Below are 57671 nucleotides of genomic sequence, written 5' to 3' on the forward strand. Positions count from 1 at the left end.
GGGAGGGTCTGGCGCAGCCAGAGCCGGAGGACATGAGCGGCAGCGTGCACCCGATGTCCTTGCCAGGCGCAAATCAAAAGATCGTCAAGCGATCCCAATCACCTTGTGCATCTGCACCGACAAACGCCATTGCGGATGGTCCATGCAGTAGGCCACGGCCTCACGGGTGTGCTGAGTCTTCAACACACTGTCCATGGGCTGCAGGAAGAAGTGTTGGAAGTCCATGGCAGCAAAGCGCTCCGGGCGTGCCAGCGGCTGAGGAAACACCAGCTTCAACTCATGGCCACGCGTCAACACTATCTCGGCATCGGCCTTGGGGCTGACGCAAATCCAATCCAGGCCTTCGGGCGCGGGTTGCGTGCCATTGGTCTCGACCGCAATTTCAAAGCCACGCGCATGCAAGGCGTCAATCAAGGCCTTGTCCAACTGCAAGAGCGGCTCGCCGCCGGTGCACACCACATAGGGCTTGCCGGGCTGGCCTTGCGGCCATTTGCTGGCAATCGCTGAGGCCAGTGCTTCAGCGTCGGCAAATTTTCCGCCGCCTTCGCCATCGGTGCCGATGAAATCGGTGTCGCAGAAATTACAGACTGCGCTGGCCCGGTCTTCCTCGCGGCCATTCCACAGATTGCAACCGGCAAAGCGGCAGAACACCGAGGCCCGGCCGGCCTGTGCGCCCTCTCCCTGCAAGGTGTAGAACATTTCCTTGACGGCGTAGCTCATACGGGAATCACCGGCCCTTCCACATCGGCGCAAACAATCGAGCCGCAACCACGTGTCTCGTACATATCGACCCGGTCCAATTGCGGCAGCACCGCGCGCCCCTTGGCCAAGACCCAGGCCGACAAGCTGGCCGTGTCGCCATCGGGCAGATCGGCAATTTCGAACAGCGGCCGGTGGTCAATCGCCTTGAAGATCGGATCGAACTGGGTTTTGACATCGCCAAAATCAACTGTCCAGCCCATCAGCTGATCCAACTCCGCACTCAGGTGCAGGCGCAAGGTGTAGGTGTGGCCATGAATGCCGCGCAGCGGATGATCCTGCGGCGCACGCTTCAGCTGGATCGCACTGTCCAGCGTCAGCTCCTTCCAGATGCGGTAATGCTGACCATCAAAATTGGCGCCGCAGGAACCGGTCTCATAGACGGTCAACCAAGACAGTTCGGGCAATTGCGGTTTCATGCGCGCCCACAGCCAGGCCGAGATCACCTCGCTGGTTGGGTTGCTCAGTCCCTCGATCTCGTTCAGGCAGTGATAGTTCAACAGCGCATGGAAGGGTGCCCAGACCTCGTCCAGATGGTCGTAGTCAACGCTCAGATCGCGTTCACCCAGGTCTTGGTTGGCGTGGACGATGACCTCGAAACCATGGCCGTGCATGCGGCCGCATTTGTGCCCCATCGGTACATGGGGCAGCTTGTGGGCGGCTTGAAAACGGTATCGACGCCAAACATGGGCCATGCCATCGGCGTCCAAGTCAACGCCGCTGTGCGCCGTGCTCTGAATACCCACTTGCTGAATGCCGGGCACGCCGAACTCGGTCTCGAGACGCTGGCGAATCCAGCGGGCGATGTTTTCGTCTGTCGGCTCTTCGATGGATTCGTTCAGTAGCGCGTGATCCAGCGGCGCAGCGCAGGCTTCCAGGCGACGTCGCAATTCCTCCACCTCGGCGCCAGGGAAAGGCGCCCAGCCTTCGGGCAGATGGGCGCGAACGGTGGCGAAGTAGCTATGGCCATGCAGGCCGCGGCTGCGGTGACCTTCGGGCAGAGCCGAGATCCGACAAGCGGACTCAAAGCTGCAAGAAGCGGAATAGATCGTCTGGGAAGCGGGTGTGGTGTTCATCAAAGCGGTCGTCAACGGCGTGATGACTGGGGGCGCGGGGCGTCAGTGTGACATGAAGCCGACGGCTCCGCCATGCTGCTTGAGCGGTTCTGAAAACGCGCCCGCATTCCCTTGTCTTTGATAACTGTATTCAGGTTTTTAAATTTAGTCGTATTAGTAGGGCCCAGCATCGCTTGTGGACAAAGGTAATTTCCCGTGTTGATTCAAACACTTGGGCCTCATCAAAGCATGTGGGCGACAGACCTTGAACTGGCGGCCGAAGTGATAACAACTTTGGTGGGCGGAGCGCGGCTGTGGATAAGCTTGTACTTATCCAAATTCCATCCACAGCTTCATCCACAGGCTTGGGGGCCACTATTTTTTTGAAAACTGTCGCTCAGCAGCGATGCACCTGAGCGGCATGGCTGCGTTGGTAATGCAGCAGGCGGCCGTTGTAGCTGGGTGCCCATTCCGTTGCGGCTGATTTGAGCGCCACATCTTTCAGCAAATAACCGAGCGCGGCCATCCGTTTACTGAAGGCCGCGCGATTGCCGCGATTTGGGTCCACGATCAGCACCTCGCTGGCCGGCATCGCGTGGCGGGCGATGAAGCTGCACAGCAGCCCTTGCTCATCGCGCTCGTACAGCACATCGCTGCCAATGATCAGATCAAAGCGACCTTGCACTCGCGGGACCCGCCGCATGGCTTGGTCCGGCTGCTCCAGCTGCTCTTGGATTGGCAACCCAGCAAAGTGGGGGCTGGCTTCCAGCGTGGCCCAGTTGCCATGGCAATAGCGCAGCGGTGGCAATTTGTTGAGGCGCAGGTTTTCCAGCATGAAGGCGCCGGCCAAGGGGTGGCAATCGCTGGCCGTGACCAGGCTGCCGCGGCGGTGGCCGACCAGGCTGGCCAAGCCGAGGCCGCAGCCAATTTCAAGAATGCTTTCATCTGGCACCAAGGCGCGCTTGGCCATCCATTCGGCCAGATGCAGGCTGGAGGGCCAGAGCAAGCCGAACAAGGGCCAGGACGCCGATGAAATGCCCAGGGCCGCGGCTTCCCCATCGGGGTCGGCGTATTGCTGTTTGTCCAGCAATGACCGAATCGTCAAAGCGGCGGCGCCCACGATCGGGATGCTCTCTTGTTTGAAGAGAAAACCAGGCATGACCATTCCCTTGCGGGTTTCCGCGCCGGGCTGAGCCCAGGGCGCGTTCCTTCAATCGGCGCAATGCGGCACGGGGATGGTCGGGTGCGGCGCAGCGTGGGCGCCGGCACGGGAGGCATGCTCGGAGGCAAGACGGGCTGGCAAGCCCGGCCGCTGTGGCCAAGGTTTGCTCAAGCCCAGTGTAGGGCCAAGCCTGAACGATTTGGTCGAGGGCTCAGCGCCGTCCGCCGCGGGTCTGCCACAAGGGTTTTTTGCCCTTCAGATGCCGCTCAATGCCGTCATTGAGGCGGCTGCGCAAGTCCACCACCGCCTCGACCTGGCCGTAGACGCCGGGAAAGCGCAGGTCCAGCCATAGCCACAAGGTACAGGAGCGCAGCGCCTGCTCCATGCGGTCGAGCCGGCTGTGCTCGTCCACGTCTTGCAAGAACCAGGGCGAGCCGGCGCTGCCGGTCAGCGCATGCCGATGTGTCCAGTCGAGGAACTGCTGCACCTGGGCGTCGGTGCGGGTGTCGACCGGCGCTTGGGCGTAGATGAAGCGTTGCTTCAGGCCCAGGCCCTTGGCGCTGCGGTCCAGCTCATCGGCCAATTCCAGCATCTGCTCCAGCTCGGCCACGGCAAAGTGGGCATCGTCCAGGCGCAGCTGGTCCATGAAAACGCCGAGGACGGCGCGCAGCTGCGTCAGGCCGAGCCGGTTCGCAATGGTGCTGACATGCCACCAGTTCGGCGCCACGGCGGCCTTGAAGTCGCGCGGCGCGCGAGGTGACTTGGGCAACAGGTCTTTCAGCACCCGCGCCGCCTTCGGCTCGGCCTCGCGCAGCACGCCGACAAACCCTTCGTCATGCATGCCATAACGGCCGGCTCGACCGGCAATCTGGTGCACCTCGGAGACCGTTAAGTCGCGGTCGCCTTGGCCATCGAACTTGCTCATGGTGCTGAACAGCACACGCCGGATCGGCAGGTTCAGGCCCATGCCAATCGCGTCGGTAGCGACCAGGATGTGGCTGGCGCCGTTGGCAAACCGTTCGGCTTCACGGCGCCGCACCTCGGGCGGCAGCGCCCCATAAATCACCGAGACCGGATGACCGGCGGCGGCAATCTGGTCGCGCAACATCAACACCTCGCGGCGGCTGAAGGCCACCACCGCATCGCCCTTCTTCAGGCTGGCAATCGGCACCGGCGCGGGCAGCAACTGCACCTCTTGCTTGCGCTCGAAATGCCGTACCGTGCAGCGCTCGCCGCACAAGCCTAAGAGGTTCTCAATCGCCGGCACCGCGTAGGCCGAGCAAATGATGATCAGCTCATTGGCCGGCACCGCCACGATGGCCTGGGTCCAGGCCCATCCGCGGTACAGATCAAACAGCATCTGCGCTTCGTCGATCACCGCCACGTCGATCGGCCGGGTCGTGTTGACCATCTCGATGGTGCTGGAGACCACGCGGGCATCATCGGCCGGTACGTTCTCTTCGCCGGTCAACAGCGAGCAGGGCACGCCGCGGCCGACCAGGCGGTCACGCCCTTCCAGCGCCAACAGGCGCAGCGGCGCGAGGTAGGCGCCGTCATGGGCCTGCGCCAGCCGTTCAAAAGCGGCGTGGGTCTTGCCGCTGTTCGGCGGGCCGACATATAGCGTCACCGAGCGTTGCAAATTGCGCGCTGCGTCGAAGGTGTCCGGGTAACCCTGAAAAGCCAACTCGCTGTTCAAACCGGCCAGTGCATTGAGCTCGGCCACGCGGCGTTCCCAGCGGTCCTGCGCGCGGGTGCAGGCGGCCTTCAGTTCCGGCAGGGCTTGCGGCGTGGCGCATTCGGCCTGCAAGCGCGGCAGCAAGGAATCCAGATGTTCGCTGTGACCCGAGGCGCTGCGCGCCAGCAGGCTCTCCAAGTGACTCAATAATTCAGCGGCATGGGCATAGGGCGGCTGCGGGCCGACGGCGGCCTGCAGTGCGGCCATGTCGCCATCGCGGAAATAGTCCCAGACCGGCCCGTCGTCCAGTTCGACGCGAAAGGCCACCGGCACCTTCCAGCCAGGCTGAGAAAGCGCCAAGACTTGAGAACACTGACGATCCCAACGTAGCTTGAGGCGGCTGATGCCGGCCGCTTCCAACTGGCCCAGGCGCTGTTGCATCAGCGCCCGCACCGTCGGCGCGATGCCGACGACGTCCAGATGGCGCAGCGCCACCTCGATCAAATCCGGAGCAATCCATCGGCTTGGTCTGGCACCGGGCACCCCTTTTTGCAGCAGGATCAGGCCGAGCTGATCCATCTGAGTTTCCAGGCGTTTCGGATCGTCCTCGTCGCCAAAGTCTTCGGGGGTACTGACCTGCGGCAGCTGGTAGGCGGCTTGCCGCACGCGCAGCAGCATGTCGGCATCGATATGAGCCGGCACGCGTTGTTGATGGCGGGGGTTGGGGAGGGCTGGCGCGGCCTTTTTTGGGGGGGCCGGGCTCGAAGGGGATGCAGTATAGATGTCGCTCACGCACAGAGTGGACCACAGCTTGCCGAATGCCCGCCCCAAGTGCAGTTTGGCGGCGCTGTCCTAGGGATGTTGGCCGCCCCACCTTGTCCGCACACTTGCGCGAGACCTGGGCCACACCGGTTCAGGCGCCACGCGAGGATGCTGCCATGCTGTTTCCCGGACACACGATCAAGGCCGGCGAGCCCGATGCCGTCATCGTCAAGGCACTCAAGGCCCAGTTGAACCAGGTCTTGACTCTGACCAATGAACCGAGCTTGCGGCTCGATGAAGGCGAAGGAACTTTTGGCGCCAAGATGCGGCAGGTGGTCAAGCTCTTCCAGGCCCGCCATGTCGACCCCGAAGGCCGGCCCTTGAAGCAGGACGGCGAAGTTGGTGCCATCACTTGGGCGGTCTTGTTCGGGGAACACAGCGTGCCCAATGCGGGCAAGGCGATTGACCCGCTATTGGCCGAAGTGATTCGGGTGGCGCAAGTTGAATTGGCCAAACCGGTGCGCGAGCAGCCTACCAATTCCAACCGTGGACCTGACGTGGAGATGTACCTGGCCAGCGTTGGTTTGGGCGGTGGCTTTTCCTGGTGCTGTGCCTTCACCTACTGGTGCTTCCAACAGGCGGCGACCCAAATGAGGCGCAGCAATCCGATGGTGAAAACCGCGGGCTGTATCAAGCATTGGCAAGATGCGCCGGGCAAGGGAGCCAAGCTGATCAGCGCCGCCGCGGCTCAGGCCGATCCGGGGCTGCTGCGGCCCGGCATGTTGTTCATCATGGACCATGGCAAGGGCCTGGGCCACACCGGTCTGATTGAGTCGGTGGCCGGCGGTCTGTTGACCACCATCGAAGGCAATACCGATGCAAGCCGCACCCGCGAGGGCGGTGGCGTCTACCGCCTGGTGCGCAAGGTCAGCGAGATCAACAAGGGCTATATCGACTACGCCGGCGTGCGCTGAGCTCGCTGATGAGCGAAGGCGTTCTTGGCGTCTTCGCTCAATTTCGCAGTGGCCTCAATCAAGCGGTGCCGCGCTATTTGCTCTCGCCTTGCTTCAGTTGTTGGCGGCGCTTCTCGTAGTCCTCATAGCTGTCGCGATTGCGCTTCATGCAGGCATTGCGGTCGGACATCGACTGCAGCTTCTCGCATTGATTTTTCGCGCTGTCCTGGCCGATGTCATACAGCACCGAGCAGCCGCCCAACTGCGCGACGAGGCCAGCGCCGAGACAAACTCGAAGGGCAATCAACAAGCACCGAGATGTGGATTTCATAACGCTGTCCTAGGCTGAATCCATGATGGCAGCGAGTATGGCATTCGGGCCACCCGACTCAAACACCGTCATCCAGACGCTTTTCCATCCTCGCATTGCTCATTTCCACGCCGCGGAACAGAAAGATTTGTTGCTCTTTGATGGTGAAGCCGAAGCGCTGGTAGAAGCCTTGAGCGCTCAGGCTGACATCGGAATACAACAGCTTGATGCCCCGTTCGGCGGCGCTGGCGTGGATGCGCTGCATCAGTGCCGTGGCCACGCCAATGCGCTGGGCCCGTGCCGAGACAAAAAAGTGGTCGATATAGCCGTTGTCTTGCACATCGGCATAGCCCACCACCTCGCCGTCGCGCAGCGCAATAAAGGGCTTGATGCCTTGGATGCGCAGGGCCCAGCGTTCCGGGTCGGTGTCGCGCGGCGCCCAGGCCTCGACCACTTCGGGGCTGTAGTGAGCCGAGGCCACCTCGTGAATGGCCGAAAAAAACACCGGGAAGGTGGCGGCCTCGTCGCCGGGTCTGAAATCGCGGACGGTGATCATGCGGCGCTCGATGGGCAGTCAGGGGAGGCCCGCATTGTGCGTTTCGGCCATGCCGAGCACCAAAAGTCACCCGCGGCCAAGCCGCAAACCCCGCTTATTTGTCCGCCGCGCGCTCGCTCACCAGGCGCTGCATCAAGGCGAAGAAGCGGTCATAAAACGCGCCGGCAGGAATGGTTTCCGAGGCCACCTTGACGAGGGAATCATCCGAAGACGACAAGGGCAAGGAGATCGAGCCAATGGCGCTGACACCGATGCTGGTGGAGTTGGGGCTTTTCTTCAGCGAATAACGGTCTTGCAAGGCCGACACGAAGGCGGTGGTCAGCCGGTCGCCCTGCCCGTCGGGCACGCACACCACATTGAAATTGATCTCCACATGCACATCGCCCTCGGGCTGGAAGCGCTTGCGACCGTTGACCAGGCTTTTGTTCGGCAACTCGGTGATCAGATAGCCTTGGCTCAGCAGCGCACGGCGTGCCGCTTCGCAGGTCTCTTCAACGCCGCCGTCGAACAGACGCGAAAAGGTTTCATCCGCCTGGAAGTTTTCGTTCAGATAGACCTGAGATTTGGGCGGGGCCTTTTCTGTCGCCGAAAACGGCGTGCTGAGGCTGCTGCAGCCCACCAGCATCAGGGCGGCTGCCATGCCACTGCTCAGCTTCAGGAGAGGGAGGATTCGGGCTGTTCCGGTCATCATGGTCGGAGGGGGCGTCTGCCAGTTGGGCTTCGGTCGGTACAGGGCGCCCTGGGTCGCAATCAAATAGCTGTAGGAACGGCATTATCGAGGCAAGCGTTGACGCCGCGCGGCGCTAATATTGCGGCAATCATTCATCGCTTGCAGACGGGCTCATTTTTGAGGGTAGACCCAGCATGAAGCACCTGCCATCCAAGTCCCTGACGCTTGTCCTGCTGCTGAGCAGCTTTTGCAATATGCCTTGGGCGAATGAGCGCAAGAGTACGGCGGATGAGGCAATCGCCTTGATGAAGAAGGCGCAGGACTATTTGAAGACCCACGGCCTCGAGAAGTCGGTGGCGGAGTTCAACAACCCCGCCAGCCCCTTCAACAGCAAGAGCGAGATCAATCGGAACGGCGATCTCTATCTCTTCTCGGTCGACCCGAAGGGCTTTCAGATCATTCACGGCATCAACCCGCGCATACGCGGCACCAATAAATACGATATGCGTGATGTCGATGGCTTCTATCTGATCCGCGAACTCGTCAAGGTCTGCTTTGCCACGCCCGAGGGCAAGGGCTGGGTCAATTACCGTTGGCCGAACCCGGTCAGCAAGCAGATGGAAGACAAGGCCGGCTATGTGGAGCGTGTGCCGGGCACCGATCTGTGCCTGGGCACCGGCATCTACAAATAGCGCGGCCTCAGGCCGACGGGCCGCTCAGGCTTGGTGCCTGCAAGGGCAGTGTCAGGCGCAAGCGGGTGCCGCTGCCGACGGTGCTGGACAAGGAGATGCTGCCGCCCAGCACGCCGGTGACCAGGTTGTAGACGATGCTCATGCCCAGGCCCGATCCACCCTGGCCTAGCTTGGTGGTGAAAAAGGGCTCAAACACATGGTCAAGGTCTTCCGGTGGGATGCCGCGGCCGTTGTCGCTGAAGACGATCTCGACCTGACCCTCGGCCATCAAGCGGCTGCTGATGCGCATCTCGCCCTGCTCGTTGTCATCAAAAGCATGGGCCACCGCATTGCTGATGAAATTGGTCAAGACCTGGGTCAATGCGCCGGGGTAACTGTCCATCTGCAGGCCCGGACTCAGGTCCAGTTCAACGCGGTGTTTGTTGCGGTACATCGACGCCAGCATCAAGACCAATTCGTCGATGGTGTCCTTCAGATCAAAGCAGCGGCGCTGGTCGCTGGACTGATCAACCGCCACATGCTTGAAGCTTGAGATCAGCGCGGCGGCGCGGTTCAGGCTGCGCACCAAGATGTCGGCGCCCTGCTGGATCGCGCTCAAGACCGGCTCGATGCGAGACCGGCGTGGCCGCTCGGAACCGAACTCTTCCATCAGGGCCCGACTTTGGGCCTCGATGGTGCTGGCCATGGTGACGCCGTTGCCGATCGGCGTGTTCAGCTCATGCGCAATGCCGGCGACCAAGGAACCCAGGGCCGCCATCTTCTCGGAGCGCACCAATTCGCCCTGCATGTTTTTGACTGTGGCCAAGGCCTCTTCCAAGTGCTGGGTGCGCTGCAACACCCGCTGCTCCAGTTGGGCATTCAGTTCGCGAATATCTTGTTCCACCTGGCGCTGCTGGCTGATGTCGATGACCGACACGATGCCGACCTGGCGTCCGCCGGAGTCGATCAAGCGCGTTGCCAACTGGCAGGTGAACAGGCTGCCATCGCGGCGCCGTAGTTTGGCCTCGAAGCCGTCAAGCCCGTGCTGCTGACTCAGTTGGCTCAAATAGACCTCGCGGGCCTGGGGATCTTGCCAATACAAGGCATCGAGTGGTGATCGTGTGGCCAGGTCGGCGCGGGTCAGCCCGAACTGCTTCAGCAAGGCGTCATTGGCCTCCAGCGTTTGCTGACTATCGAGCCGGATCAGTGCCAAGGGAATCGGCGAGTGTTGAAACAGGTCGACAAACTTGGACTCGCTCTCGCGCAGCATGGCCTCGGACTGCTGCAAGCGCCGCATATGCAGCAGCAGCACATAGGTCAGCAGCAGGTGCAGGGCGACGAAAACGCCGGAGAACAGCACCCGGTCCCAGGCGCGGCCGCGCCAAGTGGCCAAGACGTCATCAAAGTCGCGCCCAAAGCCGACCACCAGCGGAAAGCCGCTGATCTTGCGGTAGCTCAGCAGGCGTGCAACGCCGTCCACCAGCAGGCCCTTGTCCTGCACCGTGCCCTCTTGCGGGCCGTCCAACAAGGCCTTCATGGCCGGGGTCTTGCTCAAGTCGGCCTGGGTGCTGCGGCCATCGGCCGGCGCGCGCGCCACCACAAAGCCGGCCTCGGCGAACAACTGCACCACCGCATGGTTGTTCTTGGCAACGTTGGCATAGATGCCGCTGAAGTAATCGACGCCGACCTCGGTGCTGATCAGCCCGATATGGCGGCCGTCGCGCTCATACAGATTGCGTGCCACCGGCAGCACCAATTCACCGTCGATGAAGCGCTTGAAGGGGCGCCCGAAAACCAGCCCACGGTGTTCAGGGTTTTTCAGCAGAAAGGGGATGAACTCACGTTCCTCCAGCGCGAACACAAAGGCCGGAAAGTCCGTCATGCTGGCCCAGCGCAGGCCATCCCGATTGACGTATTGCAGCGCATTGGCGGTTCGGCTCGAACGCAGCTGCTCCTCAATGATGGCGCGGACGACCTGATCGGTCTCGGCTTCCTTCATCGGGCTCATCAACGCAATCGACGCGATGACCTCCAGCCGCCCCGCTGCTGCTTTCAACTGTTGGGCGGCGTGTTCTTCGAGCAGGCGGGTGGTGACGAGGCCGCTTTGGCGCTCGGCCTCCAGTGTCAATTCGCGGTCCTGGCGAATCGCCCAGCCGGTCTGGGCGATGATGGCAACAGAAGTCAGGCCGACAAAAATGCCCAGGATGGAACCCGCATGGCCCCACGCCAAAGCACGTTGAAGAAGTGACTTGCCAATCAAGTGAAGCCTTGCGGTGAGCGCCGAATATGGTGGTGTGTTGCGATTCTGACGATAGCAGAACCCTGCCCGACGGTGCAGCTACAGCCCCATGAAAGCCGCAACCCGAGCGGCGACCGAGGCAAGGGCGTCAGGCTCAAATTAGCGCCATTGCACCAGGGACACGCCCAGGCCTATCCCGGCGTTTCGGAAGTTGTAGTTCAGCATCGATTCACCCCAGCCGTAATGGGCTTGCACATAGCCATGCAGGTCGCCATAGAGCGGAAAGGCCCATTCGCCCCGTATCAGGCTGCGGTTGGGCGTGCTGGCATTGAAGCGGAGGTTGTTGCTCAGCTTGGCCGAAAAAACATGTTGCCCCCAGGGATAGATGGCCTGCAACTCCATGCGGCCCATGTAGTCGCTGATGTCGGGGTTGTTGTCATCGGCCGGGCTTTCTTTCAGCCGGATCCAGGGCTTGATCAGCAGGCTCAGGTCCCCCGCCTGCAGGCCGAAGGTGGCGTAAATCCGGTTCCATGAGCGCGACAGCGGGTTGCTCTCGCCATTGGATTGGTGCACCACGCCGAGGTTGAACATCCGCCAGCGCAAACCCTGGCTGCCCCAGTTCATCGGCAGGGTCAGCCAAGCCTCGGGCTGGTAATTGGTGTCGCGGAAGGGGCGCGAATCGGTCGCGTCGTAGACCTGCCAATGGCTCTGCTGCGTGTAGCCCAGCCACAGATCGAGCGGGCTGTTGAAGAGGTTCTCTGCGGCCTTGACCTTGCCGCTGATCTGGAACTTGGCCTCGGTGTTCATATACCCCTTGCCATAGCCCGGCGCGCAGTTGTCCGGATTCGGCGAGCAAGGGTTGATGTTGACGTGCTGGCGCCAACTCAGCGGCAGCACATAAATGGGCTCATGAAGTTTGATCCGGAACACGCCTTCCTTGGTCTCGGGGCTCAACTCCCATTTTTCTGCCAGGGACCGGGGTGGCGCGTAGGCGGACCAAAGCTCGGCGGTATGCGGGGCCTTGGGGGCGGGCATTGAGCTTGTGGTGGTGGCCATGTTCGCACTCGCACTAGAACCTACTTCTGCGGCCGGTGCGACAAGCGCCGGCTTGCGCCTGTGGGCCTGGTCGTAGCAAGCCAAACGCTCGGCGTCAGCCTTGATGGCGACGCAGTCTTCGGCACCGGCGGCCTGGCATGGTGCGGCGGCCACGAGGGCAGTCAAAGTGAGTGCCAGTGGGGCGCTCAAGGCGTGGACCTGAGACGGGGCGGTTTTTCGCATGGCGTGGAGAATCCGTAGGACGAGCCGTTTGTCGCGAGCGGCAGTCTAAGGCAAGGCTGACCAGTCCCCGAGCAGCTCTCGCGAACCCGCTAGCATCCGGCCTGAAGCTTTGGGTACTCCTATGAAAAACAACCGTCTCCTCCTGTCCTTGAGGGCTCAGCGCCTGGGCGCTGCGTCTTTGCTGAGCCTGGCAACCTTGCTGAGCCAGGCCATGCCGGTCGCGGCCGCCAAGCCGCCTGTGGCCGCGCAGGTTCAAGCGCCTGCAAGGGCAATATTCGACGCCGAAGTGGAGGCCTTTTTGGCCGACTATTGGCGCCTTGTCCCGGATGCCGCCGTGGCCGCTGGCCGCTACGAGGCTGCGGCACAACTGCCCGCGCCGACCGAGGCGCGGCGACAAGCGCTCTTGGCCTTCAGCGCCACTTGGCTGCAGCGGTGGGCCGATCTGCCCGGGCGCCTGCAAGCGGCCGGTGAACCCGCCGCAACGCCGGCGCAATTGGGCGATATCGCATTGCTCGACAACCATTTGCGCGCCCTGCGCTGGAGCCAGACCGAGCTGCGCAGCGACCAATGGGACGCCAGCGAGTACAACGTGGCCGACCCCTTTGCCCAGCTCTTGAACAAGCCAGACTATGCCCCTGCCGCCCAGCGTCTGGCTTGGATCGATCAACGCTTGCGCCAGGTGCCGGCCTATTACCAAGCGGCGCTGAAGCAGCTGAAGAACCCCAGCCCGCTGCATCTGAAGCTGGCCATCGACCAGTTGGAGGGCGGCCTGCCCTTGTTCCGTGAAGACATTCCCGCGGCGGTGGCGAGCGCCGGCTTGAGCCCCCAAGCGGCGGCGTCCTTGAAGCGCCATAACGCTGCAGCGCTGCGGGCCGTGCAGGCGCATATTGCCGCCTTGAAGCGCATCGAGCGGGCGCAAACCCAGTCCGGCACGGGCCGCAGCTTCCGCATTGGCAAGGCCTTGTTCGAGACCAAGTTTGACTACGAGATTCAAGCCAGCGTTGATGCCGCCGGGCTCTATCAGCGCGCGCTGGCCGACAAGGCACAGCTGCTGCAGCGCATGGGCGAGATCGCCGATCAGCTCTGGCCCAGCCTGTTTGCCGAGCAAGCGCTGCCGGCCGACCGTTTTGAAAAAATTGGCCGGGTGATCGACAAGTTGTCGGAGCGCCATGTCGCGCCGGATCGTTTCGTCGATGAAATCAAGGCCCAGATTCCGGCCCTGGCAGCCTGGGTCAGCCAGCATGATCTGCTGACGCTGGACCCGAGCCGGCCCTTGGTCGTGCGCGAGACGCCGGCCTATATGCGCGGCGTGGCCGGGGCCTCGATCAGCGCACCGGGGCCCTTGGACCCCAAGGGTGAAACCTATTACAACGTCGATCCGTTGGACAAATACTCGCCCGCCGAGGCCGAGTCTTTTCTGCGCGAGTACAACCACTGGATGTTGCAGGTGCTGAACATCCACGAGGCCATCCCCGGCCACTATGTGCAGCTGCTGCATGCCAACAAATCGCCCTCCAAGATCAAAACCTTGTTCGGCAATGGGGCGATGGTGGAAGGCTGGGCCGTCTATGCCGAGCGCATGATGATGGAAAGCGGCTGGGGCGCCGTGGACGGCAAGCCCAGCCTGGAGATGGGCCTGATGTACGCGAAGTGGAACCTGCGCGTGGTCAGCAATGCCATCCTCGACTACAGCGTGCATGTGCTGGGCATGGAGGAGGCCGAGGCGATGCGCTTGCTGGAGCGCGAGGCCTTCCAGTCGCACACCGAGGCGAGCGAGAAATGGCATCGCGCCCAGGTCAGCTCCACGCAGCTGAGCAGTTACTACGCCGGCTTTTCCGAGATCCTGGCGCTGCGCGAACAGCTCAAGGCCAAGCAGGGCGCCGACTTCAAACTGAAGGCCTTTCATGAGAGCTTTCTCAGCCATGGCAGCGCGCCGGTGCGCATGGTGCGGCGCTTGATGCTGGAGGCGCCGTCGCATTGAGGCAGCAGCTTTGACCGGGGCCGTATCGGCCTCAAGTACCATCGCGCCGATGAATAAACCATTGAACTTCCGTGTCGCCGTGTCGGCCGACATTCCCGCCATGTCGGCCATCCGGATTGCCGTGCGTGAAAACCGCTTGAACAATCCGGCCCGCGTCACGGTGCAGATGTACGAGGACTATCTGGACCGCCTGGGCCGCGGCTGGGTTTGCGAGCATGAAGGGGAGATCATCGGCTTCTCCTACGCGGCCAAGGACGATGCGTCGATCTGGGCGCTGTTTGTTCATCCCGACAAGGAGGGCCTGGGCGCTGGCGGGCCGCTGCTGAATTTGGCCACCGACTGGCTGTTCAGTCTCGGCCATGCGGCCGTCAACTTGGGCACCGAAGCGAATACCCGTGCCGACCGGTTTTATCAAGCCAAGGGCTGGATTCGCGGCGAAATGAAAGACTCGGTTGAGGTGAACTACACCTTGCCACGCCCGCTCGGCGTTTGAGCAAGGAGGTGCGCGAGCCATGGCCTGGTTGATCGTCAAATACCTGCTCAGCGCCGGCGTGGTGGTGCTGGTGTCGGAGTTCGCCAAGCGCAGCGACAAGCTCGGCGGTCTGATCGCTGCTCTGCCCCTGGTGACCTTGCTGGCGCTGATCTGGCTGCATCTTGAGAAGCAGCCGGTCGAGAAGATCGCCAACCATGCGCGCTACACCTTTTGGTATGTGATCCCGACTCTGCCGATGTTTTTGATCTTCCCCTGGCTGCTGGCTCGCTTTGGCTTTTGGCCGAGCCTGGCGCTCAGCGTTGTGATCACTGTTGTTTGCTTCGCCGCCTTTGCCTTGCTGATGCGCCGCTTTGGTATCCATCTGCTGTGAACCGGGCCGCCGATGATGCCGAGTGAGGATGATGTGACGCGGCTTGCTGAAGCGAAATTGCGCCGACCGGTCGTCAGGGCTGGTCTTGCGACCTTGCTGGGCGTCGCGCTGCTGCTGTTGTATCTGACGCCCTATCTGACCCTGCATCGCATGCAGGTGGCGGCTGCCGCCCAAGAGGGCGAGCGGCTGGCGCAATGGGTCGACTTCCCGGCGCTGCGCGAGAGTTTGAAGGTCGGTGTGCAGCAGCGCCTGGCCCATGCCCGCCATAACGAACAAGGTCAGCCGACGCCGGCGTCTCTTATGGGCGCGGCGGTGGCTGGCGCACTGTTGGGCCCGCTGGTGGACACATTGATCACCCCGGCCAGCCTGATGCGCGTGTTGCAAGGCCAGCGGCCGGCCGAGTCTTTGTTGCCGCGGGGTGCGTCGGGGCCCGACGCAGCCCCAAGGCGGCTTGAAACCCATGGCCACTACGAGAGCCTGAACCGCTTTGTGTTCAGCCTGCGGCCGCAGGGAGATCAAGAGGATCCGATCGAACTGGTGCTGCACCGCAGCGGCCCGCTGGCTTGGCGGCTGGCCGAACTGCGGCTGCCTTAAGCCGCGGGTTAGCGGGGCCTCAGGCCTGCATGCGTGCCGGGGACAGGTATTGCCTCAGGTACTCGTCGAAAGGCAGGCGGTCGGCGGCTTCGATGCGGGCTTGTTCGCGCCACGAGGCTTCGGCCTGTTCAGCAAACTTGCGCGCGGCGGCCTCACCGTAGGGCAGCGCCATCAGTTTTTGGCGGGTCAGCTCCGACTGTTGGCGCAGGAAGTCGATGTGGCTGTTGCCGAAATCCTTGGCCATCATTGCCAGCACCCGCGCCGAGGGCGTGCTGTCCGGATCGGCCAGGGTCTGGCGTGCGGCGGCGAGTGCCTCGGCATGGGCCGTGCCCCCCTGGGCCTGGTCCAGCATGGCGGCCATTGGCGCACATTCGGCCAGCAGTTCGGCTGCCCAATCGCTCAGGAGCACGCTGCTGCCATCGCCGCGACCGAGGCGCAGCCCGGGTTCGCGGCCGCGCGCCGCCACTAGGTGCTGGTTTTCGCCCAGCGTGGCAATCTCGGCCGGCGTGTCCGGCGGGCTGTCGGTCTGCAAGCAGTGCAGCAGGAAGATGTCCAGAAAGCGCACGGTTTGGGCGGTGATACCGACCGGCACAAAGGGGTCGAGGTCCATGCAGCGCACCTCGACGTATTCGACCCCGCGCTCGCGCAGCGCATGCAGCGGGCGCTCGCCCGACTGGATCACGCGCTTCGGCCGGATGGTGCCGTAGAACTCGTTCTCGATCTGCAGCAGGCTGGTGCTGAGTTGGTTGTAGTCACCGCCGGGGTTACGCACGCCGATCGCCTCATAGGCGGGATAGGGGCGCACCAAGGCCTCATGCAGCGACTCGGCATAACTCTCCAGGCAGTTGTAGCTGACCGCCAGCGAGGCTTGCGCATCGCTTTGGTAGCCCAGCCGACCCATGCGCAGCGAGGTGCCGTAAGGCATGTAAAGGGTATGTTCATTGAGCGCCTGCAACTCGTGCCGGCGCCCCTCGACAAAGCTCGAACACAGGGCCGGCGAGGCCCCGAAGAGATAGAGCAGCAGGAAGGAGTGGCGGCGGAAGTTGCGGATCAGCGCGAAGTACTCCGCGCTGCTGACGCCCGGCAATGACCAGTTGTAGTGGATGCCCGAGATGGTCTGCATGCGCCGGCCATAGCGCTGGCCCAGGCCCATGCGGTAGACGCTTTTGGAGCGCCCGACATTTGATTTGCCGTAGCGGCCAAGCGGAATGGTTTCATCGGTCGGCAGGCCACAGGGCATCGAGCCGACCCACAGGCGCTCGTCGCCCAAATTGGCCATGGCGCGGTAGACGCCTTGGTGAACCTCGGTCAACTCCTGCAGGCAGGCTTCGACGTCGGCATGGACGCCGGTGATCAATTCAACCTGCGATTCGCTGTAGTCGGTGGTGATGTTTGGGTGCGTCAGCGCCGAGCCCAGGGCGGACGGATGGGGGGTCAGTGCCAACATGCCATCCGGCTTGGCACGCAGACTTTCTTTTTCTATGCCACGGCGGATGCCGAGCAGATCGGCAGAGGCGACCGCGCTCGGGCGCTTATTTTGTTCGCTCATGCGTATTGTTCCAATTCACCAACTTTGTGCAATGGCGAACGGTAACAGACAGCGGTTAAACCTGTCTTGGCTGGGGCCGAAACATGCCGCCTCGGTGACAGTTGCCGGGCCGGCTTTGGGTCACACTGAACGCTCCGCAGCCGGATAGATTGAGACGTTGATATGAACTTCGACTACAGCCCCAAGGTCCAGAACATGCAAGCGCGGCTGCTGGACTTTTTTGACGCGTATATCTATCCAAATGAGCGGCGTTTCTTTGAGGAGGTGGAGGCGAACCGACGCGCTGGCAATGCCTGGCAGCCGACCCGGCTGATCGAGGAGCTGAAACCCTTGGCGCGCACCGCCGGGCTCTGGAATCTGTTCCTGCCCAGATCGAGCCGGGCGCCGGAGGGCTTGTCGAACCTGGAGTACGCGCCGCTGTGCGAGATCATGGGGCGGGTCAGCTGGGCGGCCGAGGTCTTCAACTGCTCGGCGCCCGACACCGGCAATATGGAAACGCTGGAGCGCTACGCCAGCGAGGCACTGAAGGACCGCTGGCTGGAGCCGCTCCTGCGCGGCGAGATCCGCTCGGCCTTTTTGATGACCGAGCCCGAGGTGGCTTCTAGCGACGCCACCAATATCGAGTGCCGGATCGAGCGTGATGGCGATGACTATGTGATCAACGGCCTCAAGTGGTGGTCCAGCGGCGCCGGTGATCCGCGCTGTGAGGTCTACATCGTGATGGGCAAAACCAACCCCGAGGCCGGGCGGCATGAGCAACAGTCGATGATCGTTGTGCCGGCCGATGCGCCGGGCGTGACGGTCAAGCGGCACCTCAGCGTGTTCGGCTACGACGATGCGCCTCATGGCCATATGGAGATTGAGCTGAAGAATGTGCGGGTGCCGGCCAGCCACATCCTGCTTGGCGAGGGGCGCGGCTTTGAGATCGCCCAGGGGCGCTTAGGCCCCGGCCGCATCCACCACTGCATGCGCAGCATTGGCGCGGCCGAGCGCGCGCTTGAGCTGATGTGCGAGCGCGCTGCAGCGCGGGTCGCCTTCGGCAAGCCGCTGGCGCAGCAGACCGTCACCCAGGAGCGCATTGCCGAGGCCCGCTGCAGCATCGAGCAGGCCCGGCTCTTGACCCTGAAGGCCGCCTACATGATGGACACGGTGGGCAACAAGGTCGCCAAGGCCGAGATTGCGATGATCAAGATCGTGGCACCGAATATGGCGCTGAAGGTGATCGATTGGGCCATTCAGGTCTATGGCGGCATGGGCGTCAGTGACGATACCCCGCTGGCGATGATGTGGGCGCACCAGCGTACGCTGCGCCTGGCCGATGGCCCGGACGAGGTGCACCGCAATTCTCTGGCAAAGCTCGAATTGGCCAAGCATTTGACCCTGCCGAGTGAAGACCTGCAGATGCCAGTGACACGGGGCAGTTGAATCAAAGAGTGTTCAGCGAGAGCCGGCACGGCGGTCATTCAGGCCGTGTAGAGATTAACGCTTGCAAAATTCGGCGCTGTTTGAATAATTCCCAAGTCGGCTGACTTCTGGAGAGTGCTATGCGGCGGTCCAGGCCTCGTGGGTGGCAAGTTAGTCTTGCCGCGTCGCTGCTCACGGCATGTGGCGGTGGAGGTGGCGGCGGAGACGCTTCGCCTGCACCAAGCCCAGCACCAGCACCTTCACCTTCACCTTCGCCTTCGCCTTCGCCTGCGCCTGCGCCTGCGCCCGGCCCCACGGGCAGCCGCGAGAAGATCGAAGGCGTCACATCCCTTGCGGGTGGGGTCGTCATTGGTGGCGATGTGGTGGCCAAATGCGCCAACGGCGCCACGGCCGCTGGCCGCACGGATTCGATAGGTCGATTCAGCATTGACCTGGGTTTGCAGACCAGCACGCCCTTCCCTTGCATGTTGAAGTTGGGCGTTAGTTCACCGGCAGCCACGCTGTACAGCTACGTGGCCGAGGCGGGCAAGATCATCAATGTCAATCCGATCACTGACCTGACGGTCGCCAAGGCTTTGAAAGCGCAGCCGGAGACGGCCTTCGCTGCCTTTGGCGCGGGTGTCAAGACCATCAGTTCGGCACAGCTTTCCGACGCAGCGCAATACGTGGAGTCGATTCTGCAAAACATGAGCGGCTACAAAATAACGCCGTTCACTGACTTCAAAACGCCGGACCCCTTCACCTTCAGCTTTGACGCCCAGAGTGAGCGTGGCTTGGTGTTGAGTGGGCTGCATGCCACGATGAAGATTGCCAACGTCAGCTATGACCTCTTGCGCAGCACGACGGTCGAGTTTGCAGACTATCGAGAGTCCTTTACCAATTTGATGTTTGTTCGACTCATCATCGATCGGGTGATCCCAGAGCCGGGTCAACCCGTCTGCAACCTTCCTGTCATGAACAAGGATTCACTGGTGTGCACCATCAAGGGCAAGAACTTGTCTCGCCCTCGGTTTGAGCCTTTGTTTGTCGCTGAAATCTATTCGGACGTTGGCATTTCGGTGTCGCGCAGCTCGCTGCGCAAGCCGAAATTGGATGTGACCAAGCCCTACCAGCCCGCCTGGTGTGGCATTGACCCCATGGCGATCGGTGGCGCCACGTTTCGTTCCACCGATACCAATGGCCCTGGCAGCCCCGATCCTCAGGGGCTGTTTGCAGAGGAGATGACCTTTACTTGCCCGGTTGTGACCTTTGGAGACTCTTTGTTGGTTGAAGTGGTGAAGCGCAATGGCAGCAAGGCTGGACCTGCGGGTTGGGATTTGTTTAATGTGGGTGCGACAAACGTCATGCCGCAGGTGCGCGCCAATCTGTCGTTCAACGCTGGAAGCCCAAGTTGCGTCTCGGTGCGTTGGACCTCTTCGGGCCTCGTGACCAATGGCCCGGGGCTCTTCATCACCGGCAATGCTGATCTGCCGACGGCGTCGGCATTGCACTTTTTGGTTTCGACGCGTGATGTCACGGACCAGGAGTTGATGAATGTGCTTCTGGGCGACCCGGCCAACATGAACACCGTCGACAAAATTTTGTCTTTGGGTCCAGCGGCTTGTGCAGGCGGCTTCATGTCCTGCATTGGCTTCCCTTCGGTGAACGAGTCTTTTGTCCTCAACCCGAATAAGGATCCCGACCAATGGACGGTTCTGTACAGCGGCTGGCAGGAATTAGGCCTGAACAAGGGCAAGAATGTGAGCCTGCAAGTGCATGGTGTGATCCATGACCTGAATACGGTGCTCAAGCGCAGTACCACCACCGTCACCTGCCCGCCCGTGTTTTGATCTTTGGCTACCCCCAGAAGGGGGAAGGGTGATGCCGGATACGCAGCCTCGACCGGCTCAGTAGCATTCGGGAAAACCATAGGTGCCGACCCGAATGATGTCTTCCTTTTCACCTCCCGCCTGGGCGCGATTGGCTGCTGCCATGCTACTGATGGCGCAGGCCGCTGCCCTGGCTTTGACATTGCGGGCTGGCACAGCAGGCGCTTGGGTGCTGGCCCTGCAACTGAGCAACTTGGCGCTGACGGGTCTGCTGATTGCCAGGGTTTCCCGGGCGCTCAAGCGGGCTGCCACCGAGGTGGGGCGCGCCCGTAGTACGCTGGATGAGGCCATCGCGGCGCTGCCGGCCAGCGTCGAGATTTTTGATGCCGATGACCGCTTGGTGGCCTTCAACCAACAGTTGGTGCAGCTCTACCCGCATATGCAGGCCGACTTGCAGATGGGCGTGCGTTTCGAGGACTTGGTGCGCAAGTCGATCAGCCAGGGCTGTGTGCCGAGTGCGCAGGGGCGCGAGGAAGAATGGCTGATGGAGCGTTTGGTCGCGCGCCGGACGCGCAGCCACGCCGCGAGTGAGCCGCTGCTGCAGCATCTGCAGATGCAAAGCGACCGCTGGGTTCGGGTCTACGAGCGGAGGCTGCAGTCGGGCGGCATCATCGGTGTGCGCATGGATGTCAGCGACCTGGTGCTTGAGCAGCAGCGCTTGGCCGCCAGCAAGGCCCATCTGACCGCCTTTGTCCGCGCAACCCCGAACGGCGTTTTGACCTTGGACACCTCCGGCCATGTGCTGGAGCTGAACCCGGCCGCCGAAGCGCTGTTTGGTTTCAGTGCCCATGAGTTGCAGGGCAGCCACATCGACCTGCTGTTTGGCACCTGGATGGGCGAGCGCTTGAGCCCCGCCGCCCTGCTGGGGCGTCCGCAGGAGTTGACGGTTCGTCGCCGCGATGGGCAGGCGCTGACCCTGCAGCTCAGCGTGGCCGAGGTCAAGACTGAGACCACCCACCGTTTCGTCTGCATCATCACCGACCTGAGCGAGCGCAAGCGCCAAGAGCTTGAGTTGCAGGAGGCCAATGCTCTGTTGGCGCGTCAGTCGATCACCGATGGCCTGACCGGCGTCGGCAACCGTCGCTTCTTCGACCAGCTTCTGCAACAAGAGTGGCAGCGCAGCGCCCGGCATGGCCATGCCCTGGCCTGCATCATGGTCGACATTGACCACTTCAAGCTCTTCAATGATCGCTATGGGCATGTCGCCGGCGATGACTGCCTTCGCCGAGTGGCCGAGCTGTTGCGCACCTGCGCCGGCCGTAGCTCCGATGCGGTGTGCCGTTACGGCGGCGAGGAGTTTGTCATTCTCCTGGCCGAGTGCGATCTGGCCGAGGCGCAGGTGGTGGCGCAGCGCTGCCTGGACAGTATTCGTTTGGCGGCCATTCCCCATGACGCCGCGCCGATGCGCCGGCGCGTCAGCTTGAGCATTGGCGTGGCCGCTTGTGTGGCGGGCGATGGCGAGGCGTCTTGGCAGGATGGCGCGCGGCCTTCTTCGGCCGGCATGCTGCTGGTCGAGCGGGCCGATGCGGCCCTTTATGCCGCCAAGCAGGGTGGGCGCTCCCGGATGGTTTGCTGCGAACGCGAGGCGGCTTGAGCCCGCAGGTTTCGGTATCGGTGTGCGGCTAATATCGCTGGCATTGCCAATCCTGCAATGGCGCTGGCCGTGGCCATGAGGTCGCGCAGCAGCGCCTGAGCGAACGAGTCCCCCCATGTCCACCATCAGCCCAGCCGACTACATCCGCAGCCATATTCGCACCGTGCCCGACTGGCCGGCGCCGGGCGTGCAGTTCCGCGACATCACCCCGCTGCTGTCGAACCCGCGCGTCTTTCGGGTGCTGATCGATCAGTTTGTGCACCGCTACTTCGACGCCCGACCGACGGCCATTGCAGGGCTCGACGCGCGCGGCTTCATCATCGGCTCGGTGCTGGCCTATGAGCTGGGGATGGGCTTTGTGCCGATCCGCAAGAAAGGCAAGCTGCCCTTCACCACGGTGGAAGAGAGCTACGAGCTGGAGTACGGCAGCGCCACGGTGGAGATGCACACCGATGCCGTCAAGCCGGGCGACCGCGTTGTGCTGATCGATGATCTGATCGCCACCGGCGGCACCATGATGGCCGGCGCCAAGCTCCTGCAAAGACTCGGCGCCGAAGTGATCGAAGGCGCCTGCATCGTCGACCTGCCCGAACTCGGCGGTTCGGCCAAGCTGCGCGCCTTTGGCCTGCCCTTGTTTACCTTGCTTGAGTTTGATGGCCACTGAGGGATTGATTGACGGACAATCCGCCCATGGCCAAAACAATCCCCCGCCTCAGCCCCGAACAAATCCAAGCCATCATCAAGACGGCTTGGGAAGACACTCCGCCCTTCAAGAAAGTGTTTCTGCAACACGCCTTGGGCGAGGGCGAGTTGGTGCAGCTGATGAAGCGTGAACTGACCCCGGCCGCCTACAAGATGTGGGTGGCCCAGGGCAAGGGTGTGAAGAAGCCGACCTCTAGATCGACCTTTCCGCACGGGCGTTGATCGCTCGGCGCAATGTCGAGCTTCACTTGCCGATGCAGAACATAGATAACGGCCGCTAGGCCGCATGGATACTGGGTTCTCGTTCTGAGTCCAAGCTACTTGGACTCAAACTTGGACTCACTCAAAGCAAGTGACCCTGTGAGCAAGTCGGAGAGGATACCGACGTTGATGGGCCAGCATCGCCTGAAGTTGCAAAACTTTTCCCCCTGCCTCGAAATCGGCGAGAACACCGGGAACACGGGAACAGTGCGATGCAAGTCCGCGTGAATGCTCGCCTTTCTTGTTCCCGTTGAACAGTTGAGCCTGTTCCCGGCACTGCTTGAAAGGGAACAAGCGTTGGGGCCTAGGCCTGGGAAAAGCACCAAGCATTCCGCTTGGCGAGGCGTACCCGATCAGCCTTCAAGGCAAAGCTGGAATGATCGAGCCTCAGCTGCCAGACCTGCGCCTTCGGCGCAGCTTCTGAAACCCACTCTGCAACTTGCAACCGGTTTGCATCGGAGATTTCCGCCCCGAGAATCACGCCCTTCAGGACTTCTGACGGATACGTACGCACGCCCTGGTCATAGGTAGACAAGTCAGGGGGGAAGCGGATGTCTCGCCATTCACCCTCGTACTTCCAAACATCGTGTTTCGTGAGGAGCGTTCGCTGTATACGTTCTTGCTCTTCCGCTTCCTCTGCAGGCTGATGAAAGGTGCGGATTATGGGGCGAGCGGTTGAATAGCTGACTTGGTGAGTGTGACCGAAAAAATCATGCTTGCCATTGAAGCAAAGGCAGATGCCTTGATGCTTCGACGCATAGTGAGCCCACATCAAGGCGTGTTTGCCGTGCGTAGAAAGACAAAGCACGCCGAGCTGTTCACTGAGGGTCTTTCGAAGGAGCGAGTTCCGCTCGGGGCCACTCTTGGGGCCAAGGACTCGGTGTTTCAGAGTGGGAAGACTTGACAGGGAAAGTTCAAGCGCGTCTAGGAGGCTCGCGCCCCCCCGTATCAACCCACTTGCACTTGCCGCGACAAGTTGTTCCTCGGTGGTGTCGCTCACATCATGAGCCGGGGCGCAGTCAAACGGATCATTGAATTTGATCGGCGATTGATAGAAAAGCCGCCGTGAAACCAAAGCTTGGCGCGTGTACTCAAAACTAGCCGCGTCGAGGCTCAGGTATTTGTACAAGTGGCGCGGCCGCATTCTTTGTTGATCCGCCAAATAGCCCTCGCAGTTTGCGAACTGATGTGGGCTTGATGATAGGTCAGCGTGAAATACGCATTACAGCTCATCCGCGAACGTGCTGTTATTTTCCGATGCAGAATTTGCTGAAGATTTCGCCGAGCAAATCGTCGACCGAAAAGGCGCCGGTGATCTCGCCCAGCGCGTCGTGAGACAGGCGCAGTTCTTCCGCTAACAAGTCCAGCGCCGGTGGTTGCAAATGAGCCACCGCCATCGCTTGCGACAGATGCTCGCGGGTGCGCTTGAGCGCTTGGACATGACGCTCACGCGCGATGAACACGCCTTCCGGCGTGGCATGCCAACCCACCTGTAGCAGCAAGCGCTGGCGCAACTCAGTCAGGCCCACGCCTGATTTGGCCGACATCCGCAAGGCGCCTTCGGGCAGCGCCTCGGTGTGGGCTGCATCGGCCTTGTTGAAGACCTGCACGATGCGCTCGGGCGGCACTTGCGCCAAGCGGGCCGAGATCAGCTTGTCCTCGGCCTCGTAGTCGGCTTGCCCCAGGCGCGTCAGATCGTGCATGAACAGCAGCACGTCGGCATCGGCGATGGCCTCCCAGCTGCGCGCCACGCCGATGCGCTCCACCTCGTCGTTGGTGTCGCGCAGGCCGGCGGTGTCGCTGATGTGCAGCGGCACGCCTTCGATCTGAATCGTCTGGCTGACCTTGTCGCGGGTGGTGCCGGCGATGGGCGTGACGATGGCCAGCTCGGCCCCAGCCAAGGCATTCAACAGCGAGCTCTTGCCCACATTCGGCTGCCCGGCCAAGACCACCTTGATGCCTTCGCGCAAAAGCGCGCCTTGCTGAGTGCGGTCCAGCACGGCTTCGAGTCGCTCTTGCAAACGGGCCAGCCGGCCGAGGGCATCGGCCTGCTGCAAGAAGTCGATCTCTTCCTCGGGGAAGTCCAGCGTGGCCTCCACCAACATGCGCAGCTTGATCAGCGCATCGCGCAGCTCTCCCACCTCGTGCGAGAGCGCGCCGGCCAGCGCACGCCCGGCGCTGCGTGCTGCAGCCTCGGTGCTGGCGTCGATCAGATCGCTGACGGCTTCGGCCTGAGCCAGATCCAACTTGCCATTCAGAAACGCACGCTGGGTGAATTCGCCGGGTTCGGCCAGGCGAATCTTCAGCTCGGCGCCAGCCTCCAAGCAGCGCGCCAGCAGCAGTTGCAGCACCACCGGCCCCCCATGCGCTTGCAACTCCAGCACATGCTCGCCGGTATAGGAATGCGGCGCCGGGAATAGCAGCGCCAGGCCTTGGTCAATGGCCACGCCGGCCGCATCGCGAAAGGGCAGATAGGTCGCTTCACGGGCGCGCAGCGCACGTCCGCAAATCGCTTCGACCAAGGGGGTCAGGTCTTGCGGGGAGGAGACCCGCACGATGCCAACGGCTCCGCGTCCAGGGGCGGTGGCGATGGCGGCGATGGGGTCTTGGTGGCGAGCAAGCATGGGCGGGATTGTCGGTCAAGACTCGCCGCCAGCTGCTGTGCCCTCGAGAGACCACGGCCTTGTTGCCATCGCCCATGAGCCCATGAGCCTCTGGCCATCGGCAGCTGGCGTCGCCGAGCTTCAGACCTGCCAGTCGAGCGAGACCCTCAGTACCGGCGGGCGATCGGCCATAAAGCGGCTGCGCCGTCCATTGCCCGCTTCGTCCGTCCAGACCAACTCGCTGCCTGCACTGTGTGGGCCGATATCGGTCACGCCGATACGCAGGCGCAGCGGGGTTTGCGCCTGAGTGGCAGTGGATCCGGACGCCGTGTTCCAAAACGCAGGCAGCTCGGTCTGAGCGCCCAGGTCCAGCCGCAATTCGGCATCGCGCCGTAGTGTCTGCACCGCCGTCGTGCGCGCCGCATAGCCAGGCTGCCAGCGAAGCGCCGCGTTCAGCTGCCAAGCGGCGGCCCTGCCCTGCAGTGACAGTGTGGTGCGCGCCGGCGGCTGGCCGACGAGACGGTTGTCTGGCGCGGGCAGTGCCTCGACCGTGGATTGGTAGAAGGCCTGGTTGAAGGACAGCTGCCATCCCGACCCCAGCCGGCCCTCGGCTGACAGCTCCAGCCCGGTGCTGCGCACATGCCCGACATTGCGTGTCTGCTGCTGCCAGCGGCCGTCCGCCGTGGGTGAAAGGACTGGCTGCATCGCATCGTTGATGTGCCGCCCGAACACGCCCACGCGGCCGGTCCACGCCTCAGCCAGCGAACCGGCCAGTGCCAGCTCAGCGCCATTCACACGCTCGGGGCGCAGCTCCGGGTTGCCGAGCAAGTCCGGATTCCCGGGCGTGCCGGCACGCTCACGCACGCCGTCATGCAACTCACGCAAGCGCGGCAGCCGCATCGTGCGCGCGAGGGCCGCCTCCAGCCGAAGGGTGCCGGCCGCGTTCAAGGTCTGCTGCCAGCTCAGATTTGGAAGGATGAACACGTCATCGCGCGGGCTGGCGATGCCGTCGAGTCGACTGCCCTCGCGCCGCAGTCCCAGCACGAGCTGGTGCTTGGGGTTCGGCTTCCATTGCAGCTCGCCCCAGAGGGCCGGCTGGCGTCGGCGCTGGCAGGGCTGGGGGCTTTCGTCGCCCTCGCTGGACGTGCACGCCACGGAAGCGCCGAGTTGCGTGCCTGCCGACAGCGCCCAGTTGGGCGTCAGCTCGCGCTCCAAAGTGGCGGCCAAGCGCCATTCGCGTTCATTCTGCTGGTCGGCCCAGCGATCAGCGCTGTCTGGCGCGGTGCCGACGGCGAGCTGCTGCCCGGCGCTGTCATTGCGGTCGCGCCGCAGCCAAGTGTCGACCGACAGGGTCGTCGTGCCATGGTGGCGCCAGCGCGCGCTCGCCAGTTCGGTGACGCGACGTTCGGTCCACTGCAAATCGTTGCCTTCGTCGTCGGGCGGGAACGGTGCTTGGTGCAGCGCATGGCGGGTGGCGGTGCGCTGTGCCGAATCGTCTGCGGAGCGCATCAGCTTGAGCTGCCAGTCTTGGTTGTCGCTCACCGCCTGCAGCGTGGCGTCCAGCGCGAGCGTGCGGTCCGAACCCTGGCGCGAAAGCGTGTTCTCCATCCGTGCGGGTGGCGGGACGCTGGTCCCGGCGAAATCAATGTGTTGCGCGAGCCGGTCCGTCCACGCCGACGGTGCATCACGTCCGATGGCACCCAGCTGCGCCTGCCAACCCTGCCCCACCCAGCCTTGCCGCCAGCCGACTTCGGCGCCCGTCCGGGCGCCGCGCGGCAGCAGGGCGGCCGACAGCCTTGCCCCGGGGGGCGCCGATTCACGCAATACGACGTCGATGATGCCCGCCACGGCCTCGCCACCATCGGCGGCGCGCTGCGCCGTGCGCACCTCCACCCGCTCGACGCGATCCAGCGTAAGCCCGTCGAGCGCGATGCCTGGGCCCAGCGTTTTCATGGGCAGGCCATTCACCCGCACCAGCGTGTAGCCCCCGGTCATGCCGCGCAAGGACAGCCGTGGCGGGTCACCCTCGGCTTCGCCTGAGCGGTCCAGCACGACGCCCGGCAACTGCGCCAGCGCCGCAGCCAGATCGCGCGCACCGCTGCGCTCCAGCGTCTCGCGGTTGATCACGAGGGCCAGCAGTCCCGGCGCTTCGCGCTTGGAGAGCACCGTTTGCGGTTCCAGCACCGTCTGTGCTTGAGCACTCAGCCCTACGGCGCCAAGTAGGGCGCTCAGGGCGCGCAAGCGGAGCGATCTTGCTGTGCTGCGGCGCACCGTGAAATCGCCTTTGGGCACGGGCAGAAGGAGCGACAGCTGGCGGATATCCAAATTCATGGCAAATGCAGATCGGGGACTCGGTAAGGGGGAGTTGCTTGGGGGCGATGGACTGCTGTCTAGATGAGACGACGCAGCCGAGCTGCGCTGGGCGGGTCTGGGCGCGAGACCGCTCAGCGCGCGCCACTGGCGATGAAGTGCTCCACCGCCGCTTTGACGAGCTGCAGATTGTCTGCAAGGCCCAGCTTGGTGCGCAGACGCTGGCGATAGGTTTCGACGGTGCTCTCGCTCAGACCCAGCCGTGCGGCCATCTCCGGCTTGTCGCAGCCTTCCGCCAGCAGCGTGAAGACCTGCCACTCGCGCGGTGCCAGCGCCGGTAGGCCGCCTTGGCTCAGCTCAGCGCCCACCATTTCGTCCAACACCGCGCTCGACCAGTAGCGCCCGCCTCCGAGCAAGCTGCGCACGGCTTTGGCAAGCTCGTCAGCGGCTGAGAGCTTGGACACATAGCCCCGCGCGCCAGCCTTGAGCGCGGCGTTGAGGAGGGCTGGGCTCTCGTGCATCGACATCACCAGCACAGGCGGCACGTCCGTCCGCTCACGCAGCGCCTGCAGCAGATCCAGGCCTGTCTCATGGCGCAGTTTCAGGTCCAGCACCACCAGCGCATAGCGCTTTGCGTCCAGCGCGGCCAGCGCAGCCGTCACGCTGTCAGCCTCATCGCAGGCGCGCTGCGGCCAGGCTTGACGCAGCAGTTGCGCCACACCGGCACGCACCACCGGGTGATCGTCGACCAGCAGAAAGGAACTCGCCTCGAAGGCGTCATCAGAGGGATAGAGGGCAGGCATGGAAGCGGCGTGAGGTCGTGTCCGGCAAGCAGCTGAGGTCGGCGCGGGGTTCAGGCGGTCTTGACGCTGATGCGCGTCCAGCCACTGGAGCAGTCCACAGCGAGACGGGCCCCCAGTGTCGCCGCGCGCGCGCGCATCGAAGTGAGGCCCAGGCCCCCTTCGATGTGGGCGGCATCAAAGCCCACACCGTCATCTTCGATGCGCAGCAGTTCGTCGGGCGCGGGACTCAGCAACAGTCGTATGGCGCTGGCATGGGCATGGCGCAGCGCATTGCTGACCGCCTCCTGAGCGATGCGAAGCAGTGAGTGGCAAGCTTCAGCATCCCAGCTGGGCAATTCATGCGGCAGCACCAACTCGACCGGCAGAGGCCGGCTGCGCTCGGCCAGCCGGCTCAGCTCGGCGAGCAGGTCTGGTGTGTCCGCATGGTGGGTCGGTGCCAGGTGCCAGTCATGGGACAGTTCGCGCACCGCCCGTGCGGCGTCGCGCAAGGTGTCGGCCAAGGTTTCGCAAGCGGATTGCTGCGCCGGGTCGACCACCAATGCCAAATGTCGGGCCTGCAACTGGGCGGCCGTCAGTAGCTGGCCGGTGTTGTCGTGCAACTCGGCGCCAAGCCGCTGGCGCACCACGGCGCCAGCCTGCCGCGCCGCCCCCACCAGCGCCCGGTTCACCTCGCGGCTGTCGGCGAGCGCGCGCTGCCGGTGCTGGGCCCTGGCCGTGCGCCGCGCCAGCACCTCGGCCAAGCGCGCCCGGCTGGCCAGCAGACGCCAGCTCAGCCACCACAGCGTGCCAAACAGCAGGCCCAGCACAAGAGCCGTGCCCACCATCACCGTCGCGACCGGCTCGAGTGCTTGGCTCGCATAAATCCGCATCGGCAGTGGCGTACCGGCGAGATCCAAGAATCCCGTAACGAGAGAGTCCGTGTAGGCCCGCACCGGCAGCGTGCCCTCCGACCACAGCACACGGGTCGGCGTTTCCACCGAGCCGAGCGCCAGCGCCCGGTACTGCACTCGGGCGGAGTGCTCCCAGCGCGAAGTGGCGCGCGCCATCATCGCGGCGAGGGGCATCTCCAGCTGCACGTAGCCGACCACGCGCCCTGGGATGGCGCCAGCATCTGCTGCAGCCCAGGGCGGTGCGCCGTCCCACACCGGCATCAGCCAGGCCGGAGCGGTGTCGCTGGGCTCAAGCCGAATGCGCGTCGTGTCCTCAGGCGTCTGAAAGCTCAGCCGGGCCATGCGCTCGAGGGCGGCGCGTTCATGGGCATCAGGCGCACTGGCCACCGGCGGACCGCTGTCCGCAGGGTCGCAGATCCACCGGCGGTCTTGCCACACCAGGGTTGAGCGCGCGCCCTTGTCGCGCAAGCGCTGGCAGACGGCCCGCAACCCGGGCGCCCCCAGGTCAAGGGTGAGCTGACCGTCGGCGCCGCGGACGATGTGGTCGTACCAAAAGCCGCTGGCGCTGAAGAATTGCTGCCGTTCCGCGGCGGCAAGTAGGCTGATCCGATGCAGCTCATCCTGCACTTCGCGGTCAACGCGCTCTCGATCAAGCATCCAGGCTGCGGCGATGCCCGAGACCCACAACAAGGCCAGAAGCAGTCCGAGCAACGCGAGGGCAGCTCTTGCGCGGGTTGGCAGGTGGCGGTTCAGGTCAACACTCCTCGTCATGCGGCCTTGTCGTCTTGCGGTTGACATCGATGTCAACTCCGAAGCGATTACGGAGGGGCGAGTGTATCCATAGCATCCGGTGCAATTCCGTTGCCTCTGGCACCAAGCATGCCGAGGCGCGGCGTTCGCTGATCGCTGACCAACTTTAGGACCCTCTCCGATGCTGCCCTCCACATCTTCTCGCCGCCCCCGCATTCGACGCCCTCGCTCGGCGGCAACCGTGCTGATGGCCGCCGCGCTTGCGACATCAAGCGCCTCCATGTTGACCGCGTGTGGAGGCGGCGGCAGCTCAGATACGCCTGCACCGGCACCAGCACCAGCACCCGCACCCGCACCCGCACCCGCACCCGCACCCGCTCCAGCTCCAGCCCCGGCGCCAAGCCCCATCAACAGCAGCGGCCTGAATGCCTTGTTCCTGGGCCAGCAGTTCGATGTGTATACCCCCGGGTCTGCGAACGAAACGCTCGATGCCGGCGCGATCGACCGCAGCAACACCCAGGGCCTGGGCTGGAAGCTGAGCAGCACGGCCAGCACCGTGCTCACCGTCTTGGGCAATGACTTTGGCGTCAGCGCCACGGGCTACACCGTAGTGAACCGCGCCAATGGCAGCGTGATCATGTTGTGCAATGGCACGCCACTCAAATCCGCTTTCGTGGGTGTGGTCACTCAATCCGCCGCAGGCGGCGCGCGGGCGCTCAAGCTCAGCCGTGCCAGCGAGTTGGCCGGTCAGAGCTTTTATCGCATGGAAGATTGCAGCTACACCAACAGCAATGGCGAGAGCAGCAATCAAAACAGTGCGCCCACGGCCAGCAGCTTGAAGTACAGCGTGGATGCCAGCGGCAATCTGAGTGGCAATGACGGCACCAGCGCCACGGCCGCCGATCTCAACAATCTGCTGGCCGGAGGCACTCTCTCCATCGAGGGCGGAAAAGGCAAGCTCTACCTGACGGCCTACAGCTTCCAGGTCAATGGCGTGACGCGGTATGTCGTGGTGAGCCGCGGTGTTCCAACCAACGGCAGCAGCGCAGGCTATGTCGATATGTGGCTGCAGAACTGAGGCCGGCCATCGGCGATAAAAACTTGATGCGTTGAAAGACGATGCAGCCGGGCATGCCCCGGCTGCGCCGCTTGAGCGCGGCGCTGACCTCCGGGCCCGATCCCTTGCACGACCACTGCTTCAGATTCCATGAGAAAACGATTGAACACCCGTCACTGTCGGCGCGGCATGGCGGTGGCACCCGCGGTGGCCTTGGCGGTGAGCCTGAGTCTGCTCTCGGCTTGCGGAGGAGGCGGTGGAAGCACCGGCGGAGGGGCTAGCCCGGCGGGTGATCCAGCTTCCCCTAAGCCCAGCGATCCCGCGAGCCCCAGCGCCCTGATCCGCCCTACACCCCCGGCCGCCAGCGGCGATACCACGGTGCAAGCGGCGTACCAAAGCACGGTGCGTGAACTCAGCACGGCCGCTGGCGCGCCGCAGCTTTTGCAAAGCGAGGCCGATGGAACCCTGGTCTTCAGCGCCGCGCCCGGCGTGCAGCAGGGTCAGGTCTTGATCGTGGCGGGCCGCGCCTATGCGGTCACGTCGGTGGACGCCAGCGGCACCCGGCTGGGCACTCGCGCGCCGGAGTTGGGCGAGGTGTTTGCCAGTCTGCGGCTGAAGGCGCGGCTGCAAGAGGCCCAGCTCACGCCGGCGGCCAGCCGCCCTGTGCATGCGCTGGCCGTCACGGGGCCAGCGGCCAGCCCCGCAGCCGGCACGGTATCGGGCAACTTTGCCTACGACCTGAGTGCCTTCGGCCCGGTGGGCCTGAGCTACAAAGGCCAGCTGATCATGACGCTGGATCTGGACCTGGACTTCGAAGCTGCCAGCGGCTTCAAGACCTTCAATCTGACCGGCGATCTCGCCCTCAACCAAACCCTGCTCTTGCAGCTGCAAAGCACGAACAGCGAAGGTGGCAGCCAAAACGGCATCGAGCTCAAGCGCTTCAGCTATGCCTTCCCGCAGGCCCTGGGCCTGGTGAAGCTGGAAGTGCCCATCATGTTGCAGGGTGAGGCCAAGGGCGATGCCAAGGTCGAGATGCGGGTGATCGATGGCGAAACCCGCAGCCATGTCGAGCTGCGCTATGACCCGGTCAGCCGGCAATTGCAAAGCAGCCACCGCATCACCGGCAGTGCCGCCAGCCAGGCGCCCACAGCCAAGCCGCTGCCGGGTAAGTCGACCACCAGCTTGGGGCTGCAGCTGAAAGTCGGGCCGGACATGCAACTGCGCGTGTTGGAATCGGTCTTGCCCGTGAGTGCCAGCCTGCGGGCCAATTTGGCGGTGACGGCGCAGGTGCGCGCCGATGGCACGCGCAACTGCCTGGGCTGGAAGTCTGAACTCTTTGGCGAGGTCAGTGCCAAGCTCAAGCTGGGCGGTGGTTTCGACGTACAAGGCTCCTTGCTCAGCGACCCTTGGCCGCTGGGCGGTGGTGGCAATCTGGCCAGTTGTGATCTGCCCCCAAACCCGTCACCTACGCCCACGCCCACGCCCACGCCCACGCCCGACCCCACGCCGGCGCCGACGCCGACGGACGGCCTGGCCTTGCTGCCCTTGCCCGTTGGCGCGCAGGCGCTGGAAGGCTATCGGCTGGCCTTGGTGCCTGACACCGGCCTGCCCGTGAGACCGGTGGACTTGCGGCAGTTATTCGGCGGGGAGGAGGCGTGCTTCAACAACGCGGTCTACGATGTGCTCGACCCAAGCTTCACCTCGGGCTCCCCACCTGTGGAAATACCGCGTTACTGCGTGCACACGCTGGAACCCCAGCTGCTGGGGCCTGACGGACGCCGCATCGATGCGACAACGGCTTCCGGACAAGACTGGATCGTCCGCTTCGATACCCAGTCCAGCGTGAGCCGATGCGTCGGTGAGCTGTACGACCCGCTGCTGGGCCTGGTCGGCGATGGCGGCGTGCGCTATACCCGGCGGCGGGGCGAAGTCGGCGCTGCACCTTTGCTCTCGCGCACGCCCCCGAACTATGGTCTGTCGGGTTTGAGCTATGCCTGGGCGCCGGCCAATCACAGCAATCAGTTCAGCCTGGTCTGCCAGATGGAGATGACTGAGCGTAGCAGCGGAAAGCGCTATTACCTGCGCAGCCCGCTGTGGGTCTCGCCGACAGGGCGAACGCTGTTTGGCATCGGCAATGTGGGTTGGAGCAACTGGTTGGGCCAATGAAGGGTGGCGCGGGGGAGGCCGGATCCAACATTCGCATGAAGCTGGTTCGCGCGCCTAAGGTCTGAAGGCTGACCCACTGCTGCCCCGCATGCGTTGATTTAAATCGCTTCGGCGCCAACAAAAAAGCCCCCAAGCGCGGGGGGGCTTGGGGGCTTTGTGATTTTCTGCGCGACTGGCGCAGTTTCAGTTTAGTTCTGCACGCCGAGCTGCTTGTTGATGAACCACTGCTGGGCGATCGACAAGATGTTGTTGACCAGCCAGTAGAGCACCAGGCCCGAGGGGAAGACGAAGAACATGAAGCTGAAGGCCAGCGGCATGATCCACATCATCTTGGCTTGCATTGGGTCCGGCGGGGTCGGGTTCAGCCAGACCTGGAACAGGCTGGAGGCCGTCATCAGCAGCGGCAAGATGAAGTAAGGGTCTTTGGCCGAGAGATCAACAATCCAGCCCAGCCAAGGTGCGCCGCGCATCTCAACGGTGGACAGCAGCACCCAGTACAGGCCCATGAAGAATGGCATTTGCAGGAAGATGGGCAGGCAGCCGCCGATCGGGTTGACCTTCTCTTCGCGATAGATGCGCATCATTTCTTGCTGCATCTCTTGCGGCTTGTCCTTCAGGCGCTCGCGCATCGCTTGCACCTTGGGGCCCACGGCCTTCATCTTGGCCATGCTCTTGTAAGCGCTGGCGTTCAGCCAATAGAAAGCGATCTTCAGCAGCACGACCAGGGCGATGATGGCCCAGCCCCAATTGCCCAACATGGCGTGCAGCTTTTCCAGCAGCCAGAACAGCGGCTTGGCCAGGATGGCGAAGATGCCGTAGTCCTTCACCAATTCCAGGCCGGGGGCCAGTTCGGCGAGCTTCTTTTCTTCTTGCGGGCCAACGAAGAGTTGGTCTTCCTTGGTCGCGGTGGCGCCAGGGGCGACGGCCGGCAGCGTGAAGACCATGCCAACAGCGTATTGCTCGGGCGCAGCGCCCTTCACCTTGTTGACGAAGAACTCACGTGCAGACTTGTCGTTATGCAACCAGGCGCTGGCAAAGTAATGCTGCACCATGGCGACCCAGCCGTTGTCGGCGGTCTTGTCGATCTCGACCTTGTCTTTGTCGATGTCCTTGAACTCGACCTTCTGGAAGTGCGCCTTGTCGGTGTACAGCGCTGGTCCTGTGAAGGTGGAAGTGAAGGGTGCGCCGCCAGGGCCTACCATGGCGCTACGCACCAGCTGCACGTAGACCTGGGGCGTTACGGCAGCGGTGCCGACGTTGATGATCTCGTGCTTGACGCCGACCACATAGTCGCCGCGCTTGAAGCTGAAAGTCTTGACGTACTTGACGCCGCCTTGCTCGGGCGACTCCATGCGCACCAGCAACTCATTGGCGCCGTCCTTCAGTTCGCGCTCGGCGCTGGTGACGGTCATCAAGGTGTTGTGGTTCGGCAAAGTGCCGGCTTGGCCGCCCAACAGGCCGGTCTGTGCCTTGTAGCTCTGGCCTGCGCTATCCAGCAGCACCACCGGGGTCTGCGGGATGGCCTTCTTTTCCTTGATGCCGACGGCCTGCAGGATGGGGTCAAACAAGCCTGGCTCGGGGCCGGTCAGGTAATGAGGCAACTCCACACGGGTGACGTCGCCACCCAAGGTGTTCAGGGTCACGTCCAGCACATCGGTCTTGATGTGGATGGCCTCGCCAGTCGTCGCGGCGGCGGCAGCGGGTGCTGCGGTGCCGGCCACGCCGGTCGAGCCCGGCAGGGCACTGGCCGTCGGCAGGCCGGTGCCAGGCGCAGAGCCGGCCACGGCGGCGGGCTTGGGCGCCGGAGGGCTGAACATGGACGGGTGTCCGTTGTGCTTTTGCCAGCCGTCCCACAGCAGGACGAGGGACATGGTGAACACCACCCACAGCACGGTGCGGCGTATATCAGTCATGAGGAGGCTTCTGGATTGGAGGGTCGAGGAGATGTTGCATCCGGCACGCACCCAAGACGGGTGAACAAGCCGGGCGCATTGTCGGGCACGCCGTCATGGCCGCCTTCGCAAAACGGGTTGCAACGCAGAATTCGGTGCACGGTCAGATAGCTGCCCGCCAGGGCACCATGGCGCTGCAAGGCCTCGATCGAATAAACCGAACAGGTCGGCTCAAAACGGCATGAGGCCCCGAGCCAAGGGCTCAGCAGCAAACGGTAGCCACGCACCAAGCCAATCAGCACGCGTTGGGCGATCGACGGGGGGCGGTTCATGGCGAGATCAAGCGCAGCTCAGGGCTTGGCGCGAGGCGCCACCAGCCGGCCGACCAATTGCGCCAATTCGGCGTGCGCAGCAGCGCGCAGCGCATCCGAAGCAGCGCTGGGAAATAGCTTGCGATCAAAAGGCGAGCGCAAACGCACCACCCACAAGCCGGGAGGCAAGTCGGGTTGTGTCGCAAATGCAGCACGGATCTGGCGCTTCAGCAGCGAGCGAGTCACCGAGCGCTTGGCGTGGCGTTTGGGCACGATGGCACCCAGCCAGCAAGCGTCGGGCAGCGTGTCATCCACAGGCTTGTGGGTGACTTGTGCATCGCCTGTTGATAACTCGCCTGCTTCGGTGGATAAGACCTTGGCGGGCTTGCTGGCCACACTGGGTGTGGCGGCGAGGTGATGCACCGCAAAATGACTGCTGCGCACGCGGCTGGAGCGAGCCAGCACGCGTTCAAAGTCGGCCGATCGCACGATGCGGCCGATCATGATTCTGTGGTGTCTAAGCTTAGACAGCCAGGCGCTTGCGGCCCTTGGCGCGGCGCGCGGCGATGACTGCGCGGCCACCGCGAGTCTTCATGCGAACCAGGAAACCGTGGGTACGGGCGCGACGGGTCTTGGAGGCTTGATAAGTGCGTTTCATGATGAGGCCCTCTTGGGAAATGCTAGCGAAGGTCTAAGGACGTCGGAAGTGACGCTTTAGCGGTTGTTGGCGATCAGTCGCCGGGTGCAAAACGATTTGCGCTGTTGGGCGCGTTTGCGGTTCGCACCTGGGGCGTCGGGCCTGCAAAGGGTTGGAGACAAAGCTCGCAGCCGATTCAGACGTCGACGGCCACTGATGTGTGCCGCGCCGGGGTGCCGTCTATGTGTTCTATGCGTTCACAAACACCTGCGGGCCATTTGCACGCTCGCCTGTGAACAAGTCACAGATCGAAGCCCGTGCGGCTGACTCACCAGTGTTGCGTGGACAGGTGCCTGTCAAACCCTGCGAGGTGGTATTTCACCCGCTGGCCTTGGCCAAACATCCATACTCCGCTATATCCAGCGTCCGGAAAACCCGCGATTACACCAAAGATTTTGCGATCGGTCAATGCTCAGCGATCGGCCATTGGTGTTTTCAGGGGCTTGACCCTAGTAAAAAATCTGTGGATAACTCAGGGTTTGGTGGCCGGATGTCCGTACAATCCAGCCGCTCTAGAACAAGTTTTCCACAATGAGCGCAGACATGCTTGGCGCAGACGGACTGAACACCAACGTACTCGATCACAGCGCTGCTTCGGCGGCCATGGACTTGGGTGCGGACCTTTGGCAGCGTGGCTGCGAGAGGTTGGCGGCCGAACTGCCCGAACAACAATTCAACACCTGGATTCGTCCTTTGCCGCCGGCCACCGTGTCCGATGCAGGCGGGGCCGAAGGCTTGGTCATTGCCCTGCGGGTGCCCAATCGCTTCAAGCTGGATTGGATCCGCAACCAGTACGCCGGCCGCATCGAGGCCATCTTGACCGAGTTGTCCGGTAAACCGGCTCGCTTGGAGCTGGCGCTGGCCGCCCGCGAGCCCTTGAGCCGCACATCGCCGAACCTGCCGCCCGCCAACCAGCCGATGCCAGTGGGCCAGGTGTTGCACAACGGCCTGCGGCCAGTTGCGGCGGCCCCGGCCGCTGCGCCGGTTGCTTCTGGCGCGACCCCTGCTGCCAATTCGGCGGCGGCTATCCAAGTCCAGGGCGTGGCGAGCGCTGCCCCCAGCTCCCTGCCGCCGAGCGCCAGTCGCCACCGCATCAACAGTGCGCTGACCTTTGACAACCTCGTCCCCGGCCGCGCCAACCAGATGGCGCGCACCGCCGCCCTGCATGTGGCCGGCGCACCGGGTGCGATGTACAACCCGCTGTTCATCTACGGCGGCGTGGGCCTCGGCAAGACCCATTTGATCCACGCCGTGGGCAACGCCCTGCTGAAGGACAAGCCCGATGCGCGCGTGCTTTATCTGCACGCCGAGCAGTTCATCTCCGATGTGGTGAAGAACTACCAGCGCAAAACCTTTGATGAGCTGAAGGCCAAGTACCACTCGCTCGATCTGCTGCTGATCGACGATGTGCAGTTCTTCGCCGGCAAAGAGCGCACGCAGGAGGAGTTCTTCAACGCCTTCGAAGCCCTGCTGGCCAAGCGCGCGCACATCATCATGACCAGCGACACCTACCCCAAGGGTCTGGCCGATATCGATGAGCGCCTGACCAGCCGCTTTGACGCCGGCCTGACGGTCGCCATCGAGCCGCCCGAGCTGGAAATGCGGGTGGCGATTCTGATCAAGAAGGCCGAGGCCGAGCAAACGCCGATGCCCGAAGATGTGGCCTTCTTCATCGCCAAAAACGTGCGCGCCAATGTGCGCGAGCTCGAAGGCGCGCTTCGCAAGGTCTTGGCTTACAGCCGCTTCAGCCACAAGGAAATCAACATCCAGCTGGCCCGCGAGGCGCTGAAAGATCTGCTCTCGATCCAGAACCGCCAGATCTCGGTGGAAAACATCCAGAAGACGGTGGCCGACTTCTACAAGATCAAGATCGCCGACATGTACAGCAAGAAGCGCCCGGCCAGCATTGCCCGACCGCGCCAGATTGCCATGTACATCGCCAAGGAGCTGACCCAGAAGAGCCTGCCCGAGATTGGCGAGCTGTTTGGCGGCCGCGACCACACCACCGTCTTGCATGCCGTGCGCAAGATTGGCGGCGAGCGCCAGAAAAACACCGAGTTGAACCAGCAATTGCATGTGCTGGAACAGACTTTGAAGGGTTGATCGCGCACTCTGGTTACACCGGGGCCAGAAACACCCCATTCCTGGGTCAAAATGCGAGTTGTTACCGCGCGCGCGTTTTTCGGAGGGCGCACGGTGAATGAGACTACCCTCAGAACAAGCGGAAAGAGGTTGACATGATTGTGTTGAAAGCCACCCAGGACAAGGTGCTCGGTGCCCTTCAGGCGGTTGCCGGCATTGTGGAGCGGCGCCACACGCTGCCCATCCTTGCCAATGTGCTGATTCGCAAGCATGGCCCCCACCTCGAGCTGACCACCAGCGACCTGGAAATCCAGGTCCGCACCACGGCCGAGCTGGGCGGCGACGCTGGCGACTTCAGCACCACCGTGGGTGCCCGCAAGCTGATCGACATCTTGCGCTCCATGCCGGCGGACCAAACCGTCTCGCTGACGGCCAATGCATCCAAACTGACCCTGCAGGGCGGCAAGAGCCGCTTCACGCTGCAGACCCTGCCTTCGGATGACTTCCCGCTGGTGCAAGAAGCGGCCGACTTCGGCCCCGCCTTCTCCGTGCCGCAAAAGACGTTGAAGCACCTGATCAACCAGGTGCACTTCTCGATGGCCGTGCACGACATCCGTTACTACCTGAACGGCATCTTGTTCGTGGCCGAAGGCAAGAACCTGACCCTGGTCGCCACCGACGGCCACCGCCTCGCCCTGGCCCAGGCCGAGTTGGAAACCGAAATCCCCAAGCAAGAAGTCATCCTGCCGCGCAAGACCGTGCTGGAGCTGATGCGCTTGCTGAAGGATGGTGGCAAGGGTGAAAGCGAAGACGCCCCCATCGAAATGCGCTTCGCCGGCAACCAGGCCAAGTTCAGCTTCTCGGGCATGGAGTTCGTGACCAAGCTGGTCGAGGGCAAGTTCCCCGACTACAACCGCGTCATCCCCAAGAACCACAAGTTCAACGTCACGCTGGGTCGCCTGACCCTGCTGTCCAGCCTGCAGCGCGCCGCCATCTTGACCAGCGAGAAGTTCAAGGCGGTGCGCCTGTCCTTCGAGCCCGGCCTCTTGAGCATTGCTTCCAGCAACGCCGAGCAAGAAGAAGCCAAAGAAGAAATCGAAATCGATTACAGCGGCGACCTGATCGAAACCGGCTTCAACGTGACCTACCTGATGGACGCGCTGCAAAACATGAGCCAAGACATGGTCAGCATTGACCTGAACGACAGCTCCGCCAGCGCCCTGATCACCATCCCCGAGCAGACCGGCTTCAAATACGTCGTGATGCCGATGCGGATCTAGGCCATAGCGAGAAATTAAACAGCGGGCGTGGGCTTCAAAGCTCAGCCCGCTTCAGTGCTTTTAAGGGGCAGAAATTTTGGCCCCGTGAGTGAGAGAGAGAGTCCCCGATGAGTGATGTGCCGAGCAACGAAATGAATCCCGACGGTCTGACCGACAAGCAGCAGGCGGCCGCCGATGCGGACGTGACGGCAGGCGCGGTCTACGGCGCCGATTCCATCCAGATCCTCGAAGGCCTGGAGGCCGTGCGCAAGCGCCCCGGCATGTACATCGGTGACACCTCCGACGGCACCGGTCTGCACCACCTCGTGTTCGAAGTGGTGGACAACTCCATCGACGAATCGCTGGCCGGCCATTGCGACGACATCATCGTCACCATCCACACCGACAACTCCATCAGCGTCAGCGACAACGGCCGGGGCATCCCCACCGACGTCAAGATGGACGACAAGCACGAGCCCAAGCGCAGTGCCGCCGAAATTGCACTGACCGAGCTGCACGCCGGCGGCAAGTTCAACCAAAACTCCTACAAGGTGTCGGGCGGCTTGCACGGCGTGGGCGTGAGCTGCGTGAACGCGCTGTCCAAGCACCTGCGCCTGACCGTGCGCCGCGAAGGCAAGATCCACCAGGTCGAGTTCAAGAAGGGCGTGCCGCAAGACCGCCTGCTCGAAATGCGCGAAGGCTTTGAAGTCAGCCCCATGCGCATCGTCGGTGACACCGACAAGCGCGGCACCGAAGTGCACTTCTTGCCCGACGACGAGATCTTCACCAACGTCGATTTCCACTACGAAATCCTGGCCAAGCGTCTGCGCGAGCTGAGCTTCTTGAACAACGGCGTGAAGATCCGCCTGGTCGATGAGCGCAACAACAAGGAAGACAACTTCGCCTACGCCGGCGGCGTGAAGGGCTTTGTTGAGTTCATCAACAAGGGCAAGAACGTCCTGCACCCGACCATCTTCCACGCCCAGGGCGACAAGATCAGCGAGCAAGGCACCAACGTCGGCGTGGAAGTCTCCATGCAGTGGAACGAGAGCTACAACGAGAACGTGCTCTGCTTCACCAACAACATTCCGCAGCGCGACGGCGGCACCCACCTGACCGGCCTGCGCGCCGCCATGACCCGGGTGCTCAACAAATACATCGCCGACAACGACCTGGCCAAGAAGGCCAAGGTCGAAGTGGCCGGCGACGATATGCGCGAAGGCCTGGCCTGCGTGGTCTCCGTCAAGGTGCCCGAGCCCAAGTTCAGCTCGCAGACCAAAGACAAGCTGGTCTCCAGCGAAGTGCGCGCCCCGGTGGAAGACATCGTCAGCCGCCTGCTGACCGACTTCTTGCTCGAGAACCCCATCGACGCCAAGATGATCTGCGGCAAGATCCTCGACGCCGCCCGAGCCCGCGAAGCCGCCCGCAAGGCCCGCGAAATGACCCGCCGCAAAGGCGTGCTCGACGGCCTGGGCCTGCCCGGCAAGCTGGCCGACTGCCAAGAAAAAGACCCCTCGCTCTGCGAAATCTACATCGTGGAGGGTGACTCCGCCGGTGGCTCCGCCAAACAAGGGCGCGACCGTAAGTTCCAGGCCATCCTGCCGCTGCGCGGCAAGATCCTGAACGTCGAGAAAGCGCGTTATGAAAAGCTGCTCACCAGCAATGAAATTCTGACGCTGATCACCGCTCTGGGCACCGGCATCGGCCGCGGCGCTGGCAGTGACGACTTCAACCCCGACAAGCTCCGTTACCACCGCATCATCATCATGACCGACGCGGACGTTGACGGCGCCCACATCCGCACCCTGCTGCTGACCTTCTTCTACCGCCAGATGCCAGAGCTGTGCGAGCGTGGCCACATCTACATCGCCCAGCCGCCGCTCTACAAGGTCAAGGTCGGCAAGCATGAGCAATACCTGAAGGACGGCAGCGAGCTCGACAGCTTCCTGCTCAAGATCGCCATGCAGGACGCCCACCTGCACACCGGCCACGGTGACACCGTGCTCAGCGGCGAAGCGCTGGAAACGCTGGCGCGCCAATACGTGTCGGCCGAAAGCGTCATCACCCGCCTGTCCAACTGGATGGACTTTGAAGCGCTGCGCGTGCTCTCCGGCGGCCTGGCCATCAACCTCGACGGTAAGGACGCCTCCGAGGCTGCCGCCGTCGCCATGCAAGCCGCCCTGCACCAGGCCGAAGTGCGCAGCGAGTACGACGAGCGCACCGACAAATACCTGCTGCGCATCAGCCGCAAGCAACACGGCAACACCCGCTCCAGCGTCATCAACGCCGACTTCGTGCACAGCGCCGACTACGCCGTGCTGAGCACCGCCGGCGTCACCTTCAAAGACCTGATCGGCGAGAACGCCATCGTCCGTAAGGGCGAGGGCGAAAAAGCCAAGGAAAGCAAGATCAGCGACTTCCGCAGCGCCATGGCCTGGCTGATGGCTCAAGCCGAAAACTCGGTCGGCCGCCAGCGCTATAAAGGTCTGGGCGAAATGAACCCCGAGCAGCTCTGGGAAACCACGATGGACCCCAACGTCCGCCGCCTGCTGCGCGTGCAGATCGACGACGCCATCGAAGCCGACCGCGTGTTCACCATGCTCATGGGCGACGAAGTGGAACCACGTCGTGATTTCATCGAGACCAACGCACTGCGTGCGGGCAACATCGACGTTTAAGCCAATGTTGTAGGCCAGTTGCAGTAACAGTGTCGCGGAGCACGCAGACGCTATGGCGTCGCCTCCTCCAAGTCCTTGATCCGCCTTGCGCGCCAGAGTAACTACTCTGGCGGCTTACGTCGGCGAAGACATAAGCTGAGAATCAGTGGCCCATAAGTTGAGAAATTTATGGGCCTTTTTCTATTGATTGCCCTTTGCTTTTGTCTACACCCCAATAGGCCGCCCAATTCGTTGCAACTCGTGCCACTCGTTTGCTCAGCCAACTGATTCTCAGCTTATGCCTACGCCTACACTTGTGTGGGCTAACTGCGACAGTAGACAGGCTAGTAAACATTTGTTGACTAAGATGCTCCGGCCCTTCTCAATAGCTGCCACCGACTCGTCATGTCCTCCGCACCTCGCCCATCGGCAGCGCAGCAAGCCCCTCAGCCCTCCCAGCAGCAGGCCACGCGTGAGCAGGTGCGCACCCAGGCGTCCAACGGCTGCCCGGCTTGCCATGAACCGCTGCTGCCTGGCGCCCTGTTCTGCACCGAATGCGGCCACGCGCTGGACTGTCCTTGCCCGCAATGCGGCGCTAATGTCGGCGGTGGCGATTTCTGCGAGGCCTGCGGCTTTTGGCTCAAGGCCGGCCAATGCCGCTACTGCTATGCCAGCCTGGTGCAGGGTGCGGCCTTCTGCACCGAATGCGGCAACCACCAGCAGCAAGGCCTGAGCTGCGCGCGCTGTCACACCCAGGGTTTTTTCGACTTCTGTGGTACCTGCGGCGATCCGCTTTCTGAGCTGGCCCTGGGCCTGGTGCAGGCCCCGCCAGATGATCCCGCGCTGGCCCAGGCGCTGCAGCAGCTGCGCCAGCTTGGCGCCGAGGCGCAGCAGGCCTTACAAGCCCAGCATGCGCAACCGTCTCAACCCGCCCGCTCCGCGCCGCGTCCGGCTGCCCCGCCGCCCAGCTTGAACCTGAGCGGTGCGCTGCAAAGCCTGCGCGCAGCTTCGGCACTGGATGCCGCCGCCGCCCAGCGGGCCCGCGAGTCCGCCGCGCAGGCACGCCAGGAAGCACAGGCCCAGGAGGCGGCGGCCCGCGCGCAGGCGCTGCAAGCCGAGCAGGAGCAGGCCCAGCAGGCCGCCCGCCAGGGCGAGCTGGCGCAGAGCACTGCCTCAGCCTTCGGGCTGTCGATGCAGCTGCAGCAGGCGCGCGAACGCATTCAGGCGCTGCTGGCCGCGTCCGAACAACGCAGTTTCCCGGATGCTCAAACCGCGCGTCGCTATTTCATGCAGTTGCGCAGCCAGCTGGTGCGCGAAGGCCAGGTGCCCGGCAAGTGGCTGTGCAACTGGGCCAACTGCCTGCACGACAACCCTAACGACTGCGGCAACCCGTCGCTGGGCGGGCGCTGGATGTTTGATTAAGGGAGGGAGAGGGACGTGAACGCTTGTGCTTCCTGCGCAGGGGCCAACCGCCCCAGCGCCAAGTTCTGCAAACGCTGCGGAACCGCTTTTGCGACGCCGGACACTGCATCGCTGCTGGACTCGCTAGTGGGGTTGGACGAGGTGCGTGCCGCGCTGGACGCCCTTCGTGTGGAGAGCGAAGGCCGGCGCCGTGCCGGCCGCGACCCGCGCCGGCCGCTTGCCCTGCTCATCATTGGCGATTCCGGCACCGCCAAGTCGCGACTGGGCCCACTGATCACGCAGGCGCTCTACAACCTGCAGCTGCTGGAACGGGCGCAGCCCGTCACCGTCAACGGCCTGCAGCAGGATGACTTGGAGAGCAAGAACTTGGCCGCAGCCTTCACCAAGGCCAAGGGCAGCGTACTGTTTGTGGACAACGCCCAGCTCCTGATGACGCCGCAGGGTGAGCCGCTGGCGCCATTCAACCAGCTGATGCACCTGATGGAAGCCTCGCCGCTGGACCCGGTGGTCATCATGGCCGGCCTGCCCACCGGGCTGGAGGAGTTCTGCCAACGCACATCCTCGCGCAACCTGCTGGGCCGATTCAATGAGGTCTTTCGTATTGCCGACTACCTGCCCGCCCAGTTGACCAATATCTGCGCCAACGCGCTCAAGGCCAATGGCTTCACTCTGCCGGAGGCCACGGAGAAGCAAATGCTGATGCGCATGCGCTGGGTCTACCGCAAGGTCAAGGCCGGTGACACGGGCATCCGCGCCGTCAACGGGCGGCTGGCGCTGGAGGAGGCCGCGGAGATTGAGGGGCGCTACTACGCCCGCGGTGCCAGCGACAACACGTTGCTACCTGAGGACATTCCTGGCCCGGCCGACCGCATTAAGCCCATCGAGTCCATCATGGCTGAGCTGGACAGCTTTATCGGTATGGACAGCATCAAAGCCGAGATTCGTTCGCTATACCAGGACATTCAGAACGCGCGGCTGCGCCAGTCCATGGGTCTGGGCGACGTGAAGGACGGCAATTTCGCCTACCACTTCATCCTCACCGGCAACCCCGGTACCGGCAAGACCACGGTGGCGCGCGCGCTGGGCGAGGTGTTCGAGGCCATGGGCGTGCTGCCTACCGGCCATGTAGTGGAAGTGGACCGCAGCAAGTTGGTGGGCGAGTACCAGGGCCACACCGCAGCCAAGGTGGTGGCTGCTTGCAAGCAAGCCGAGGGCGGCGTGCTGTTCGTGGACGAGGCCTATGCGCTGGTCAACGGCGGGCAGGGCTCCGACAACTTTGGCAAGGAAGCGGTGGACACATTGCTCAAGCGAATGGAAGACGACCGCGGCAAGTACGTCGTCATCGCCGCCGGCTACGACAAGGAGATGCAGGAGTTCCTGCGCAGCAACACCGGCCTGCGCAGCCGCTTCACTGCCATCTACCACCTGGAGGACTACACGGCCGATGAGTTGGCTGCCATCTTCGCCTCCATGGCCACTGCCCAAGGCTATGCGCTGGGCGAAGGCACGCTGGACAAGCTCACTGCCTTCTTCGCCGCCCGCTGCGCGCGCAAGACCAGTGACTTTGCCAACGGCCGCGAGGCCCGTAACCTTCTGGTGCAGGTGCTGCGCGAGCAGTCCGCGCGCCTCAGCCGCCTGGGCGCCGCGCCTGACGCGCTGCAAATGTGCACCCTGATGCCCGAGGACGTGCCCACCGCTGCAGCCGGCTCGCAGGAGACCCTGCAGGCCGCCATGGAAGAGCTGCAGTCCATGATCGGCCTGCATGGCGTGAAGGACTCGGTGCGGCGTTTAGAAGCCACGCTGGCGCGCGAGCGAGTGCTGGGTCGCACCAAACCGCTGGAACGCCATTTCATCTTCACCGGCAACCCCGGCACCGGCAAGACCACGGTGGCACGGCTGATGGCCAAAGTCTTCCACGGCCTGGGACTGCTGCCCACCGACCGCGTGATCGAGGTTACCCGAAACGAGCTGGTCAGCGCCTTCCGCGCCGACACGCCCAAGCTCACGAACAAGGCCATAGACAACGCCATGGGCGGCGTACTGTTCATCGACGAGGCCTACTCGCTGCTGCCGCCCGGCACCACCGGCGACCCCGGCATTGAGGCCATCAACACCCTGCTCAAGCGAATGGAGGACGAGCGCGGCAAGTTTGTCGTCATCGCGGCCGGCTACCACCGCGAGATGCAGGTCTTCCTGGACAGCAACTCGGGCCTGCGCTCGCGTTTCAGCGACCTGATCGACTTCGCCGACTACAACGCCGCCGAGATGCAGCGTATCTTCGAGCTGCTGTGCCAGCAGGACCAGTTGCAGCGGGCACCCGGCTTCGACGCTCAGCTGGCCGAGCACCTGCAGGCCGTGTTCGCCCACCGGGACGCCAGCTTCGCCAATGGCCGCACCGTACGCCAGCTCTTCAACGCCATCTGTGCCGCTTGCGGCGAGCGCGTCAGCCGCTTGGGCCTACCCCCTTCTGAGCAACCCGCCGCCATGCGCCTGCTCACCACTGCGGACCTTCCACAGGTCCACCCCGGAGTTCCCGCATGAGCTTGCAATGCCCCGGCTGCACTGCCGACATTGACGACGATTCCTACTATTGCGACCAATGTGGCGCTGAGCTGATGAAGTGCGGCCTGTGCGGCTACACCGGCAAGGGCAAGATGTGCCCGCATGACCGCACACCGCTCCTACCAGCCAAAGCGCTAGCTGGCACGGCCGGCAGCACCTCGTCGCTGGGAAAGAGTCCAGCCACGCCGGGTGCAGCAGTACCTTCAGCGCTAGCCAGTGCATCTGCAACGGTTCCTGCTACCGGACCTGCCGTGGTGGCGGCCTCGCCGGCCCCGGTCCCGCGCGCCCTTGTCCTGCGCGTCCTCGCCCACGGCGTGGAACTGCGCCCGACCCCCGGGGACGTGCTGGGCCGGCGCTTCGGTCCACATGCTGGCGTACTTGCGCGTTTCTCGCAGATTTCCAGCAATCACCTGGAATTGCAGCGTGACGCCTCCGGCCAGTGGACCGGCAGCGACTTGAATTCCTTCAACCACAGCTTCTACAACGGCCGCCAGTTGGCTCCGGGCCAAGCCCAGGTGCTGGAAGCCGGCGCCACTCTTTCCCTGGGCGACGTGGCCTTCACGGTGAGCCTGGAATGAGGATAGACGTCGACGCCCGCTGCGATATCGGCTGCGTTCGCACCAACAACGAAGATTTGATTCTGGCCGGCGGCCGTCTGCTTCGCGATGCCGGAATGAGCGAGCGCCTGGATGCCGCCCAACACCAAGGCCACCTGCTGCTGGCCGTGGCTGACGGCATGGGCGGCGCCGCCGCTGGCGAGTTGGCCAGCGAGATCGCGCTCACGCAACTGCGTGACCTGATGCAGGCCGCGCCTGAGGACCTGGATGGCGAACAGCTGGCCGGCGTGCTGCCCATGTGGGCCCACCGCACCCATGCCGCGCTGCTGGCGCGAGGCCAGGCCGAGCTGGCGCTGGCAGGCATGGGCACCACCGTAGTGGGGCTACTCCTACGCGACGGCCGCGCCTGGCGTTTCCATGCCGGCGACAGCCGCCTCTACCGCCGCCGCGCCGGCCAAGTTGAGCGGCTGACGCAGGACCACTCGCTGCGCCAGCAGGCCGGAAACCAGGCTTTGCCTGCCAACTTGTTGGTCAATGCGTTGGGCGGCGGAGCCGACAGTCACTTGGAACTGGCCGAGATCGAAGGCGGCGTGCAGCCCTTTGACCGCTTCTTGCTGTGCAGCGACGGCCTGACCGAGATGGTGGACGACGCCGCCATCGCCCAGGCCCTGGACGGCGACCGCGAGACCGCCGTCCAGACCTTGGTCCAGCTGGCCCGCCAGGCCGGCGGCCTGGACAACATTTCCGTGCTGGTGGCCGACATCCCGCGCCCGGCACCATCAGAACTCCAGCCTTTCGCACGCCCATGAGCACTGCACCCGAACATAACGCCGGCAACCCTTCACCGGCCGGCCCAGCCGGCACGGCCCGGATCGACGCTGCCCCAGCAGGCGCTGCGGGTCCCGCCGGCACTGCCCGGATCGACGCCACTGTCGCGCTCGCCGGTCCCGAGGGAACCGCTCGCATTGACGCCGCGCCCCATGCCGGCCAGGCCGGCACGGCCCGCATCGATGCTGCCTCGGCAGTTGCTGCGGGTCCCGCCGGCACTGCCCGGATCGACGCCACTGTCACGCCCGCCGGTCCCGCGGGAACCGCCCGCATTGACGCCGCGCCCCATGCCGGCCCGGCCGGCACTGCCCGCGTCGGCGCCGCCTCCGCGCCTGTGCCGACCCACTCCACCGCTCAAGTGGAGGCTAGCGCAAGCGCCGCCGGCCAGCATCTGGCGAATGGCCAGAGCATCAGGCTGCATGGCGCCAGTTACCAAGTGGAATCGGCGCTCAGCACCACCACCAGCGAGGCCCGCACCTATGTGGTGACCGATGGTGCCCAGCGTTTCGTGCTCAAGCATTACCGCCCGGGCCTGCGCGCGCCGCTAGCCGCGCTGGGCGCCATCCAGGCCCAGCCGCAAGCCAACGTGGTCACCATCCACGACTTTGGCAGCGAAGGCGGTCAGGACTTCGAGCTGCTCGAATACTTTCCCGCCGGCACTTTGGATCAGTTGCTGCGCCGCGACGGCCCGCTGCAAGACCTGGACCGGCTGCGCCGCCTAGCGCAGCATCTGGCGGACGGCCTGCAGCACTTGCATGAACGCGTGGGCCTGATCTACCAGGACCTCAAGCCTGAGAACATCCTCATCTCCGGCCCTGGGCTGGAGCGGGTGGTGGTGGCGGACTTCGGCATCTCCTCGCTACGGGGCCCGGGCACCGCTGGCGTGCAGGTTACCGCCAACGGTACGCGCGAATACGCCGCGCCGGAGCTGGCCCGCTTCGGCAACGAGACCCAGACCTTGGTCACCGAGAAGGTGGACTACTTCGCCCTGGGCATCACCCTGCTGGAGTGCTGGCAGGGCAAGCGCCCCTTCCAGGGCGTGACCGATGGTGTGCGCATGCTGCAGGTGCAGGACCGCGAAGTGCCGTTCCCGCCCGGGATAGATCCCTCGCTGGAAACCTTGATCAAGGGCCTGCTCAGCCCGAGCGCCAAGCAGCGCTTCGGGTTGGAGCAGCTTCGGCGCTGGGTGGCCAATCAGGCACTGGAGGTGGACTACACCCGTACTCAGCGTGTCTACGAGCGCCTAGCCTTCCGGGGCGACGAGTACTACCAAACTCCTGCGGAACTGGCCGCGCTTTTGGAAAAGCACCCTGCCCTGGGCCTGGACTACCTTTACCTCGGCACCGTCGGCAAGTGGCTGGAGGGCGCGCGGGACATGGAAATGGCCACGCAGATCGAGAAGATCGTGCGCCAGTTCGATCAGGACGACGCCCACCGTCGAGCCGGCTTGACGCGTGCTATCTATACGCTGGATGCCACCCGACCCTTCGTCTCTCACGGCGGGCGTGCCTGTTTGACCACTGACGAACTGGGCGACGCCCTGTTGGCCGAGCAGGACCACTACCTGCGCGCGCTCACCCAGTCCTTCGACCCCTTCTATCTTTACCTGCAGGCCCGTGGCGAAAGCGAGTTCGCCACCGAGACCCGCAGCCAGTTCCTGGGCAAGGCTGGAGCGCCGCGCGCCTTCTCTCAGCTGGTCTATGCGCTGCACAGTGCCAACCGCAACCGGCTGCAACTGGCAAGCCAATACGTCTTCCTACCCGAGGATCTGGCGGACGCGTCCGAGGACATGCGCCAAGCGCTGCGTGCCGGCCTGCTGCAGGATGACTCCCGAGTGCTGCTGTGGCTGCAGCGTTTGGGTATCGTGCAGGACTTGGTGGCGCTGCCCAAGGCCCAGGCGGCGGACCAGCTTAGTGCGTTGCGCGCCTTCCCCTGGCTGCGCCTGTCCGAGTTCGTTGCGGACCTGGATAAGCGCCAGGGCGCCATTGCCCATGCGCTGCTCAAGGCCAAGCGGCTGGACCTGCTGGATGAATTCGTCGCCCAGGGCCTGGACTTCGACGCCCCGGGCGAGGACTGGAAGCCACTGGTCACCGCCGCCGCAAACGGCAACCAGGCTGCTGTCGCCTTCATGCTTGACCACGGTGCCGACCTGGAGGCGATGGATGCCGACGGCGACACCGCCCTGACCGCCACCGTGCGCTTCCGCCGGTTGGAACTGGCGGCGCTGCTGCTGGCGCGTGGCGCCAAGGTCGGGCATGTTCGTCCCGACGGCCACACCCTGCTGGGCCTGGCCTTGATGGCCACCCAAACGCAGAACTACCGTTATCCGGTGGACACCTCGCTGGTGCAATCACTGCTGGACGCCGGCGCTGACGCAAACCAAGCCAGCGGCACCGAAGGCCGGCTGCCGCTGCACCTTGCCTTGATCACCGAACAGCTCGATCAGGCCTTGCCCTTGCTAGATTTGCTGCTGGCAAAAGGGGCGGACATCCACCGCAATGGCCCCAATCTGGCCGTCAACGGCCAGCCGCCCTGCAACGCACTGTTTACCGCCCTCTACGCGCTGCATTTCCAGCACAAGGACGCGGACGCCTACCTGAACGTGATTGAACGCCTGCTCAAGGCTGGCGCGCGCGTGGACGTGCTGGACCAGGGCAAGGCCCCGCTGCACTGGGCCGCTTTCTGGAGCCATGAGGGTCTCGCTAGGCTGTTGCTGGCCCATGGTGCGCGCCGCGACCAGGCAGGCGATGACGCCATGCTGCCCGGCACCTATGCCCGTATGCGCAAGGCTGTGGCGCTGGAGCCGCTGCTGAAGCCCGGCGCTGGCCTGCTGTGGCGCAGTCGCTTCAAGCAGTTAGGCGCCACCGCGCTCAAGGCGTTGGTGCTGGTGCTGCTGATCCCGCCGCTGCTGGGCCTGGGCAACTGGCTGTTGCAGACCCGGGCGTTGGCGCACGGCGACCTCACCTCGCTGAGCCCAGCCTGGGGAACGCTGCTTGCCATGCTGCTGCTGCTGCGTGCCACGTTGGACGGTTCCTGGAAGTTAATGGGCGCGCGGCTCAAGGCGGCTGTGCGCTCCTTGGGTGGCTGGGTGCGCTGGCTGGTGGCAGGTCCGGTGCTGCTGGGCGGCTTGGGCCTGCTGGGCGCAGCCACGCTGCAGCAGCTCAACCTGCGCCTGTCCAACTGGCTCTGGGCAGTGAACGGCTGGGCCCTGGTGTTTCTGGCTGCGGCGTTGGTGATGACGGCCGTCTCGGTGGCCGTCAGCCATCGCGCGCTGGCCTTTGCCCTGCCCTATGAAAAGTACCTGGCCGCCGGCGGCAGCGGTGGCGGCAGCAGTAGCAAGCTGAGCGCCTTACTGGCCACCCTAGTGCTGGCGGGCATGTTCTTAGTGCCGGTGGGGCTGCTGCTGCATTGGCGCAACGAGCCGTCCATCCCGAGCGAAGGTCCCACAGCTGTGATCAATCTGGGTAATGGCACGTTGTTGGCCAACTTCAACGTGCGCGGCGACCGTGGTGTGATCTGCACCTTGCCGCCCGGCACCACGCTCAGCAACCTACGACCAGCGCCCAATAACTGGCCGGAACCGCGCTGGCATGCCAACGTTCCTAAGCCTCCGGCGCGCTGTGGCACTCAACTGGCTGGCATTGCGTTAGCCATCCCGCAGACCCAGATCCGGCTCGGCAATGCAGGTGCAGTGGCCGATGCGTCAACCGCCCGCAAGGCCGACAATGGTGCGGATCGCGGCACGCCTCATGCCACGACCAGCCCGACCCCTGGGCCCACCAAGGCTCAGTCTGTGTCGGGCGCTGTGCGCGGCTTGTCGTCCGACGGCTGGCCGATGATCGACGGTCGTCCCGTGCCACTGAACGGCATTGCCGGCATCGCCGCGGCCCAGCGTCCGCGCTTTGAAAGCTGGCTGGCGAGCCACGACAACCAACTGAACTGCGAACCCGTGGCCGATGGCGGCTACCGTTGCCTGACGACACGCCAGATCGACACCGCAGAGGCCCTGCTGCTCAACGGCGTGGCCAGTACCAGCGCCGACGCTCCGGCAAACTACAAGGACGCCATGGCACAGGCCATGGCCGCCAAACGAGGTCAATGGAAATGATGCAACGCCTTTCCTCCCGACTGGCCGCACTGGCGGCCCTGGCCCTGGCCGGCTGCGCCGCGCCCAATGCCGTGCCGCCGGGCGGCGAAGCCCAGCTGCTAGCTGACATCAAAGCTGGCACCGTGGCACTGGACTGCAACTTGGCCTGCTCGCCCATCTACATCTTTAACCAGACCCGCTTGCAACAGCTCTACCGCGCCCAGAACTGGCCGGAGCTGGCGCTAGCCACCGCCAAGACCAGCTACCGGCGCGATATCGCTTACTTTTACCTCGGTGCGGCCGCCCAAGGCATGCAGGCCTGGGCCGCGGCGGACCGCTACTACCGTATGGCCGGTGCACTGGCCACCGGTAACGACCCCACGGCCCAGTGCCGCACCATTCAAAACCTCTGTGCCGGCTTCAATTTTCCGCAGGACATCGTGAGCCGGCTTCGCGTGGTTTCGGCCCAGTTGGGACGCGCCCCGGTGGATGCTCAGCAGTTGAAGAACGGCGATACCGGCCTGAACCGGCTCGGCGAGGCTGACTATCTGCCCGAAGCCCCGCAGGCCCTGCTCAACCAGTACGCCGCCCGCCGTCTGTTCGGCCCAGCAAGCGGCAATCCCAAGCGGGACCAGGAATTCAATAACCAGTTGCTGGAACAGCTGGACCCGCAGGCGGCCCAGTCCACTCGCGGGAATGAGATCGCCCGGCCACGCGCTATCGCCGCCCTCGGTCAGCGCCTGGGCAACCAGGTGGCCGAGCAGCGCTTGGTGCTGGGACTGTGGGTGCAGCTCAAGGACTACGACCTGGCCAGCCAGAGCTTCGAATTGCGTTACCCGCTGTTCTCTCGCAACCACGCACCGCAACTCAACCAAGGCGTGTATGGAGGCGAATCGCCTCGTGGCGGCCCGTTCTACGGCTACACCAGCCGGGGCAGCACCTGCGTCTGGGAGAACCAGTCCACGGCGGACTATGCCCGTCCGGACGAGCAGGAGCCCTATTTCCTCTTGCTCACCCTATGCCAGCAGCGCCCCAACCCGCAATGGCGCGCCAACACTCCGGCACCCAACAACGCCGAGCTGCCGCCGTTGACCCAATTGGCCCTGCCCGCGTTGCCTAATGGCGGCCTGTGGCCGCGCCTCAGCGTGCCAGAAGCGCGTGCCGACGTGCTGCTCCGCAAGATCCAGCGCAATCGCCTAGTCTGGGCCGAGCTGGTGTTCGACGTGCGCGCCATCGGAGCCCTCAATGCCGGTCCCTTCCCGACCCGCGAGACCCTGGAGCTGAAACGCCCCGGCATGGTGGCTGCCATCATGCCGCGCACCTTGTTCGTCTGGGAGAACGTGCCAGATGGAAATCGCCCCGGCCAACTGTTGGCTGTGGCAGGCGATGTGGTGGGTCAGGCCCCCATCCCGCAGGGCCGCCTCCCTCGCCACCTCGTGGCCGACCGCAGTTATGAAGGTCTGCCCGAGCCTGTTTTCCCCGACCAGTCAGCCGCTGGTAGCCCCACCGTCCGAGGCAGTCGCACGGCTGCGCCGGTGAAGGTGACGCCGGCCATGACGCCCGCGCCACTGCCCGGTAGTCGCCCAGCCGCCGTGCAGGCACCAGCCCCGGCCGCCAAACCTGCGCCTACCCCGGCAAAGCCCGCCGCGCGCGTCGAGGAAGAGGAAACTTGGGTTGAGCCACCACCCGCGAAGCGCTAGATGACGGCCGACCTATCACGTGCTTCGCACGTACCACCCAGGGCAAACGCTCGCAGGCCCATCCAAGCCGGCTCCTGGCGCGTTGCTGGGGTGGTGTCTGTGTTGATGGCCTTGTCAGCCGTCGCATCGGCCCAGGCCTTGTCGGAAATCACACTGGTGGCGCAGGCTGCCGCTAGCGGCCAGCCGCAGCGCCAACTGGCGGTGAACCTGCGCGGCGACCTCGTGCTGTTGCTGCAGGACCGGGTGGAGGGGGGTAGCCGCCATCAAGCCATCGTGGCCCTGGTGCAACGCCAACCGGGCATGTTGCTGGATTTGCCGGGCGCGCTCCGGCAAGTGGACGAACTGGCGCTGGACTGCCATGCCGGCACCCGCACGGTTTGGCGCAGCGAGGCCTACCGTGCCGGCGATCCGACCGCCCAACCCAGCCGCAGCCTTCGCCTCGACCCCGAGCAGCGTCGAACCGATGCGCTGGCCGACCTCGCCCTCTCCAACCCCCTGATGGCCGCCGCGCTGCGCACCTTGTGCGCTGGTGGTGGCACGGTAGTGCAGCAGCCCGAGCCGAAGGTGCCGGCCTCGCCTACAGCGCCGGCCACACCCGTGGCGCCCATCGAGCCTGGCAGTATCCAGCCCCCCTCCAACAACGTTCCTCCCGGTACGCAGGGGCCACCGGCCGGGTCTCCATCGCCGCCCGTGGCAAACAACGGCCCCTCTTGGATCAATGCGCCCATCTTCCCCGGCAGCGCCTTCAGCCTGCGTACGCTGGCCCGGCTGGCCCAGGGCACCTACACCAGTCCGGCCGCGCTGCAGGCCGAAACTGAGGTGGCGGCTGTACTGAGCGACGTACTGGCGCAGCTCGAATCTCGCCCCACACCCCACCAATCACTGAAGGTGATGCTGACTCGCCAGAGCCTTGACGTTACCTTGCGCAAGCAGGGCGGGCTTGAACGCAACTTAGCCGACAAGGCCGCGCTGCTGGAAGAGGTGGGTTTGCAGGCGATGGCTTTGCCTCCGATGGTTCGGCGTGCGCCGGCCAGCTTTGTGGCCGAGCTGTACCGTCACAACGCTAGCGGCCAGTACGTGCTTGCCTTCCGTGGTTCTGCCGAGGCGGCGGATTGGGTCAGCAACCTGTGGATGGGCGTGGACCTAGGAGAGGTAACCTCGCCCCACTACGCTGCAGCCGACGAGTTGGTGGCTGAGTTGCGCCGCCGTGGCATCAGCCCACTGGTGCTGGGACATTCGCTGGGCGGCGGTATGGCCCAGTATGTTGCCTACCGGCATTCGCTGCGAATGGTGGGCTTCAACCCCTCGCCATTGCCGGTGCGCTACCTCAGCGGAAAGAACTACGACGTGACCAACGCCCGCTTGTTCACCGCGCTGGAGCTGCCCGCGCCCGGCACGCCGCCCTCGCCCGAGCACGACCAGCGCCTGGGCGATCCGCTCTCGTTGGGCCTGGACTCGCTGCGCAAGCAGTCCGCGCGGGCCGAGCAATGGATTAAGGCCAGCCGTCAGTTGGTCAAGCCTGTCTGCCTGCTGACCCTGCCCGAGCCCTATTTCGATGCTGAGGAAGACGCCGATCTCTCCCGCGCTGTGGGCCAGTACTTCGTCTCCGGCCCCTTGCAGACCTTGCTCACCGCCAGCACCATCGGCACGGTAAAGAAGGTATCCAAGGGCTTGGCCATCAGTAAGGGCCTAGAGGCACTGCTAGATGATCCCGCTTGGATCCAGGCAGGCGCCGGTCATGGCCAGGCGGGCGTGGAGGCACAGAAACGCGCGGTGGTTGCTGGCGTGCAGCAAGCCCAAGCCCTTCAGAGCATGGGTAAGGCCCTGGGCTGGCTCTACAGCGCTTCCACCGGCAAGAACATGGGCAAGACGGCGATGCAGGTGAGCGTAGGGGTGGTGGACATGATGGCCGCCGTCTACGTCAAGCGGATGCTGCAAGTCCACGGCATGGCGCGTTTCCTGCGCGGTCTGGGTGCCTATGGCGATCTCAGCCCTTATGCGTTGGCGCCGGATGGCAGCTCGCCCTGCTCGGCTGTTTCCAGCACTTACTGACTTCCTGGCGCGAAGACGTTCAAGGCTAGCCTCAAGCACTCGAAGCAGCGAACGACACAGGCCAGGATTGAATTGCCCTTTGTGGTGAGCCGGGCTTAGATGCGTTGCAGGTTCTGTCTGCGATTCCGAAGCCTTGCCCAAGGCCTCAAGCGCTAATGGCTGAAGCTAACAACAGTAGAATCTGTCAAAAATCCTTACACAAATTTGAACTCCATAACGTCAAGCATCATGTGTCGAGCAGTGGCTGCCATTTTTTGAGAAAAAGGGTGCCAAGTTTTGAGGCGTGAACGCCGCTAAGTACTTGATGTGGGTCGTAAGTCGTGACAGCTTTTGCCGACGCCTACATTTTTCAAAAATTAGCTCGGCGAAATTGGATAGTGGCCCGCCGGGCCACTTTTCATTTGTGCCTCTGACTGAGCGAGTCTGCGGCCGATTTCCATTGTCTTGGCTCTCGAGCTGGCAACACCTGACCCCATTGCTGGTACGCTTGGCGCGAGGTTTCTGCCAGTCTTTCGTTCTCGGCAGATTCACAGTGGACGCCGTTAAGCCTATTGGAAGATGGATCAGCCAACATCCGCGTTTTATGACCGTTATGCCAAAGACGTAGCTGCGCGGTATGAGGCGGCGGAAAGTGCCGTTTCCAAGTACTTCCCGCTCGCGTTTGCACCGAGTAGCCGGGTGTTGGACGTAGGCGCGGGCTCAGGGCGCGATATGGCGGTGCTGACCCGTCAAGGCTATGAGGCCTATGGCGTTGAGCCCAGTGCGGCCATGCGAGAGAGGGCGTTGCAAGCGCATCCTCACCTGAGCGAACGTTTGCTGGCTGCAGAGTTGCCGGCGATTGGTGAACCCTTCGGCGGCGGCTTTGATGGCCTGCTGTGCAGCGCGGTGCTGATGCATGTGCCGGATGCCGAGTTGTTTGATGCAGCATTTGCATTGCGCAAGTTGCTCAAGCCCTTTGGGCGGCTTTTGATCTCCTTGCCCTTGGCGCGAGATGACCTGGTCAATGGCGACCGGGACAAAGACGGGCGCCTTTTTCAGAACTACACGCCCGAGGCCATGCAACTGCTGCTGGAACGACTGGGCTTTCAACAGATCGGTCGCTGGGACAGCAAGGACAGCCTGGGTCGTGGTGGCGTGACTTGGTACACCTTGCTGTTTGAGTTGCGCGTAGGGGGCGGGGCTCGGGCGGTCGACCAAATCGAAGGCATTCTTAACCGCGACAAAAAGGAGGCGACCTACAAGCTGGCCTTATTTCGGGCCTTGGCCGAGATGGCGGTGAAGGAGCCCCGTTGCGCGCGGTGGTTGGCTGATGGATGGGTGAGCGTGCCGTTACGAAGGATTGCCGAGAAATGGTTGGCTTATTACTGGCCGATCTTCGCCTCCGAGCGCTTCGTGCCGCAGTCACGCAGTGAGGGCGCAGGCTCAGCCAAACAGCTGAAGTTTCGGGCCGCCATGATCGACCTGATGCAACCCTATCGACAGGCCGGTCTTCACGGTGGACTCAGTGCTTGGCAACAGGATTTGGCCTCGCATCGTTTGCGGGCCGAGCAGGCCAAGTCCTTGGAGGCTTGCTTGAAAACAATCGAGGCGGCGATTCGCGAAGGACCGGTGCGTCATTCGGGCCTGTCTTCCGATGCCGGCTCTTTGTTCAGTTATGACGGCAAGCAGCGCTTGGTGCTGATGCGAGCCAGCCTCTGGCAAGAGTTGAGCCTCTTGGGTCATTGGGTGACCGATGCGGTGATCTTGCGCTGGGCCAGTTTGACCGAGAGTTTTTCACTGCGCCAGCAAATCAGCGCGGGTGACGCCTTGCCCTTGTTGCTGGCTTTGCCCGAGCCGAAGCGTGCCACCTTGTTGGCCCGCCAGGTGTTTGAGCAGGGCGGTGCCAGCGAGTGTGTCTGGAGCCGCAAGCCGCTGCGCGACAAGTGGGCTGTCGATCATGTCATCCCGTTTTCCTTGTGGGGCAATAACGATCTGTGGAACCTGATGCCGGTCGATGGCAAGGTCAACGGCAGCAAGTCAGACAAGCTGCCCACTGCCGACCTGCTGCGCAGCCGTGAAC

At 63.8% G+C, this 57671-nt stretch carries 43 protein-coding genes (1 of these 43 running past the window's edge); 24 read left to right on the top strand and 19 right to left on the bottom strand.

Annotation, left to right across the window (positions count from 1 at the left end; genetic code table 11):
• Positions 1-84: 84 nt before the first annotated feature.
• From queE to WG899_RS15700, 4 genes are all read right to left on the bottom strand, one after another.
• The gene (gene queE, locus WG899_RS15685) at positions 85-720 is read right to left on the bottom strand and encodes a 7-carboxy-7-deazaguanine synthase (protein WP_339596594.1); all 636 of its coding nucleotides are present in this window, start codon (positions 718-720) and stop codon (positions 85-87) included.
• Positions 717-1835: a 6-carboxytetrahydropterin synthase gene (locus WG899_RS15690; RefSeq protein WP_339596595.1), complete on the bottom strand. Its 1119-nt coding sequence runs from the start codon at positions 1833-1835 to the stop codon at positions 717-719. The genes queE and WG899_RS15690 overlap by 4 nt, the downstream gene beginning before the upstream one ends.
• A 376-nt stretch (positions 1836-2211) precedes the next feature.
• The gene (locus WG899_RS15695) at positions 2212-2973 is read right to left on the bottom strand and encodes a class I SAM-dependent methyltransferase (protein ID WP_339596596.1); all 762 of its coding nucleotides are present in this window, start codon (positions 2971-2973) and stop codon (positions 2212-2214) included.
• 214 nt (positions 2974-3187) lie between these two features.
• Entirely contained in the window at positions 3188-5353 is a 2166-nt protein-coding gene (locus WG899_RS15700; protein WP_339596597.1) for a helicase-related protein, read from the bottom strand.
• 173 nt (positions 5354-5526) lie between these two features.
• On the opposite strand from WG899_RS15700, the gene WG899_RS15705 reads away from it, so the two are divergent.
• A complete protein-coding gene (locus tag WG899_RS15705) occupies positions 5527-6387 on the top strand; it encodes a CHAP domain-containing protein (protein WP_339596598.1) in 861 nt (286 codons plus the stop codon).
• A gap of 73 nt (positions 6388-6460) precedes the next feature.
• Here WG899_RS15705 and WG899_RS15710 read toward each other — a convergent pair whose 3' ends face one another.
• From WG899_RS15710 to WG899_RS15720, 3 genes are all read right to left on the bottom strand, one after another.
• Positions 6461-6697 carry a hypothetical protein gene (locus WG899_RS15710; protein ID WP_339596599.1) on the bottom strand — a complete coding sequence of 79 codons (237 nt, stop codon included), beginning with the start codon at positions 6695-6697 and terminating at the stop codon, positions 6461-6463.
• 58 nt (positions 6698-6755) lie between these two features.
• The gene (locus tag WG899_RS15715) at positions 6756-7232 is read right to left on the bottom strand and encodes a GNAT family N-acetyltransferase (protein WP_339596600.1); all 477 of its coding nucleotides are present in this window, start codon (positions 7230-7232) and stop codon (positions 6756-6758) included.
• A gap of 94 nt (positions 7233-7326) precedes the next feature.
• Positions 7327-7872 (bottom strand): DUF2242 domain-containing protein, encoded by a 546-nt coding sequence (locus tag WG899_RS15720; RefSeq protein ID WP_339596601.1) that lies wholly within the window; start codon positions 7870-7872, stop codon positions 7327-7329.
• 224 nt (positions 7873-8096) lie between these two features.
• On the opposite strand from WG899_RS15720, the gene WG899_RS15725 reads away from it, so the two are divergent.
• Positions 8097-8594, top strand: coding sequence for a cache domain-containing protein (locus tag WG899_RS15725; protein WP_339596602.1), 498 nt, complete (start codon positions 8097-8099; stop codon positions 8592-8594).
• Between the two features lie 7 nt (positions 8595-8601).
• Here WG899_RS15725 and WG899_RS15730 read toward each other — a convergent pair whose 3' ends face one another.
• Complete coding sequence (locus WG899_RS15730; RefSeq protein ID WP_339596603.1) at positions 8602-10833, bottom strand: ATP-binding protein; 2232 nt, start codon at positions 10831-10833, stop codon at positions 8602-8604.
• Between the two features lie 138 nt (positions 10834-10971).
• On the bottom strand, positions 10972-11847 hold the full coding sequence (locus WG899_RS15735) for a phospholipase A (protein ID WP_339596604.1): 876 nt from the start codon (positions 11845-11847) through the stop codon (positions 10972-10974).
• 364 nt (positions 11848-12211) lie between these two features.
• Here WG899_RS15735 and WG899_RS15740 point away from each other — a divergent pair, with 364 nt between their 5' ends.
• The 4 genes from WG899_RS15740 to WG899_RS15755 are packed head-to-tail and all read left to right on the top strand — an operon-like array spanning position 12212 to position 15528.
• On the top strand, positions 12212-14071 hold the full coding sequence (locus WG899_RS15740) for a DUF885 domain-containing protein (RefSeq protein WP_339596605.1): 1860 nt from the start codon (positions 12212-12214) through the stop codon (positions 14069-14071).
• 49 nt (positions 14072-14120) lie between these two features.
• The gene (locus WG899_RS15745) at positions 14121-14564 is read left to right on the top strand and encodes a GNAT family N-acetyltransferase (RefSeq protein WP_339596606.1); all 444 of its coding nucleotides are present in this window, start codon (positions 14121-14123) and stop codon (positions 14562-14564) included.
• A 19-nt stretch (positions 14565-14583) separates the two neighbouring features.
• Positions 14584-14934 (top strand): DUF3147 family protein, encoded by a 351-nt coding sequence (locus tag WG899_RS15750; protein WP_339596607.1) that lies wholly within the window; start codon positions 14584-14586, stop codon positions 14932-14934.
• Between the two features lie 15 nt (positions 14935-14949).
• Complete coding sequence (locus tag WG899_RS15755; RefSeq protein ID WP_339596608.1) at positions 14950-15528, top strand: DUF2939 domain-containing protein; 579 nt, start codon at positions 14950-14952, stop codon at positions 15526-15528.
• Between the two features lie 19 nt (positions 15529-15547).
• Here WG899_RS15755 and gshA read toward each other — a convergent pair whose 3' ends face one another.
• Complete coding sequence (gshA, locus tag WG899_RS15760; RefSeq protein WP_339596609.1) at positions 15548-17077, bottom strand: glutamate--cysteine ligase; 1530 nt, start codon at positions 17075-17077, stop codon at positions 15548-15550.
• A 162-nt stretch (positions 17078-17239) separates the two neighbouring features.
• On the opposite strand from gshA, the gene WG899_RS15765 reads away from it, so the two are divergent.
• The 5 genes from WG899_RS15765 (at position 17240) to WG899_RS15785 (ending at position 22888) form a co-directional block, all read left to right on the top strand.
• Positions 17240-18502 carry an acyl-CoA dehydrogenase family protein gene (locus WG899_RS15765; protein ID WP_339596610.1) on the top strand — a complete coding sequence of 421 codons (1263 nt, stop codon included), beginning with the start codon at positions 17240-17242 and terminating at the stop codon, positions 18500-18502.
• A gap of 512 nt (positions 18503-19014) precedes the next feature.
• Positions 19015-20331, top strand: coding sequence for a hypothetical protein (locus tag WG899_RS15770; protein WP_339596611.1), 1317 nt, complete (start codon positions 19015-19017; stop codon positions 20329-20331).
• 97 nt (positions 20332-20428) lie between these two features.
• On the top strand, positions 20429-21964 hold the full coding sequence (locus tag WG899_RS15775; RefSeq protein WP_339596612.1) for a sensor domain-containing diguanylate cyclase: 1536 nt from the start codon (positions 20429-20431) through the stop codon (positions 21962-21964).
• Positions 21965-22079: 115 nt separating this feature from the next.
• On the top strand, positions 22080-22628 hold the full coding sequence (locus WG899_RS15780; RefSeq protein WP_339596613.1) for an adenine phosphoribosyltransferase: 549 nt from the start codon (positions 22080-22082) through the stop codon (positions 22626-22628).
• A 26-nt stretch (positions 22629-22654) separates the two neighbouring features.
• Positions 22655-22888, top strand: a complete 234-nt coding sequence (locus tag WG899_RS15785) for a DUF2805 domain-containing protein (RefSeq protein WP_339596614.1) — start codon at positions 22655-22657, stop codon at positions 22886-22888.
• 343 nt (positions 22889-23231) lie between these two features.
• On the opposite strand, the gene WG899_RS15790 is transcribed toward WG899_RS15785, so the two are convergent.
• The 5 genes from WG899_RS15790 to WG899_RS15810 all read right to left on the bottom strand — a co-directional run bounded on the left by WG899_RS15790 (position 23232) and on the right by WG899_RS15810 (position 30244).
• A complete protein-coding gene (locus WG899_RS15790; protein WP_339596615.1) occupies positions 23232-24056 on the bottom strand; it encodes a DUF2971 domain-containing protein in 825 nt (274 codons plus the stop codon).
• Between the two features lie 118 nt (positions 24057-24174).
• Entirely contained in the window at positions 24175-25551 is a 1377-nt protein-coding gene (gene mnmE, locus WG899_RS15795; protein WP_339596616.1) for a tRNA uridine-5-carboxymethylaminomethyl(34) synthesis GTPase MnmE, read from the bottom strand.
• A 120-nt stretch (positions 25552-25671) separates the two neighbouring features.
• Positions 25672-27861: a TonB-dependent receptor plug domain-containing protein gene (locus tag WG899_RS15800; RefSeq protein WP_339596617.1), complete on the bottom strand. Its 2190-nt coding sequence runs from the start codon at positions 27859-27861 to the stop codon at positions 25672-25674.
• Between the two features lie 113 nt (positions 27862-27974).
• The gene (locus tag WG899_RS15805; RefSeq protein WP_339596618.1) at positions 27975-28643 is read right to left on the bottom strand and encodes a response regulator; all 669 of its coding nucleotides are present in this window, start codon (positions 28641-28643) and stop codon (positions 27975-27977) included.
• Between the two features lie 50 nt (positions 28644-28693).
• Positions 28694-30244, bottom strand: a complete 1551-nt coding sequence (locus WG899_RS15810; RefSeq protein WP_339596619.1) for a sensor histidine kinase — start codon at positions 30242-30244, stop codon at positions 28694-28696.
• A gap of 319 nt (positions 30245-30563) precedes the next feature.
• Here WG899_RS15810 and WG899_RS15815 point away from each other — a divergent pair, with 319 nt between their 5' ends.
• Together WG899_RS15815 and WG899_RS15820 are read left to right on the top strand one after the other, a co-directional pair.
• The gene (locus WG899_RS15815) at positions 30564-31361 is read left to right on the top strand and encodes a hypothetical protein (RefSeq protein WP_339596620.1); all 798 of its coding nucleotides are present in this window, start codon (positions 30564-30566) and stop codon (positions 31359-31361) included.
• 141 nt (positions 31362-31502) lie between these two features.
• Positions 31503-33506, top strand: coding sequence for a hypothetical protein (locus WG899_RS15820; protein WP_339596621.1), 2004 nt, complete (start codon positions 31503-31505; stop codon positions 33504-33506).
• A 188-nt stretch (positions 33507-33694) separates the two neighbouring features.
• Here the strand turns inward: WG899_RS15820 and yidC are convergent, their stop codons facing one another.
• The 4 genes from yidC to rpmH are packed head-to-tail and all read right to left on the bottom strand — an operon-like array spanning position 33695 to position 36367.
• Positions 33695-35419, bottom strand: a complete 1725-nt coding sequence (yidC, locus tag WG899_RS15825) for a membrane protein insertase YidC (RefSeq protein ID WP_339596622.1) — start codon at positions 35417-35419, stop codon at positions 33695-33697.
• The gene (gene yidD / locus WG899_RS15830; protein WP_339596623.1) at positions 35416-35730 is read right to left on the bottom strand and encodes a membrane protein insertion efficiency factor YidD; all 315 of its coding nucleotides are present in this window, start codon (positions 35728-35730) and stop codon (positions 35416-35418) included. The genes yidC and yidD overlap by 4 nt, the downstream gene beginning before the upstream one ends.
• A gap of 18 nt (positions 35731-35748) precedes the next feature.
• Positions 35749-36213: a ribonuclease P protein component gene (locus tag WG899_RS15835; protein ID WP_339596624.1), complete on the bottom strand. Its 465-nt coding sequence runs from the start codon at positions 36211-36213 to the stop codon at positions 35749-35751.
• A 19-nt stretch (positions 36214-36232) separates the two neighbouring features.
• On the bottom strand, positions 36233-36367 hold the full coding sequence (gene rpmH / locus WG899_RS15840; RefSeq protein WP_054021782.1) for a 50S ribosomal protein L34: 135 nt from the start codon (positions 36365-36367) through the stop codon (positions 36233-36235).
• 642 nt (positions 36368-37009) lie between these two features.
• Here rpmH and dnaA point away from each other — a divergent pair.
• From dnaA to WG899_RS15895, 11 genes are all read left to right on the top strand, one after another.
• Positions 37010-38509: a chromosomal replication initiator protein DnaA gene (gene dnaA / locus WG899_RS15845; protein ID WP_339596702.1), complete on the top strand. Its 1500-nt coding sequence runs from the start codon at positions 37010-37012 to the stop codon at positions 38507-38509.
• Between the two features lie 134 nt (positions 38510-38643).
• A complete protein-coding gene (gene dnaN, locus WG899_RS15850; protein ID WP_339596625.1) occupies positions 38644-39768 on the top strand; it encodes a DNA polymerase III subunit beta in 1125 nt (374 codons plus the stop codon).
• Between the two features lie 107 nt (positions 39769-39875).
• Entirely contained in the window at positions 39876-42425 is a 2550-nt protein-coding gene (gene gyrB, locus WG899_RS15855) for a DNA topoisomerase (ATP-hydrolyzing) subunit B (RefSeq protein ID WP_422044086.1), read from the top strand.
• A 384-nt stretch (positions 42426-42809) separates the two neighbouring features.
• Positions 42810-43826 carry a double zinc ribbon domain-containing protein gene (locus WG899_RS15860; RefSeq protein WP_339596626.1) on the top strand — a complete coding sequence of 339 codons (1017 nt, stop codon included), beginning with the start codon at positions 42810-42812 and terminating at the stop codon, positions 43824-43826.
• A gap of 15 nt (positions 43827-43841) precedes the next feature.
• Entirely contained in the window at positions 43842-46367 is a 2526-nt protein-coding gene (locus WG899_RS15865) for an AAA family ATPase (protein WP_339596627.1), read from the top strand.
• Positions 46364-46966 carry a double zinc ribbon and FHA domain-containing protein gene (locus WG899_RS15870; protein ID WP_339596628.1) on the top strand — a complete coding sequence of 201 codons (603 nt, stop codon included), beginning with the start codon at positions 46364-46366 and terminating at the stop codon, positions 46964-46966. Before WG899_RS15865 ends, WG899_RS15870 begins: the two co-directional genes overlap by 4 nt.
• A complete protein-coding gene (locus WG899_RS15875; protein ID WP_339596629.1) occupies positions 46963-47754 on the top strand; it encodes a PP2C family protein-serine/threonine phosphatase in 792 nt (263 codons plus the stop codon). The genes WG899_RS15870 and WG899_RS15875 overlap by 4 nt, the downstream gene beginning before the upstream one ends.
• Positions 47751-51881, top strand: coding sequence for a protein kinase domain-containing protein (locus tag WG899_RS15880; RefSeq protein ID WP_339596630.1), 4131 nt, complete (start codon positions 47751-47753; stop codon positions 51879-51881). The genes WG899_RS15875 and WG899_RS15880 overlap by 4 nt, the downstream gene beginning before the upstream one ends.
• The gene (locus WG899_RS15885; RefSeq protein ID WP_339596631.1) at positions 51878-53560 is read left to right on the top strand and encodes a hypothetical protein; all 1683 of its coding nucleotides are present in this window, start codon (positions 51878-51880) and stop codon (positions 53558-53560) included. Before WG899_RS15880 ends, WG899_RS15885 begins: the two co-directional genes overlap by 4 nt.
• 105 nt (positions 53561-53665) lie before the next feature.
• Entirely contained in the window at positions 53666-55612 is a 1947-nt protein-coding gene (locus WG899_RS15890) for a Tle-like phospholipase domain-containing protein (RefSeq protein ID WP_339596632.1), read from the top strand.
• Between the two features lie 558 nt (positions 55613-56170).
• On the top strand, positions 56171-57671 hold the 5' portion of the coding sequence (locus WG899_RS15895; RefSeq protein WP_339596633.1) for a DUF8808 domain-containing protein. The gene runs 200 nt beyond the window's last position; only the first 1501 of its 1701 coding nucleotides appear in the window; it begins with the start codon at positions 56171-56173; its stop codon lies beyond the right edge, outside the window.

The organism is Paucibacter hankyongi, assembly GCF_037482915.1.
GTDB lineage: Bacteria > Pseudomonadota > Gammaproteobacteria > Burkholderiales > Burkholderiaceae_C > Paucibacter_A > Paucibacter_A hankyongi.

Bases quoted from the DNA above. Each gene is read 5' to 3' on its own strand.
- gyrB (WP_422044086.1), top strand. From the start codon at position 39,876: ATGAGTGATGTGCCGAGCAACGAAATGAATCCCGACGGTCTGACCGAC.
- WG899_RS15815 (WP_339596620.1), top strand. From the start codon at position 30,564: ATGTTGACCGCGTGTGGAGGCGGCGGCAGCTCAGATACGCCTGCACCG.
- WG899_RS15775 (WP_339596612.1), top strand. From the start codon at position 20,429: ATGTCTTCCTTTTCACCTCCCGCCTGGGCGCGATTGGCTGCTGCCATG.
- rpmH (WP_054021782.1), bottom strand. From the start codon at position 36,367: ATGAAACGCACTTATCAAGCCTCCAAGACCCGTCGCGCCCGTACCCAC.
- WG899_RS15885 (WP_339596631.1), top strand. From the start codon at position 51,878: ATGATGCAACGCCTTTCCTCCCGACTGGCCGCACTGGCGGCCCTGGCC.
- WG899_RS15695 (WP_339596596.1), bottom strand. From the start codon at position 2,973: ATGCCTGGTTTTCTCTTCAAACAAGAGAGCATCCCGATCGTGGGCGCC.
- WG899_RS15735 (WP_339596604.1), bottom strand. From the start codon at position 11,847: ATGCCCGCCCCCAAGGCCCCGCATACCGCCGAGCTTTGGTCCGCCTAC.
- WG899_RS15890 (WP_339596632.1), top strand. From the start codon at position 53,666: ATGGCCTTGTCAGCCGTCGCATCGGCCCAGGCCTTGTCGGAAATCACA.
- yidC (WP_339596622.1), bottom strand. From the start codon at position 35,419: ATGACTGATATACGCCGCACCGTGCTGTGGGTGGTGTTCACCATGTCC.
- WG899_RS15750 (WP_339596607.1), top strand. From the start codon at position 14,584: ATGGCCTGGTTGATCGTCAAATACCTGCTCAGCGCCGGCGTGGTGGTG.
- WG899_RS15875 (WP_339596629.1), top strand. From the start codon at position 46,963: ATGAGGATAGACGTCGACGCCCGCTGCGATATCGGCTGCGTTCGCACC.
- yidD (WP_339596623.1), bottom strand. From the start codon at position 35,730: ATGAACCGCCCCCCGTCGATCGCCCAACGCGTGCTGATTGGCTTGGTG.
- WG899_RS15710 (WP_339596599.1), bottom strand. From the start codon at position 6,697: ATGAAATCCACATCTCGGTGCTTGTTGATTGCCCTTCGAGTTTGTCTC.
- WG899_RS15835 (WP_339596624.1), bottom strand. From the start codon at position 36,213: ATGATCGGCCGCATCGTGCGATCGGCCGACTTTGAACGCGTGCTGGCT.
- WG899_RS15765 (WP_339596610.1), top strand. From the start codon at position 17,240: ATGAACTTCGACTACAGCCCCAAGGTCCAGAACATGCAAGCGCGGCTG.
- WG899_RS15720 (WP_339596601.1), bottom strand. From the start codon at position 7,872: ATGGCAGCCGCCCTGATGCTGGTGGGCTGCAGCAGCCTCAGCACGCCG.
- WG899_RS15715 (WP_339596600.1), bottom strand. From the start codon at position 7,232: ATGATCACCGTCCGCGATTTCAGACCCGGCGACGAGGCCGCCACCTTC.
- gshA (WP_339596609.1), bottom strand. From the start codon at position 17,077: ATGAGCGAACAAAATAAGCGCCCGAGCGCGGTCGCCTCTGCCGATCTG.
- WG899_RS15745 (WP_339596606.1), top strand. From the start codon at position 14,121: ATGAATAAACCATTGAACTTCCGTGTCGCCGTGTCGGCCGACATTCCC.
- mnmE (WP_339596616.1), bottom strand. From the start codon at position 25,551: ATGCTTGCTCGCCACCAAGACCCCATCGCCGCCATCGCCACCGCCCCT.
- WG899_RS15870 (WP_339596628.1), top strand. From the start codon at position 46,364: ATGAGCTTGCAATGCCCCGGCTGCACTGCCGACATTGACGACGATTCC.
- WG899_RS15725 (WP_339596602.1), top strand. From the start codon at position 8,097: ATGAAGCACCTGCCATCCAAGTCCCTGACGCTTGTCCTGCTGCTGAGC.
- WG899_RS15800 (WP_339596617.1), bottom strand. From the start codon at position 27,861: ATGAATTTGGATATCCGCCAGCTGTCGCTCCTTCTGCCCGTGCCCAAA.
- WG899_RS15740 (WP_339596605.1), top strand. From the start codon at position 12,212: ATGAAAAACAACCGTCTCCTCCTGTCCTTGAGGGCTCAGCGCCTGGGC.
- dnaN (WP_339596625.1), top strand. From the start codon at position 38,644: ATGATTGTGTTGAAAGCCACCCAGGACAAGGTGCTCGGTGCCCTTCAG.
- WG899_RS15690 (WP_339596595.1), bottom strand. From the start codon at position 1,835: ATGAACACCACACCCGCTTCCCAGACGATCTATTCCGCTTCTTGCAGC.
- WG899_RS15755 (WP_339596608.1), top strand. From the start codon at position 14,950: ATGCCGAGTGAGGATGATGTGACGCGGCTTGCTGAAGCGAAATTGCGC.
- queE (WP_339596594.1), bottom strand. From the start codon at position 720: ATGAGCTACGCCGTCAAGGAAATGTTCTACACCTTGCAGGGAGAGGGC.
- WG899_RS15880 (WP_339596630.1), top strand. From the start codon at position 47,751: ATGAGCACTGCACCCGAACATAACGCCGGCAACCCTTCACCGGCCGGC.
- WG899_RS15805 (WP_339596618.1), bottom strand. From the start codon at position 28,643: ATGCCTGCCCTCTATCCCTCTGATGACGCCTTCGAGGCGAGTTCCTTT.
- WG899_RS15785 (WP_339596614.1), top strand. From the start codon at position 22,655: ATGGCCAAAACAATCCCCCGCCTCAGCCCCGAACAAATCCAAGCCATC.
- WG899_RS15860 (WP_339596626.1), top strand. From the start codon at position 42,810: ATGTCCTCCGCACCTCGCCCATCGGCAGCGCAGCAAGCCCCTCAGCCC.
- dnaA (WP_339596702.1), top strand. From the start codon at position 37,010: ATGGACTTGGGTGCGGACCTTTGGCAGCGTGGCTGCGAGAGGTTGGCG.
- WG899_RS15780 (WP_339596613.1), top strand. From the start codon at position 22,080: ATGTCCACCATCAGCCCAGCCGACTACATCCGCAGCCATATTCGCACC.